Raw genomic sequence first — 57671 nt, 5'->3', positions numbered from 1 at the left:
CGGCGCCGCAGGCCTCGGCACCTTGGGTCTGGCCTTGTATCGTCATCATCAGGCGCTGCCGTGGTCTGACCGCTTCCACCCCCGGGCTCAAGCGGACGTCGCTCTCATAAGTCTGCTGGCCATGCACCTGGGCCTGCTCGTTCACGTGCTCAAAACGGGCGGCTTCATGGGTCGCGTCTGGCGCGATGACTTTCCGGCGGCCTACTGGTTTCTCGTCGCCGTGCTCTCATTGATGGCAGCCATCCAGCTCGTGCATCTCCTCCGCTGAGAGCCTCCGGTCCCGTGCCACCTTCGCCCCGAGACCGCAGCTCTTCCGACTCTGCAAACTCATCGCCTGGCCGGCAGCTTCACCATCCACCGCTTTGCCGGCCACTCTCCGGTTCAGGCACAGGCATCACGAAGTGGCGCGCCTTCGAGAGCACGCTCCCACGTCACCACCTCCTGCCCGCCCTCGCTACTTCAGCTCCTGAATCCTCAAGTTCCGAAACTTGTACGTCTGCCCCTTCTCCCCGTGGTGCTGAATCGCGATCACCCCGCTCGCATCCTTGTCATCCTCCACATCCGTCGTCAGCACCCCGTTCACGAAAATCTTCAGATGCTTCCCGCGGCACTCGATCCGGTACGTGTTCCAGTCATCCCGCTTGAAGGCATCCCCCGCACGCGCGCGGAAGGCGTCCTCGCTCTCCTTGTTCCCCTTGATCGGGCTGATGAACCACATCCGCCGCCCCTCATCATACAGGCCCCCGCTCCACTTCCGCTTCGCGTCTCCATCCACCTCCGCCTGGTACCCGAAGACCTTGTTCTTCTCCACATGCGCCCGAAACATGAAGCCGCTGTTCGCCTGTCCCGGCGGCAGCAGAATGTCCCCTTCAAAAATGAAGTCCCCGTACGTCTTCTCCGTCACCACAAAGAACTTCTTCTCCCCCGTGAGGTGGATCTCACCGTTCACGATGTCGATCTGCCCCCAGTCATACGGGTTCTTCCACCCCGTCAGCGTCTTCCCGTCAAACAGCGGCACAAACTCACCCGCCAAAGCGGAAATCGAGGCGGCCAGGGCAAATGCGGCAAGAAGAAGGAGAAGGCGTGGTTTCATGGTGGTTGCCATGTATAAAGACGGTCACCGGACTCAAACAAGGTGAAAAGCGCGCAGCCATGCGCAAAGTTCATGCCTCAATCCGATGCAGTCGCGCAAAGAAACCGCCTGGAAAAAGAACCGCAAACTCGGCGATGTGAAAGGTGGCAGAACACAGCCGAAAATCACCGACAACATTTTCGCGCGCGCCCACTCATTGCAGCGTCCGGCACCCGGAGCCGAACTGCCCATTTTCATCTGCGACAATCCATCCAGAGACTTCTTCTTCCCTGTGAGCGAGCAGGAAATCCGGCGTGAACTCTCGCACCTGCCGCGCAGAGACTGGAAAGGCATCACCCACATCTGGTTCCGCCGCTTCAAAAAGACCGAGTATGAAGAGGGAGAGCTTCCACTGGCACAGTTTTGCTGTGGCTCCGGTGTGCGCCTCATCGTTTTGTACCCTTGGCCCGTCTCCATGGAGTGGTGGCACGGCAGCAGGATGCCGGCACTAAAGCAGCAGAGAACCCTCGAGCTTTATGGTGCTACGCTGCATCATCGGGTCGATGGATGGTTCTCATCTTGGACCATGGCAGGGCTGAAAAACTTCTACATCGAGCACCTGTTCTACCACGAAGTCGGCCATCACGTGGACTATTACTTCCGCCATTGGAGCAAGGCCAACCACAACGTCATTGAAGAGGTGGCCAATCAATACGCTTTCAGCAAAACGACGAAACGCTCCATCACCTTTAGGGATGAGCGGCAGTGACAATGCATATCCATTGAAAACAACTCGGTTCTTTTTTTCCCAGGTACCCCCTCTTTGCACCAGCCCCAAGGGGTTGCGTAATTTAGCCCAAAAACGGCCCGCATCTCACCAGCCCTGAAGGGGCTGAGGACTTAGCCCAGGGCGCCGCGAGGCACGAGCAAGCCCTGGGTATAGTATCCAAAGCCGGGCTAGCAAACCCAGCACTCCTGCATGCCACGCCGGGTTCCAGCAGCGTCTGCAACCTGCCCCGCCGCTGGCTTCCACAGGTGCCATCGTCCGACTGCTCTCTCCTGATGGCGCTCCATCACCTTCAGGGACGGTCAGCTCTGACCGCCTCTCCAAAAGCCCCTGGCACCTGCAAATTTCAGAGCTTGCAGGCACCGCGCGGTACGTTGGAGGCCTGGGGCGTTTTAGTTGCCACCTCTCAGCTCTCCCACCACCTTCGGCACTGCCATCTGCGTCGTGTTGCCCGAGCCGCCGGCCGCGCGGTTGTAGCCGCCGCCCAGCGCCTTGTACGCCTTCACAAACGCACTGAGCTGCTCCTGCTTCAGCTCGACCAGGTCCATCTTCGACTCCAGCGCATCACGCTGCGTGAAGAGCACTTCCGTATAGTCCGCGCGCGCGTTGAAGAAGAGCTGCCCCGCAATCGTGATCGAATCGTTCAATGCAGCCACCTGCTGGCTCTTCAGGTCGTAGCTCTTGCCGTAGTTCTTGATCTGCGCCAGTTGGTTCACCGTCTCGATGTACGCCTTCAGCACCGTCTGCTGGTAGGCATAGATCGCCTTGATCTGGTTGGCGCTCGCACCCAGGAAGGCCGCCTTGATCGCGCTGCGGTTGATCAGCGGCGCCATCAGGTTTGCCGCGGCGCCGTACATCACCGAGGCGGGCGCATTAAAGGCGGAGCCCAGGCTGAAGGACTGCAGGCCCAGCGCCGCCTGAATGCTGAGGGCTGGGTAGAAGCGCGCGGCGGCTGCCTTCACGTCCAGGCCCGTCGCGGCCAGTTCCAGTTCCGCTCGGCGCACGTCCGGGCGGTTGCGCAGAAGCTGCACCGGCAGCCCCGTGTTGATCGGGCTCAGCATCAGCTTGTCAAAGCCCTCGGACCTCCGCTTCACCGGCTGGGGATAGCGACCGGCCAGGTAGTTGAGCCGGTTTTCCGTCACCGTGATCTGCTGCTGAATCTTGAATAGGCGGCTCTGGTTCTTCAGCACTTCGGCTTCAAATCGGCGCACCGCCAGCTCCGTCACACGCGCGTTCGCCTTCTGCAGTTTCACGGCTTCCAGCGCGTTCTGCTGAATCTCGATCGTCCGCTTCAGGATCACCAGCTGGTTGTCCAGCCCCACCAGTTCGTAGTACGTCCGGGCGATCTCCGACACGATGTTCGTGATCATGAAGTTCCGCCCTTCCTGGGTGCCCAGGTAGCGCAGGATCGCGGCATCACGCTCGTTGCGCAGCTTCCTCCAGATGTCCACTTCCCAGTCAAAGTCGCCTCCAAAGCCGAAGTTCGGCGTGTTCGTCGGAATCGCTCTTCCCGCCGCGATCTCGTTGGCCGTGTTGTCCTCCGCGGCCCCGGCGGCCGTATGACGGCCCACCTTGTCGATGCCCGTGGTGGCTCCCGCCGTGATAAACGGGAAGATCCTCCCTCGCGTCAGCCGCACGTCCTGTTTCGCGTACTCGATCTCCTGGATCAGAATGTTCAGCTCCTGGTTGTTCTGCAGCGCCGTGCTGATGAGCGACTTCAGGTTCGGATCCTTGAAATACTCCTGCCATCCGATCACGGCGGAGTTCTTCGGCCCGGAGGCGTCAGGGAAGTTCGGCGGCAGGGGCGGATCGCTCGATGGCAGCGAACCACGGCGGAGCACTGAAGAGCACCCCTGCACCATGACGATCAGACAGACAAAATTAAATGCTCGAAGCAGGGTCTTCAGGTTTTGTTTCATGTTCTTGATGATGGCCGTGGCCATGGCCATGGCCGAATTCGCCGAGTTCGCTCAGCGGCATGTCATCTTCATCAGGAAGAAGTTTGCCGCGAGCAGAAATCGTACCGAAAATGTAGTAAAGTCCAGGGACAACCAGCAGTCCCACCACCGTTCCTAGGAACATCCCGCCCGCAGCCGAAGCACCGATCGTCTTGTTCGCGATCGCACCCGCGCCATGGGCTCGGAGCAGAGGAATCATCCCCGCGATGAAAGCGAAGGACGTCATCAAGATCGGGCGGAAGCGCACCTTCGCGCCTTCGACCGCCGCCTCCAGGATGGACAGGCCCTCCCCATGCCGCTGCTGGGCAAATTCCACGATCAGAATGGCGTTCTTGCCCAGCAGACCCACAAGCATGATCAGCCCCACCTGCGCATAAATGTCATTGCTCAGCCCCATGCCCTTCAGCAGCGCAAAGGACCCCATGACGCCGATTGGCAGGGAAAGAATCACCGCCAGCGGCAGCGTGAAGCTTTCATACTGCCCCACCAGCACCAGATAGACGAAGAGGAGCACCACCACGAAAATGACCATGGCCTCATTGCCACGGGCGGCTTCGTCAAAGGACAGGCCCGCCCAGGCGATGTCATAGCCGCGGGGCAGCGTTTTGGCCACTTCCTGAATGGCGTGAATGGCCTCGCCGCTGCTGAACCCATCGGCTGGCGCACCCTGGATGCTCGGAGCCGGATAGGCGTTGTAGCGGGTGATTTCATTCAGGCCCAGGCGCGGCTTCAGCGTCATGAAGGCGGAGTAGGGCACCATTTCGCCCTTGTCATTGGCCACATAAAGATCCTGCAGGTCCTTCGGCAGCTTGCGGTAGTCCGGATGCGCCTGGATGTACAGCTTCCAGAAGCGGTTGAACAAGATGAACCCCTGCTCGTAGGTGCTTCCCACCATGATGTCCAGATTGTCCATCGCCGTGCCGATTGAGACGCCCTTCTGCATCGCGATCTTGTTGTCGATCACCACCTCAAGCTGCGGATAGTTCGCGCTGAAGAACGTGAACAGGCCGCGGATCTCCTTCCGCTTCGCCAGCTTCTCCATGAACTCATTGTTCACATCCTGCAGGCGGTCATAGTCGCCCGAGTTGGTCTTGTCCAGCAGGCTCAGCGAGAAGCCCCCCGCTGCACCATAGCCGGGCACCGCCGGAGGTTCGAAGAACTCAATTCGCACCCCGGAGATCTCTTTGCACCTCTCCTTGAGCTCGGCAATGATCTGCGGCGCGGTGTGGTGGCGGTCCTCCCAGTTCTTCAGGTTGATCAGACAGGTGCCGGAGTTCGATCCTCGGCCTTCCGTCAGCACTTCATAACCCGCCAGCGTGGACACCGAGTTGATGCCGTCGATCTCCTTGGCCACCTTCATCAGCTCACGCGACTTCGCATACGTACGCTCCAGCGTCGTTCCCGGCGGCGTCTGCAAGATGGCGTAAATCATCCCCTGGTCTTCCGTGGGAATGAATCCCGCCGGCAGCGCTTCGCTGATGAAGAAAATCGCCGCCCCGGCTCCGCCCAGCGCCGCGAACGTCAGCCAGCGGTGGTGCACGATCCGCTTCAGCAGCCCCACATACACGTCCGTCACCTTGTCGAACCAGTAGTTGAAGATCCCCAGCAGCCACGCAATCGGCCCTCTCGCCTTGTGGTGGTGGTCCATCTTCTTCAAGATCATCGCGCACAACACCGGCGTCAGCGTCAGCGCCATCACCCCGGAAAGAACGATCGACACCGCCATCGTGATGGAGAACTGCCGGTAGAAAACCCCCACCGGCCCGGACATGAACGTCACCGGCACAAACACCGCCGTCATCACCAGCGTGATCGCAATAACCGCGCCCGCAATTTCATGCAGCACCATCTGCGTCGCCCGGTACGGTGAGATGTTGGTCCCATGCATCTTCGCATGCACGGCCTCCACCACCACGATGGGGTCGTCCACCACGATCCCGATGGCGAGCACGAGGGCGAACAGCGTGATCAGATTGATGTTCACATCCAGCATCTGCATCAGGAAGAACGCCCCCACCAGGGACACCGGCACCGCCAGCGTCGGGATCAGCGTGGATCTCCAGTCTCCCAGGAACACAAACACCACCAGCGCCACCAGCACGAAGGCTTCCACCAGCGTGTGCAGCACCTGATGAATCGAGGCGTCCAGGAAGCTCGACACGTCATAGCTGATCTTGTAGTCCATCCCCGGCGGGAAGGATTTCTCCTTCGCCTCATCCAGCTTGGCCTTCAGCTCTTTGATCACTTCCGCCGCATTGCTCCCATAGCTCTGCTTGATCATGATGGCCGCCGAGGGGTCGCCGTCCAGGTCGGAGTAAAGATCGTAGAATTCGCTGCCCAGCTCCACTTCCGCCACGTCCTTCAGCTTCAGCAGCTCCCCGCTCTCCGTCGAGCGCAGGATCACATTCTCATACTGCTGCGCGGTGTTAAATCGTCCCGCATACACCAGCACATACTCCAGCGACTGTGACGTTTTGCTGTCCGCTCGTCCTATTCGTCCCGGCGACCCGATCATGCTCTGCTCTCGCAGCGCCTTCATCACCAGCTCGGACGACACATTGTACGCCCGCATGCGGTCCGGCTTCAGCCACACGCGCATCGCATACTGGCGCGTTCCCAGGATCTTCACGTAGCCCACCCCGCGTGTGCGGAACAGCTCCGGAAACAGCGTGATGTACGCGTAGTTGAACAGGAACTTCATGTCCGCGTTCTTGTCCTTGCTGTACAAGTTCACGTACATCAGCATGTTCGGGGCAAGATTCCACACGATGATGCCCTCTCGCACCACCAGCGGCGGCAGTCGGAACGACACCGCGTTCACACGGTTGAGCACGTTCACCGTCGCCTGGTTGGGGTCCGATCCCATGTGGAAGAAGATCTGGATCACCGCCTCCCCGGAGCTCGCCGCGCTGGACACCATGTACTTCATGTTCTGCACCCCGTTGATGGACTGCTCCAGCGGGATGAGACACGACTCCTCCAGCACTTTCGCGCTCGCTCCCGGGTAGTCCAGCGTCACCGTCACAAGCACGGGCGCCACGTTCGGGAACTGTGAGATGGGCAGTGTGAAGATTGAGAGGGCACCCAGAAACAGGATGATGAGGGAAATCACGATGGCCAGCGCGGGCCTGTGCAGGATCTTGGTAAACATGGTCCGTTTTTTTTATTCTGCCTTGAGCTTCAGGTCTTTGAAGGCTGCTTCCGGTTCGACTAGCTTGGCGTCTCCCGCGTTGTCTCCGTCACGGGCCTGCCTCATTCCTTCAAGGATGATCTTGTCTTCCGTCGTCACACCTGAACTCACAATGTAAAGGTCATCCACCGGCTCCACCACGTGGATTCGCTCCTGCTTGATGATGTTGTCCTTCCCCACCACATACACATAGTAGTGGTCCAAAATCTCAAACGTGCTCTTCTTCGGCACCAGCAGCGCGTTCTTCACCATCTTCGTCATCCGGATGTTCCCCGTCTCCCCGTGCCTCAGCAGCCGGTCCGGATTCTGAAAGTCCGCGCGGAAGGGGATCGTCCCCGTCTGGTTGTTAAACTCCGCCTCGATCACGTTGATCCTTCCCTTCTGGTTGAAAATCTTCCCGTTCGCCATCAGCAGCTCCACCTTCTTGCGCTCCTCCGTCTGCTCCGTGGCCATGTAGTCCAGGTACTCCGCCTCAGGCACGTTGAAGTACACCCACATCTCGCTGTTGTCAGACAGCGTCGTCAGCAGGTCTCCTTCGTTCACCAGGCTCCCGTTTCGAAGATACAGGCGGTCCATCAGCCCGGGGAAGGGGGCGTTGATGTTGGTAAACCCCAGATGCGCCTGCGCCAGGTTCACCTCAGCCACCTTCTGCTCCCATTTCGCCTTGGAAATCGCCAGCTCCTTGTCAGACACCACCTTGTTGTCCGTCAGGCGCTTGGTGTTTTCGTATTCCACCTTGGACACCTGCGCTTCCGCCTCCGCGCTCTTCAGCTCCGCCTGGTACACCAGCGGCAGGATCTTGAACATCGGGTCCCCTTCCTTCACCACCTGCCCTTCGCTCACAAAGCTCTTCTCCAGATACCCTTTCTCCAGCGCGCGCATCTCGATGTTTCGGCAGGAGCGGATCTGGCACACGTACTCACGCGCCACCAGGGTGTCCTTCTTCAGCGGCTTGGTCAGCACCAGTTGGGGCTTCTCTTCCTCCTGCACCACCTCCTTTTTGTGGCAGCCGCTTAAAACGATGCTGGCCACCAGGCCGACACACAAGAGCGATGTTCGAGACGCGATATTCAGGGGTTCCATTCTTGGCCATAACGAGCCACAAACCACCCTCCATTCATATAACCTCTTCAGGGGGTTTTTAAACCGCCCCCGACACCACTGCCGGCGCAGCCAAGAAAGGAAAGCCGCCACGGCATCCTGCAAATCCACGCTGGCACGATCAGTTTTGAGATTACGGATTGGCCGGAGCGGCGGCCGCACAAAACCTCTGTATCTCGCATAAGGCGCTGAAAACAAGCATCATAGCACCTCTTCACCCCTCCTCCAGTTTCGCCGCCCGCCACCGCCCTTCCGTCATCACAATCCTCGGCGAAACCGGCACCCCCCGCTCATTCTGCTGGTACTGCGTCACCAGCAGGTCCACCGCCGCCGCTCCCAGCTCATCCGCCTGCTGGTCGATTCCCCCCACCTCCGCCACGTCCGCCCTCCACCCCAGCGTCACATGCCGCGGCCGCCGCCCCGCAGGCAGGCTCTCCAGCCACTCCTTCACCACGTGCCCGCCGTCGATCACCACCTCCGGCTTCACCGCACGCACCCACTCCAGGAAATCACTCCGGCCCGGCGTCTTCCGCAGTGCCAGCAGCTCCCCCGGCCGCGCCAGCGGATGGTGCGCCAGAAAGCTCGCCGACCACGCCCGAAACATCCGTTCATTGATCGTGCTCCCGCAGTAAAATCCCACCCGCTTGCACCCCTGCTTCTTCAGCATCCGCAGCGCCGTCATCATTCCCAGGTAGTGGTGATGATGCACCCGGTGCAGTTGCGGCCGCGCATACCCCAGCCCGATCACCACGCTGCAAAACTTCTCCCACGCCATGCTCACATGCCCCCGGCTCCGCGACACCAGCGGCGAGAGGATGAACCCCGGAATCCCCCGCGCCTCCAGAATCTCCGAAAGCCGTCTCCCCGTCATCCCCCGCGCCGCCAGGTGAAACTCCTCCAGTTGAAACCCCAGCCTCTCCGCCTGCCGCCGCGCCCCCAGCACCAGTTGCTGTGACCACGACGACCGCCCGATCTCCTCCGTCCCCCGCTCCGCCCACACAAACCCCAGCGTCCGCGGCTCCGCCACCTCCCGCGTCCGCCTCATGTGCCTCATCAGCTTCGCAATCTCCGGGTCCGGCCGATACCCCATCTCCTCCGCCGTCTCGACAATCCTCTCCCTCAAAGAGCTCTCCACATGCTTCCCCCCACGCAAAGCCCGCGACACCGTCATCTTGGAAACCCCAAGCCTCACCGCAATATCATTCAAAGAAGCCCGTGCCATCCCCCAATTCTACACAACCTCACCCGCCTCTGGACAAATCATAAATCATAAATCGTAAATCATAAATCCCCCGCCACACGTATCCCCCCACTCTCTCACCCCACTCCCCCATGCCCACCGCCAAAGCCTACGCCGCCTCCAGCCCCACCTCCGCCCTCTCCCACCTCAGCATCCCCCGCCGCGACCCCACCGATCGCGACGTCGAGCTCGACATCCTCTACTGCGGCGTCTGCCACTCCGATCTCCACCAGGCCCGCAACGAGTGGAGCGCCATGCCCACTGTCTACCCCTGCGTCCCAGGCCACGAAATCGTCGGCCGCATCACCCAGGTCGGCTCCGCCGTGAAAAAGCACAAAGTCGGCGACATCGTCGGCGTCGGCTGCCTCGTCGGCTCCGACCAGTCCTGCCCCCAGTGCGCCGCCAATCTCGAGCAGTTCTGCCCCCACGCCACCTTCACCTACAATTCCCCCGACACCCACGGCACCGCCCCCGTCACCTACGGCGGCTACTCCTCCTCCATCGTCGTCGATGAGCACTTCGCCCTCACCGTCCCGGCAAACCTCAGCCTCCCCGGCGTCGCCCCGCTTCTCTGCGCCGGCATCACCACCTACTCCCCCATCCGTCGCTGGGGAGACATCAAAGGCAAAAAAGTCGGCGTCGTCGGCCTCGGCGGTCTCGGCCACATGGGCGTGAAATTCGCCCACGCCTTCGGCGCCCACACCGTCGTCCTCTCCACCTCCCCCAAAAAGAAAGACGCCGCCCTCGCCCTCGGTGCCGATGAAGTCATCATCTCCACCGACGCCAACGAAATGCAGCGCCACGCCTTCAGCTTCGACTTCATCCTCGACACCGTCTCCGCCGATCACGACATCAACGCCTACCTCAACCTCCTCAAAATCGACGGCACCCTCACCCTCGTCGGCGCTCCCGACAAACCGCTCCCCGTCTCCGCCTTCGGCCTTCTCTTCGGCCGCAAAAAGCTCGCCGGCTCCCTCATCGGCGGCATCGCCGAAACCCAGGAAATGCTCGACTTCTGCGGCACCCACAACATCACCTCCGACGTCGAAGTCATCCCCATCCAAAAAATCAACGAAGCCTACGACCGCCTCCTCAAAAGCGACGTCAAATACCGCTTCTCCATCGACATGGCCTCCCTCAAATCCGAATAGCCCCAAGGAACGGGGGTCTCTAGACCCCCACTCCGATTCCCCTGCAACGCGGTGCCCTCCACAAAGGCACCGCGTTTTTTGTACTGTAGCCATCTCGCTCCGCGAGATGAGCCCAGCGATCTCCCACCCGCACACCGCCTCCAAATACCCCCTCCCCAAATCATAAATCAAAAATCATAAATCATAAATCGCCCCTCCCTCCGCCCCCCATTCCTCATTCTGGTTTCGTCATTCCATTCCTGTTACCGTAACAAACACTCCACGATTGCTTTCCCCCCTCGCCGTCGTTTAAAACCTTCCCCACCCATGAAATCCGCCCTCCTCGCCACCCTCCTCACCCTCACCGCCGCTGCGGCCCACGCGCAGCCCCTCTGGCTCGAGGCCGAATCCTTCTCCTCCCCCGGCGGCTGGGTCCTCGACACCCAGTTCATCGATGTCATGGGCTCCCCCTACCTCATGGCCCACGGCATGGGCAAGCCCGTCAAAGACGCCACCACCACCATCGCCCTCCCCGCCGGCACCTACACCCTCTGGGCCCGCACCAAAAACTGGGTCGGCCCCTGGGACGCCACCGGCACCCCCGGCCGCTTCCAGATCAGCGTCAACGGCCAGAAGCTCGACCACGAATTCGGCACCACCGGCAAAGACTGGCAGTGGGAAAAATCCGCCCCCGTCAAAATCACCGGCAAAGGAAAAACCACCCTCGCCCTCCACGACCTCACCGGCTTCGATGGCCGCATCGATGCCCTCATCCTCAGCAAAGACCCCGCCTTCACCCCCTCCAACGACCTCGCCACCACCAACAAGCTCCGCCGCCAGCTCCTCGGCCTCCCCGAAAAAGCCCCCGAATCCCCCGAGTACGATCTCGTCGTCATCGGCGGCGGTTACTCCGGCATGGGCGCCGCCATCTCCGGCGCACGCCAGGGCCTCAAAGTCGCCTTCATTCAAAACCGCCCCGTCCTCGGTGGCAACGGCTCCAGCGAAATCCAGGTCTGGGCCATGGGCGGCACCCGCCGCGGCCTCTACCCCCACCTTGGCGAAATCGTCGAAGAGTTCGCCGACCGCGCCAGCAACAGCCCCGCCGCCAATCCTCAGGAATTCAACGACAAGCTCAAAGAAGACACCGTCAACGCCGAGAAAACGATAGCGCTCCACCTCAACACCCACGTTTACGGCGTCGAAATGACCGCCGACAAAAAGAACATCCGCTCCGTCATCGGCCTCGACACCAAAACCGGCAAAGAAACCCGCTTCCTCGGCAAGCTCTTCGTCGATTGCACCGGCCACGGCAGCGTCGGCGCCCTCGCCGGAGCCGAGTTCATGATGGAAGAAAAAGGCCGCATGGGCATGAGCAACATGTGGGTCATGCAAAACCTCAAGCATCCCGTCACCTGGCCCGCCACCCCCTGGGCCCTTCCGCTCAAGCTCGAAGACTTCCCCGAGCCCAAGCCCATGGCCCCCGTCGGCAAAAAGAACGCCGAAAACATGAAAGGCTACGACCTCGGCTACACCCCCGTCCCCGATCCCGAAGACTACGTCCACGGCGAATGGTTCTGGGAAAGCGGCTTCGACAAGCACCCCATCAACGACCTCGAACTCATCCGCGACCACAACTTCCGCGCCGTCTATGGTGCCGTCACCGCCCTCAAAACCCTCAAGGCCGACAAATACGCCGACTTCGACCTCACCTGGCTCGCCTACATCGGCGGCCCCCGCGAATCCCGCCGCATCGTCGGCGACATGATCCTCAACGGCGAAGACATGGTCAAAGGCATCATCCACCCCGATGGCTGCGTCCCCACCACCTGGGACCAGGACCTGCACTATCCCAAAGAGCAATACGCCAAAAACTTCCCCGACAATCCCTTCATCAGCCGCGCCGAATTCGGCAAGCACACCGACCGCAAAAACGGGTACCCCGTCCCCTACCGCTGCTTCTACAGCAAAGACATCGGCAATCTCTTCATGGCCGGCCGCACCATCTCCGTCGAGCGCCACGCCCTCGGCTCCACCCGCGTCATGCGCACCTGCGGCATGATGGGAGAGGTCGTCGGCAAAGCCGCCTGGATCTGCGTCCGCCACCACACCACCCCACGCGGCGTTTACGAGCAGTACCTCGACATCCTCAAAGACCTCATGAACCAGCCCGGCGCCATGCGCCGCGACACCCTCGAAGGCGCCCTCTACCTCCCCGCCAACGCCAAAAAGCTCCCCGACCTCCCCCCTCCCGGCACCTCCGCCGACAGCATCGACCCCAAAAAGCTCGAAGGCATCGTCATCGACGACACCGAAGCCGAACTCACCGGCAAATGGACCCACGGCGAAGGCCTCAAGCCTTATGTCGGCAAACACTACAGCTACGGCCACGAAGCAAACGCCAGCGCCCGCTTCCCCTTCAGCGTGAAACAGACCGGCAACTACGAAGTCCGCATCTACTTCCAGCCCCACGAAAACCGCGCCAAAACCGCCCCCGTCACCATCCTCACCGCCGACGGCGAAAAAACCGTCACCGTCGATCAAACCAAAGCCCCCAAAGACCCTCAGGGCGCCTACTCCCTCGGCACCTACAAATTCACCGCCGGCGAAGAATCCGCCGTCATCTTCCGCACCACTAACGCCTCCGGCAACGTGCATCTAGACGCCGTCCAGATCCTCCCCGCCAAATGATCCGCGATTGGGAACTTTAAACTTTAAACCTGAAACTTTAAACTCCCTCCGGCAATTCACCGCCGGCGAAGAATCCGCCGTCATCTTCCGCACCACCAACTCCGGCGGCAACGTCCACCTCGACGCCGTGCAGATCCTCCCGGCCAAATAGCTCTGGAGCCCCAAAGGGGCGGCCTATCGTAGCCCAGGGTGAACCGAGCCTCAGCGAGGTAACCCTGGGTAAAGCCCCCCAATCCGGAAAGCAAAGCCAGCGCCTCCTTTCCACACCGCGCCCACCAGCAGCGCCTTCCCGCCTCTCCTTCCCGCCTCTCCGCCGCAATGCAAAGACGTTGACTTCCACATGGCGCACACCGCAAAGACGCCAGCATAGTGGTCCGCACCTCGCGAAGCGCGCCAAAGGCAATTCCCTGTGCGGCGCTTCGCTGCTCCCACGCACTCCGCGTTAACAATGACGCACTCCAAGTGAGGCGGGCACTCCTGCCTGCAATCGTCGAAGCCCACACCTCTCGAAAAATCCACAGCTCAGCCACGCCAAACCGCACCCCATTTGGAGTGCGGTCGCGAAAGGAGGCACGACTGAAGCTACCGCTTTCGCAGGCCGCTCAGCCCCCTCATCTCCCCAACACTCGAAAAGCACCCACCCACAAGACCTGCAAGCCTCCCGCCTCCCCTCTCAAGCCGTGTCCCCCGAAAGCCACCTCCTTTCAGTCCCTTCAGTCCTTTCGAGAAGGCACCACGCCCTTCAGTCCCCTTGCCGCCCCACTCATCCTCCCATCAAACCCCTCATTTTCGCCAGCGCACGCATCATCGTCGCATTCTCCCCCTCCAGCAGCCGGTCCAGATGCTTCACCCCCACCGACTCAGGCTCCACTTGCGCCAGAATATCACGGTGCGACCTCGCCGCTTCCATCTCCCCCTGGAAAATATTGATTCGTCCGCCCAGGTAAAACCAATGCCGGATCTCCGAAACATGGAACACCCTCCGCTCCGGATACAGTTTCGTCAGCAAACGCCCTGGCCCAAACATCAGCTCCGCAGCCTTCTCCACCTCCAGCCTGTCCAGCCACAGTTCCGCCAGCATCGTACGAGCAAAGAAATAATCCGGCATCCTGCGGAATAGCGCCTCGCAAATCTCCAGCGCCTCCTGCTTGTCATCCTTGCTGCCAGCTCGCAGCGCACTGATCAGCCAGTTCGTCAGGCACGGCACCTCCGGATGCGCCGCCGCCAGCTCTCTCAGCTCCTCCACCGCGCTTTTCGGGTCACCCATCACTAGGTCGTGCATGCTCTCCATCCGCTCCCGTACCGCCTCTGGCAGCGCCTCCACCGCCGGATCAGGCATCACATCCCACGTCACCTCAAAATCCATCAAAACATAGTTCCCCGACTCCCCGTCCTCACCACCCGCAGAGTTCGCCCGTCTCTCCGCCAGCCGCTTCAGCAGCCCCCTGCCATGATCGGGATTTCGATTCAGTTTTTTCCGCTTTGCCATCCCCGCCCATACTTGGACAACCCAGCCCGTCAAGCCCCAGGCGCTTCCCCCAAGCAGCCCAGTTGCGCCGCACCTGGATGCCCAAAGCACCCTTGTCGTGATTTGCTTTCAGGTTACAATCCCCATGTCCATCACCTACGAAGCCATCATGGATGCCGCCCTGCAGCTCCCCCCTGCCGACCGCTGCCGTGTCGCCGCAGGCCTATGGGACTCCGTCGGCAGTCCCACCGATGACCTCGCCCCAGACGAACTCGAAACCCTGCTCAATCAACGCGAGGCCGAAATGGACCAGGACCCCTCCCAAGAGATCAGTCATCAGGAATTCCTCGCCCACTTCTCAGCCCGGCGTTAGGCGTGAAGCTCTCCTACCACAAAGCCGTCCAGCGCGCGAAGTCGATGAGGCTTGCGTCTGGTATGACGAGCGCAAAGAAAAGCTGGGCAATGAATTCTTCCAGGAAGTCGAGCGCACCTTGGGCTTGGTCGCGGCCAATCCACAGGCATTCCCCCCTCGCTCTCTATGGCCGTCGGACAGCTCATTTGAAACGCTTCCCCTACACCATCTGCTACCGCATCCTCCAAGACCGCGTTCGCATTCTCTCCGTCCGCCACGACAAACGCCCCCCCTCGTACGGCGTGGGCCGCAAATGATAGTGAGGCTCGCCAAGTAGCCCAGTTGCGCCGCAACTGGGTTCCCAAGTGATGCGGTCACTCCTGCCCGCAATGGCGCAGCAGCTAGATCAGGACCCCGGAGGGGTCAAAGAAGGTAGCCAGGGTCAGCTCGCGCAGCGAGCGCCACCTCTGAAACCACGCCCCAACACATCCCAAGCCCTCCAGCAGCGTCTGGCAAGGATCTCCTGCTCACATATACCCCGAACCAAAAAGCGAAAATACTTTGTTCCCCTCTCCACCTCCTGTCATGCTCGATTTGTCCGATTTTGCACCTCGGCCATCTCAACGTCGTTGAGGTTGCCAAAGGGAAGTTGAACGGTGAAATGTAGTGACAATCGAAGGAACCGATTCACTCAAGATATAGCTGACCGTCGGTCCAACGCGACAGATCAAGATCAACCATTTGCGGGTCTTCGCCGAAAAAGTCATCTCCGGTTTTTATCGGAACACCTTCGCTGCGTAGTTTGGCGTGCTGGTTGGCTACACTCGATATCAAGCAGCCTCTTGCGTCGACGATCCGATGAACTGGAAGTCTGGCTTGATCGGCTCGTGAAATGTATCCTGGAATAGCGCGAATAAAACTGTCGGCCACGCCCATTCCAACTGTAACGTCGGCATACGTCACAACTCTACCTTCTGGCACTTGCTGTAAAAATGCTTTGAAGCGCTCGCCGTTGACCGGTGAGAGAGGTTCAAACCCCTTTTCTTCGACGACAACGGCATCATCGATGCTGATGCTTCCGCTCTGAATTATCACACCTAACACACCACGTTTTCCAATGACCTTGTCATAGCTGGGCACAATATGTTTGATGCGCTTACATGGTTCACAATGAAAGGTGAGCCTAATTTGACACTGTCCAATCTTCAGGACGTTTCCCGGCTCGAATAGACCCAAATCAAGGTTTTTGAGAGTAATGTTTTCTCTCAGATCACCTGGAACCGCGTTGAATTCGGCGCTTTGCTCCAAGCAGGTGACTAGAACCTGTCTTGGACTCATGCCGGATGCGTTCGCATCCCCGAGTATTCCTCGGCCTCTAACGGCTTGCAGGTGTCCGTTAGGAGCCGCCTGCATCGGCTGCCCTTTGGCCGGCTTTAGGAATAGGCCTGCGACAACTGCTGGTGACATTGAGTGCATGATGAGGAGTTGGTGCTGTCATTCTGAATGGCAAGATTTTTTCGCAGTTGTTCCAGTTGTGTAATCACTGGATTGCTAACAACCGCTGCGGCACTGCTGAAAATTGTTCCACATGCGTCACATTCATGTACTTGGTGAGGAATAACGGCGAGGTCGAATAGATCAAAATGTGCCGTATTACAACTTGGGCACGTCAACGATGTGATGGAGTGCTTCAAATCGCTTAATGCTTGTTGTGCCATGAGGTGCCTTACCTGTTCTGGATCAAGGCGCAGACCATCTACCTCCACGGTACCAAAAGTTTCATCGGCTCCAATTTTGCCCGGGCGAGTGCATGCGTGCACGTGTATCCCTCCCTCCTCATATTTTGGGGATGTCCAAAGTAGCGCAGGATTCGATCCCCACATTTGAATGCCGCCACTCCAACGGGACTGTGTAGATCTGAATACTCGTTCAACCGGATCGATGATTTTTCTGTGCTGTTGTGTATCACCGACCATCTGTTTGAGCAGCATAAGGGGATTGGATATTGCGGGCGTTCCACTGTCCCACATTCCGCCGCAATTTTCGCACTGGTGTGTCTGATGATAGTGCACGGCCCAGAAATCCTCATCACAATGGACATGCTGACATTGCGGACAGATGAGAGCCGTCAAGTGGCGACGAAGAATCGTGGCGACGTTGTATGCAACTCCGTGCCTCCCGTTAATGACGAAAGAACGTCCTTCAGCTAAGGGGATCTCGACTTCTTCGTATGTCTGATCAATCTCCTTTTCGCCTCCCACGGTCCTTCGTGCATGGACATGCACGCCATCCTCGGGTGGAAATACGCTGGTATCATAAACGGCAGGCAGTGCCCCCCAGAATCCAATGCCGCCCGGATAATCCTCGGGATCAAGGAACAGGCGGGATGTTGACTTGCATTGTTCGGTATCATGGTCGCGAGAGTGGTCTTGAAGCCCTGGATCAAGTATGGATGGTGGTTTCATGGTTTGATTTGCAGTTGCTTTGCAATTCAATCTCCACTTTTGTCGAAAACCAGTCCAGCGTAGTCCTATGAAGTCCAAGTCTGCAACTTCCCAACGTGGTCCGAAAAAGTCCAGTAATGTCCAGTCGCAGACTGGAACCGCAAAACTTGGAAGCCTCTGGCACAAGTCACTCGCTTTACGTGGACTAATTCCGAGCGATTGCAAACTGTTCATCCAAAGATTGCCAGGATGGGCCAAGTCCTCTTTCCATGGATTCACTTCGCGTCGACTCGATGAAATGGAACCTGCCAAGTGGCTCGCAGATTCTAAATTCTTATTGTTTCTGGCGCTGACAAACGAATGGGTTAAAAAGCAGGATGCTACAAAGAAGTTACTGCTCCCAAGTGATTTTTTTCCAAATCATGAACCGACGGCTCAACAACTGGTTAGAAGCCGAATCGCGGGCGAGGACGATTCAGGGGTTGGATTCCGCGCCAACAAGAGTCTTCGTGACCATCTCGCTGAACTTCGCCGGGAACTCAGCGGTATTGAGGTTAGGCAGGATGTAACTGCTCGGCGTCAGACGTTGGAAACACTGGCGACAACATTGGAAACTGTGCATGTCTGGGAACAAGCTAGCGTGACGCTGGAGCAGCTCGCCACCCTCAACGAGAAGCTCAAGGATACGGTTGGACACGTGAATGCACTCATTCGGTCCGGTACTGCACGCTACAGGGCTGAGCAATATCTGCACGCAATGCCCCTCCTTGAGAAAGCCCTTGAAATCATCCAAACGGACTCTCGTCTCGGTTTAAGCCGCAGCCGAATCAAGGCCATGGATTATATTGCGCTTATTCATTTGAGGTCAGGAAGGCCTGGCGACGCCCTCGCGCTGTTCACAGGTCCCAATCGGGCGGAGCGCCGCACGTTTCCTACTCCTCCTCTGATGTGGGCGGCTTTGGCAAATCGTATGGGGCTATGTCACTTGGAACTTGGCAACTTCAATCGTGCTCACCGGCTGCTTTGTGCTGCCCACCGACTTCGGAGCAAACACGGAGCGAAGACAGAAGAGGCGAGAACTATAGCGAACCTTGCTTTGATTTCATTCAGACAAGGAATGGCAGGGGAAGTTTTGTGGTTCAAACGGGCTTACGTGATGTTCATGCTTGCCTTGCGTTGCCAAGAAGCCGCAAAAGATGTCACTGGACAGGTGCGAACTCAGTTTTACTTGGGTCATTGCTGTCGTTTCTTGGATGAGCAGCTAAATAAGTCTAATCTAAGCTCAGAATATGAGAACATTACGTTTGATATTGATGCTTTGCTGTTTCCGAATCGCTACGTTCGCAACTTCCTCACATTACTCTCAGGCGTTCATTTTGGCTCTGGGACTACTCCCGTCAAACGGATCGAATTGCGCCGACGAGCCGCTTACCATTATGAGCAATCGCTCACTTTAGGTGCGGGAGGTATTGGCGATGCGTCTGTAGCGATGGAGGCCAAACGAGTTTTAGACAAACTGCGCGGAGTTCAGGAATTAGACGGTGGAGTCCAAAAATCAACAACTGAGCAATAGTGCATCACGCCCTCCCCCTCCTCCTGCTAAACAACCCATACTTCGGACTGCACACATACGCCGCCACGAAAAACACCCCCAGCACCACGATGATCGTGGCGCTCACGCTCCACCCCAGCGGATACGACAGAAAGAACGCCGTCACCGATCCAATCGCGCCGATGATCCCTCCGCCCCAGAACAACGTCCGCGCGTTGTTCGTCAGCAGATACACCGTCGCCGCCGGGGCCACCATCAGCCCCACGCTCAGGATGCAGCCCACCGCCTGCAGCGATGAGATTAAGACCAGGATCGTCACCGCAAACGTCGCATAATTTAAGAGCCTCACCGGCACCCCCAGGCTCGCCGCAATGTTCGGCTCAAACAGATAGATGAGCAGCGGCCGTTGCAGCGCCGTCAGCGTGATCACCGCAATCGCGCTGATCCCAAACGCGATCCACAAGTCCGAGTCCGCCATGCCCACGATGCTGCCAAACAGCCACTCATCCAGCTTCTGCCGCATGTCCAGGTTCTTCAAGATCAGCACCCCGCCCGCAAACGCCGTCGTATACAGCACCCCCATCGCCGTGTCCTGATCCAGCCGCGACGTCCGCGAAAGAAAGATCGACCCCAGCCCCACGATCAGCGCCGCAAAGATCGCCCCGCCCAGCGCGCTCCACTGCGTCAGCCCCGCGATCAGCACCGCCAGCGCAATCCCCGGCAGCAGCGAATGCGACAGCGTCCCAATCTTGAGCGCATCCTTCCGCAGCACCACAAACGCACTCACAAACCCATTCGCAAACCCAATCATCAAACACGCCATCAGCGTCCGCTTGGCAATCGGCTCAGCAAGAAAGTCAGTGAAGGTGGCCATAAGAAAGGGGAAAGGCTGATTTATATCAAAGGCAGCTTAAAAGGGTCTGGATGGAGCCGCGCTTATTTTTTTAACCACAGAGGCACGATGGACACAGAGGTCTGAATTGAATCCTGATTGGAAATCTCTGTGTTTCATCGTGCCTCTGTGGTTATCAATTTGGAGCCTTTTGCCGTTCAACGTCTTCATTCCCATCAAATTCCGGTCTCTGCGTCGTTCCAATCTCTTGCGGTGCAGAATTCTGGAGGATCGGATTAGTGTGCCATTAGTGTTCGATTAGTGGTTAGAATTTTTCTGCCCTTGGCTCTCCGCTGGCTCCAAGTTGTCATACGCCGCCGCCACATGCTCCGGCGTAAACGCCTCCGCCACCGGCCCAAACACCACCTGATGCCTCCGGATCAAGAGCACATCATCAAAGATGTTCGTTACCGTCTGCAGATCATGATGACTCGCAATCAAGAGCCGCCCCTCCGCCGTCAGCTCCTTAAACAGGCGGCTCAGATTCTCCTGCGCCGGCTTGTCCAGCCCCGTGAACGGCTCATCCAGCAGCAGCACATGCGCCTCCTGCGCCAGCGCCCGCGCGATGAACGCCCGCTGCTGCTGCCCGCCTGAGAGCGCGCTGATCTGCCGGTCCTGCAGATCGCACAGGTCCATGCTCACCAGCGCCCGCTCCACAATCTCGGAATCATGCTTCGAATACTGCCGCCACCACCCCAGGTTCGGGTAGCGACCCATCTCCACCAGCCCGCGCACCGTGATCGGAAAATTCCAGTCCACATCCCCACGCTGCGGCAGATACGCAATCTCATGGCTGCTCCGCGTCAACGCCCGGCCACGCCACAAAATCTTTCCTCTCCCGCTCGGAATCAGCCCCGCCAGCGACTTCAGCAACGTGCTCTTGCCCGCCCCGTTCGGACCAATCAGCGCCATGCTCCGCCCACACTCCGTCGCAAAGTTGATGTGCTCCAGCGCCCGCACCTCCTGATACTGCACACTCAGATCCACCACCTCCAGCCGATGATGCGCCGTATGCGCACACCCACCGCCCCAGCAGACATGCTCCTCCTTCGTATGCGTGTGGTTATGGGATGTCGCAGCGCTCATGTCAGTTCCACTTTAAAGTAATCACCTCATCCATCTTCCCATCCGCCGACCACCGCGTCTCACTCCGCGTCGCCAGCCCGTCCGGCTCCACCTCCAGCGTGATCGCACTGTCCGGCGTACCTTCCGGCCACGTCGCCTTCAAAAACACATCCACCCCCTCCTTGGGCGAGGGCAGGGAAGCATCCATCTCCATCGGCGAATCCTCAATCCCCGAAACCAGCTCCTTCTCCCCAATCTTCACACTCAGCGTCACCGGCCTGTGCGCATACCGCACCCGCACCAGCCCCTTCACATTCGTCACCTCCACCACCTTCGCAGGAGCATCCGCCTTCGCCACACTCACCGTCCCCGTCAAATGACTCAACGGCACCGCCAGCACCACAAACATGAGGCCAAGCAAAAAAATCTGAATCGGCGGAAAACCACGCATGACGTCAGGTACAGTTAAAAAGGCGGTTCAAGGAGTTCATTAAACCGCAGAGGATGGACGGACGCAGAGAGTAGCATTTCATCGGTCTTTTCCGTCCTCTGCGAACGTCCATTCTCTGCGGTTCAATTGGTGGGAGTGTCGGCATTTAGGTCCCTTCAAACAGCTCGTCGCACGACTCACTTCGCAGCAGGCGCAGCCGGAGCCAGCGCCGCCACAATCGACCTCACATTGTGCGCCAGCATCGTCTCAAACGTATGCGCCACCTTCGCCGTCCCATCCGCCACCAGCGGCTCCCCAATCTTCACCCCCGTGCTCCGCGCAATCTCCGCCAGCACCTTCGGATTCGCCTGATCCTCCGGGAAGATCGCCTTGATCCCATGCTCGCGGATCTCCTCGATCGTCTCCGCCACATGCTTCGAAGAAGCATCATCACTGCGCCCGATGCCCAGCAGCGAGATCGGCTCAAACCCATACTCCTTGCAGAAATACCCAAACGCCCCGTGCGCCGTCACCAGCAGCCGATCCTTCTTCCCCACCTTCGCAATCTCCTTCTGCGCCCAGGATTTGAGTTCCCCAAAACGCTTGCTCGCCGCCTTCGCCCCCGCCGCATACGCGCTCGCATTCGCCGGATCGATCGCGCTCAGCTCCTCCGCCACAATGCGCGCCGCCCGCTTCATGTTCTCCGCGCTGTGCCACCAGTGCGGATCCTCCGCCCCATGGTGATGATGATCATGCTCATCATCATCATGACCCTTCTCCTTCCCTTTCTCCGCAGGCTCCTTGTCTCCATGCTCATGATGATGCTCCTCAAACGGGATGGACGGAATCTTCGCCCCCACCTCCACCAGCTTCACATCCGCACCCAGGCTGTCCCGCAGCTTATCAAGGAAGGGCTCCAGCCCCTTGCCTGAAGCCAGCAGCAGCTTCGCGCCCCGCATCGCCGCCAGATCCTTCGGCGCCGGCTCAAAATGATGAATATCCGCCCCCGGCTTCAAGATCTCCACCACCTCCACATTCGCCCCACCCACCTGCTGCGCCAGATCCGCCAGGATCGGATGCAGCGTCGCCACCTTGGTGGCTCCAAAAGTCGGAACAGCAGCAGCGGCCAGAAAGCAGAGAGATCGGATGAGGTGCTTCATAAAAAACAACTAGGACATGAAAAATCGAAAATACAAATGATTTGCAATTGCAACTGACTTGCATATAAAATGTAAATATGCAACTCACTTGCAGTTTCTCCCGCTCTCTCTTCTGGCTCATCTCCCTCACCGCCTGGGCCCCCGTGATTGCCGAATCCGACACACAACTACAACAGAGGGTATTGAATTCTACCCCCTCAGAAATCGAGATACCTATGGAGGAGATGGTTATTACGGCGCCAGCGGCTCCAAAACTCGACCAAGCCCCCTCCGTCCTCAGCGGCCAGAACCTCACCCTCGCCATCGAGCCCAGCCTCGGCCAGACCCTCGCCCGCATGCCCGGCGTCAGCAGTTCCTACTTCGGTCCCGCTGCCAGCCGCCCCATCCTCCGCGGCCTTGATGGCGACCGCGTCCGCATCCTCCAAAACGGCCTCAACACCATCGACGCCTCCGCCACCAGCCCTGATCACGCCGTCAGCTTCGACACCTCCAACCTCAAGTCCGTCGAAGTCGTCCGCGGCCCCGCCACCCTCCTCTACGGCCCCAACGCCATCGGCGGTGTCGTCAATTCCCTCGACGGCCGCATCGTCGAAGAAAAACTCGACGGCACAATCCGCGGCGCCCTCAATGACCGCTACACCTCCGTGGACAATGGCTACCTCACCAGCGCCATGATCGAAGGCGGCTACAAAGGCCTCGCCTTCCACGTCGAAGCCTTCACCCGCGCCGCCGAAGACTTCCGCATCCCCGGCAACGCCCGCACCACTGCCGAGCAGACCAGGAACCCCCTGCCTCCAGGCGACAAAGAAGTCAGCAAAGTCATGCCGAATAGCAACCTGCGCTCCGAAGGCGTCACCAGCGGCCTCAGCTACATCTGGGACAAAGGCTTCTTCGGCTTCGCCTGGACCGAGTTCCACACCAACTACGGTTCTCCAGCCGAGCCCAATGTCGTCATCGACATGCATCAGCAGCGTCTCGATGTGCGCGGCGCCTTCTACAAGCCCCTGAAGCTCATCAAGGAGATCAGCTACAAACTCGCCGCCTCCCGCTATCAGCACACGGAGTTTGACAGCGGCACCCCGTCCACCCTGTTCAAAAACAACGGCTACGACGCCCGCGTGGAGGCCAAGCACGAGAAGATCGCCGGCACGGAAGGCGTGGTCGGCTATCAGTCAAACCGCAGCGAGTTCAGCACCTCGGGCGATGAGGCCTTCCTTCCGCCGACGATCTCGCAGGCGGATGCCATCTTCCTCTACGAAGACCTCGCCCGCGGACCGGTGAGCTTCCAGTTCGGCGGCCGCTACGATCACATTTCGGTCGAGTCCTTGTCGAGCGCCGCCTTTGGTCCGGGGCTGGCGCGCAGGTTTGACAATCTCAGCGGCTCCGTGGGCGTTGTTTTCACACCGAATGACGAGTACGCCGTGGCCTTCACCATCAACCACGCAGAGCGCGCCCCCACCTATCAGGAGCTGTTTGCAAACGGCACCCACGCCGCCACCGGCGCCTTTGAAATCGGCAACTCCAGCCTCCAGCAGGAAAAGTCGCTGGGCTTCGATTTGAATGTGCGCAAACGCACCGGCTGGGTCACCGGCAGCGTCAGCGGTTACTACAACCGCTACAGCAACTTCATCGGCCAGTTCCCCACCGGCATCGTCCACGTGGTCAATGGCGAGAGCTACAACGAACTCCTCTATCAGGCCACCAACGCCGAGTTCATCGGCTCCGAACTGGAGACCACCTTCCATCTGCTCCATCCCCTCACCACAGACACCTCCACGCCCCAGAACAACGTGCATCTGCAGTTCCGTGCCGATGTCGTGCGCGCACGTGATACCAGGACGGGCCTCTCCCTGCCGCGCATCCCTCCCTTCCATCTTTCCAGCACCCTGAGCCTGGAGCGCGGCCCCTTCGGCGCACGGCTGGAAGGGATCTACGCCGCACCGCAGAGCCAGCTCGCGACGAACGAAACCCGCACCAACAGCTACTTTCTCGTCAATCTAACCCTCACCTACCGCATCGTGCAGGGCCCGAGAACTCTCGATCTCTATGTGAAAGGCATGAACCTCACCAATGAAGACGCCCGGGAGCACACCTCCGTCCTCAAAGACCGCGTGCCCCTCCCCGGACGTGGCCTCGTGGCCGGGCTCAAGCTGACATTTTAAAAAAGAAAAGGAGTACAGCCTCTCAAATTCGAGACGCTAAACCGATTATTTTTCCAAATGTAGGATAATTGTCATAGGATTTGGTTGCGGAGTAAATTTATACTGAGTATAATTTAGGTATTCAGTAGATTTTAAAGCGATGGAGGCCACCAACTCTAATTCCAATATCCTAGCCCCAGGTGCCGTCTTGAAGGCCCTTGAGGCCCGGCGTACCTGGCGCGAAAAGGAGCAGCTATCACCACATTTTTGGGTGCTTATCAGCATTTTGGGTGATTTAATAATGGCCATACTGGCCGCCTACTCCGCCTACGGCCTCCGCTTCCACACCATCCTCCGCGAATTCGGCAACTTTGACGCCATGACCTTCCGCCAGTACAGCGGGCACACGGCGCTGGGAAGCCTCTCGCTCATCCTGGTGCTTGGCTGGCAGGGGATCTATCACCAAAATGTCCTGCTGCGCACCCGCTGGGTATCTTCAAAAATCGCCAAGGGCATCCTAGTTTGGACCGCCGGGTTCCTGGCCATCACGCTGGCGCTGAAACTGCAGCCCAGCATTTCCCGCGTGTATGTGATGCTCAATGGAGCCACCGCACTGCTGCTGATCCTGGGCTGGCGCTCTGTTTTCATGTCCTGCCTGCGTGCTCCCGGGCGCATTGAGGCGCTGCAGCAGCGCACTCTGTTTGTGGGATGGAATGCCGAGGCGGTGTCCTTGTGGAAGACGATGAAGCGGGATCAGGCCTGCGCTTTTGACATCCTGGGCTGGGTCAGGACGGGCGGCCCCGAGGATGACCAGCCCGCTGACAGCGGTGTGCCCTGCCTCGGAGATCTGCACGAAGTCGAGCACCTGATCACCACGCATGCGGTGGACATGGTGGTCGTCGCGGACCTGCACGGTCCGCGCGAGCAGATGATCGCCCTGGCCAATCTGTGCGAGCGCGAAATGATCCAGTTCAAGGTCATACCGTCTTACTTCAGGGTGTTCGTGTCCGGCCTCACGCTTGAGACCATCGCCGGTACGCCGGTGCTGGGCGTCACCCGTCTGCCGCTGGATGATACTTTCAATGTGATGACCAAGCGCGTGGTCGATATCATCGGCGCTGCCATCGGGCTCGTGCTCAGCGCCCCCGTCATCGCCTTTTTCAGCGCCGCCGTGTGGCTGGAGTCGCGGGGGGCGGTGTTTTACCGCCAGCGCCGGTGGGGCTTCAACGGGGTGCCCTTCGACATCATCAAGATCCGCTCCATGAAGATGGATGCCGAGGCTGCCAAGGGGGCGCAGTGGTGCGTGAAAGACGATCCGCGCCGGCTCAAGGTGGGCGCCTTCATGCGGAAGTGGAACGTGGATGAACTCCCGCAGTTCTGGAATGTGCTGAAAGGGGAGATGAGCCTCGTCGGGCCGCGTCCGGAGCGCCCGGAACTCATCGAAGGCTTCAAGCACCAGATCCCTCATTACAATGCGCGCCACCACTCCAAGCCCGGCATGACGGGCTGGGCGCAGGTGAACGGGCTCCGCGGCGACACCGATCTCGGAGAGCGCATCCAGTGCGATCTCTGGTATCTGGAAAACTGGAGCCTCTGGCTGGACTTCCAGATCATGCTGCTGACCTTCTTCAAGCGGGACAACGCTTATTGAGGAATTGAGTGAAATCGTGGTGGCATCTGCCGCCTGTCTAGGCATTCGTCCTGCGGCACCCGGATTTCGTCTTTTTACCGCCTCATGCCGCTGTTCACGGTTTACACGCCCACCTACAATCGCGCCCACACGCTGCACCGCGTGTTTGAGAGCCTGCAGGCGCAGACCTGCCGGGATTTCGAGTGGCTGGTGATCGACGACGGCTCCACGGATGACACGCCCGCGCTGATGGCCCGTTACGAGAGTGAGGCCGGCTTTCCGGTGCGCTACCTGCGGGAGCCCCACCGTGGGGCGCATCATGCGCACAATCTCTCCCTCCGTGAATCCCGCGGCCAGCTCTGGCTCAAGCTGGACTCTGACGACGGCTGCGTGCCTGAGGCGCTCGCGCGTTTGCAGCACCACTGGGAAAATCTTCCCTCAGCCAATCGCGATTCCTTCTCGGGAGTGACCGGTCTGTGCCGTGATCAGAACGGCGCGCTGGTGGGCATGCGCTTTCCGGCAGATCCGCTCGACTGCTCGGCGGCGGAGCTCGAGTATCGGTACAAAGTGCGCGGAGAGAAGTGGGGCTGCCTGCGGCTGGATCTGCTGCGCCAGTTTCCCTATCCCGAGGCCGTGCCTGGCAATTTCATCCCCGAGTCCTACATCTGGTGCCAGATTTCACAAAGGCACCGGACACGGCACATCAATGAAGAACTGCGCATCTACTGGATGGACGCGCCCTCGCTGGTGCATGGTCACCGTGACCCGCGTACGAATGCCGCAGGGCACCAGCTCATGTTCAAGATGGTGCTCGATCTGGAGAGCCGCTGGTTCTTCACCGCGCCGCTGCGACTGCTGCGTGCGGCGGTGCAGTACAGCCGTTTTTCGTTCCTCAGCGGAGTGGGAATCACAGAGCAGGCACGGGATCTGCTTTCCTTCGGAGGGAGGCTGCTTTGGCTGGTGGGGCTGCCTGGGGGCGTCACCCTATGGGGGCGGGATTGCCTGAGGTTTCCTGTCCGCGTTTGAGGTGGGATTTGAAGGTTCAGAAGGCGTTATTTAGCGAAGGAATGCAGTGGGGGATTCACTTTGTTGACACCCGCCTTTTTCTGCATACGAGAGGCGCTGCGCCTATGAGCTTTCGTTTCACTTCCCTGATCGTCGTCCTTTGTGGTTCTTTGATTCTGCCCGCCTCTGCCGCTGTGACGGTTTACGAGGGTTTTGATTATGGCGCTGGAGACATCAACGGTGCCAGTGGTGGCACGGGCCTGGCGGGCTCGTGGAGCAGCCAGGGATCTGGGAACGGATCATGGGGGGCTCAGGGGTTCGAGCAGACCAGCGGGCTGACCTTTGCGAATCTTGACGTGAGCGGCGGCGCGGCCACCTTCAGTGCGATCAACGGAACGAATGGCACGGGTGTCATGTCACGCGGCCTGTCCAGCGCCTATGGCAGCGACTTCACAGTCTGGGGCAGCTACTTGTTCAACGCTTCCGGGGAAACCACCCCCTGGGCCGGGTTCACCCTTGCGGACGGGCAGACGATGTTTAACGACGCCAGCGGTCGCTTCGGTGTCGCAACGCCGTATGATGGCGCTTCCAACCTGAGCAGCTATGGCAGCTACTTTTTGGGAAATGGCGGCGGGTCCGGGGCGGCGATGAACTTGAACGAGACCTACATGTTTCTCTTCAAGTTTGACAAAAGCGGCAGCTCAGCGAGCGGCAGCATGGCCTGGCTGCTGAATGCGGCCCAGTTTACCAACTTCAAGACGAGTGATGACCTGCTGACGGAGAGCGAGCTGAATTCCGCGAGCATCGGCACCGGTGACTTGGATGTAATGGCGCGTCTGCAATACAGCAGCAGCGGTTACAGCAGCGTCAGCTCCTTTGATACTGTCACGTTCGACGCGCGCAATTTCTACACCAGCAATGCACGCACGATCACCGTGGACGAACTGCGCTTTTCAGACACCAGCCTGGATGAGCTGACTCCGGTGTTCGCCGCCACGCCGGAACCTTCCAGAACACTGCTGTTGATGGGTGGTTTGTTCGCCGCCGCAGCCCGTCGCCGCCGCAGTTCTTCCCAGCGGTGATCGCTGCTCGTCCTTGCCGGGGCGGGGCGCGCAGTTTGATTTCACAGAATGCTTTCTTAATAATCTCCGTGTTTCCGGTGGTGCAACCTGGGGTGGTTTTGCCGGCGGGAGCCCGCCCTTACCGCCTCACCAGCGCCGGCTCTGGATACTCGAAGGTTTTGCCTTCGTAGTTGCGGATGACGACGCGTTGTTCGTCGCGGACGAGGACGTAGTCGGGGTTGAGGGGGACTTTGCCGCCGCCGCCGGGGGCGTCGATGACGAACTGAGGGACGGCGTAGCCGGTGGTGTGGCCGCGGAGCTGCTCGATGATGTCGATGCCGTCCGCCACACTGGTGCGCAGGTGGGAGCTGCCCTGGATCAGATCGCACTGATAGAGGTAGTAGGGGCGCACGCGGCACATGAGGAGCTTATGCACGAGGCTCTTCATGACTTCGGCGTTGTCGTTTACGCCGCGCAGGAGCACACTTTGGTTGCCCAGGGGCACGCCGTGGTTGGCCAGCATGGACAGGCCGTCGCGCACTTCGGTGGTGAGTTCGCGGGGGTGGTTGGTGTGGATGCTGAGCCACAGCGGGTGGTGCTTTTGCAGCATCTTGCAAAGCTCCGGGGTGATGCGCTGCGGCACGAAGATGGGCACGCGGCTGCCGATGCGGACGAACTCAATGTGCTTGATGGAGCGCAGGCGGGTGAGCAGGGCGTCTAGCTTGGCATCGGAGAAGAGCAGGGGATCGCCGCCGGAAAGGAGGACGTCCCGCACTTCGGTGTGGCGCTCCAGGTAGCGGAAGGCGGCTTCAAATTCGGTGTGCAGCTCCTGCTCTCCCACGCCGGAGACCACGCGGCTGCGGGTGCAGTAGCGGCAGTAGCTGGCGCAGCGGTCGGTGACGAGGAAGAGCACGCGGTCCGGGTAGCGGTGGACGAGTCCGGGAACGGGCATGTGGCTGTCTTCGCCGCAGGGGTCGCTCATTTCATCCGGGTCTTCCCAGGTCTCTTCGATGCGGGGGATGACCTGCCGGCGGATGGGGCAGTTTGGATCTTCGGGATCAATGAGGTTGAAATAATGCGGCGTGATGGCCATGGCCAGCTTGTTGCCGGAGAGCAGCACGCCAGCGCGTTCCTCCTCCGTGAGCGTCAGGTGCTCTTCGAGCTGCTTGAGCGTCGTGATCCGGTTCTTGAGCTGCCAGTTGGAGCTGTTCCAGTCGGCGGGGGAGACGTTCTTTTCGGACCAAAAGCCTGGGGCCAAGGAGCGGAACTCCTTTTCAGGCAGCGGGATGGGGTCTTGCATGTACAGCGGGATCTGTGGCGCGGAGGTTAGGCGCGGATGGGTTCGAATGTCAAACGCGCCCTGCGGTCGTTTGGGTGCATTCCATCCATCGCCCGCCAGGTTTAACGCGGACGCGTGCTGCTCCCTGAGCGAACCATGGGGTGGGCAGATGCGTGAATCGAGGACGGAAAGAGTTTCCGCTTCAGCCTGAGATATTCACAAACCCAAACCGTCCGGCTCAATCGAGGTGGGCCACGACGATGTAGATGCAGAGGAGCAGGGCGGTGAACAGGAAAAGGTGACTGGGATGCAGTTGTTTCATGAATGGGGGCTCTTGAGTCTTGAAATTCAAGAACGACACCCCGCTTCAGCAGTGTGTGTGCCAAAAATGAGTCTCTGACCCTCCATGAGGTGTGATGGCAGCAAAGGCGTTTGCCGCCCGGGCACAACGCGGCCACACTTGGCGCGATGCCGGACATCGTTCTCGCCACGCTCAATGCCAAATACATTCACAGCTCCTTCGGGCTGCGCTACCTGATGGCGAACCTGGGGGAGCTGCGGGAGCGGGCGTGCATGGCGGAATTTCAGATCAACCAGGCGCCGCTGGAGATTGTGGAGGCGGTGCTGGCGCGGGAGCCGCGCATCGTGGGCTTCGGGGTGTACATCTGGAATGTGGTGGAGACGACGGAGGTGCTGGCGATGCTGCGGCGGCTGCGGCCGGACATCCGCATCGTGCTGGGCGGGCCGGAGGTCTCGTATGAATGGGAAGGGCAGGCCATTGTGGCGCTGGCAGACCATGTGATCACAGGGGAGGCGGACCTGAAGTTTGCCGAGGTCTGCGGTATTTTGCTGGGGGAGGATGACGCGGCCAGGGCGGCGCTGCCCAAGGTGATGCCAGCCGGGCTGCCGACGCTGGAGCGTGTGGCGCTGCCCTATGATCTCTATACGAAGGAGGATCTGGCGCACCGCATCCTGTATGTGGAGGCTTCGCGCGGCTGCCCTTTCACCTGCGAATTTTGTTTGTCCTCGCTGGATGTGCCGGTACGTGCTTTTGCGCTGGAGGCTTTCCTATCCGCGATGCAGGGGCTGCTGGATCGCGGGGCGCTGACCTTCAAGTTTGTGGACCGCACCTTCAATCTGCACCTGCCGACGAGCATGGCGATCCTGCGCTTTTTCCTGGACCGCTGGCGGGACGGGATGTTCCTCCATTTTGAGATGGTGCCGGACCGTCTGCCGGAGCAACTGCGAGGCATCATCCGGGAGTTTCCCGCGGGAGCGGTGCAGTTTGAGGTGGGGATTCAGACGTTTGATGAAGCGACATCGAAGAACATCAGCCGGCGGCAGAATCTGACGCGGCTGGAGGACAACCTGCACTTTCTGCGCGAGCAGACGGGCATTCACGTGCATGCGGACCTCATCGTGGGCCTGCCGGGGGAGGATGTGGCGAGCTTTGGGCGTGGCTTTGACCGGCTGGTGAAGATGGGGCCGCAGGAGATCCAGGTGGGCATTCTCAAACGGCTGCGTGGCACCCCGATCGTGCGGCATGACGATGAGTATCAGATGAAGTACTCGCCGGTGCCTCCTTATGAGATGCTGGAGAACCGCGACATCCCGTTTGTGGAGATGCAGCGCATGCGGCGCTTTGCCCGCTATTGGGACATGGTGGCGAACAGCGGCAACTTCACCGCCACACTGGCGCTGCTATGGCAGCAGGGGGGCTCCCCCTTTGCGCTCTTCATGACGTTCGCAGACTGGCTGCATGCGAAGCTGCGCCGCACCCACCAGATCGCACTGCCGGTGCTGGCGCAGGCGTTGTTTGATCACCTGACAGACGAGTGGGGTGTCTCGCCTGAGATTGCTGCGGCCGTCATGATGCAGGACTGGAACCGGGTGCCGGGGCGCGAATCTCTGCGGCTGAGCGGCAGCAAGATGGCTGAACGTGAACCGCCAAAGCGAGGCGGAGCGGGCAGCCGTCAGGCGCGGCACGTCGTGGCATGAGAGGGTGAATGGGCAATGACTTTGGCCGTTTCCATGACTGACCTTCCCCATGATTATCGGTGCATTCGCTTGGTGGGCAGTTTTGAAGAACTGGTCATGACGCCTTTCGGAGATGGCATCAATGCCCTGTGCTGGCCGCGTGAGCTGCCGGGGGACTTTGGTGAGATCGTGGAAAAATTGCAGGTGGGGAGGGGAATCACGAGCCTGGATGAGGCGCGGCTGCTGGCGCTGGATTTGAGCGACGCGGGGCAGGTGGCGCGTGAGATTTTGCTGCGGGACCAGAAGCTGCTGCGTGATCGCGAGCTGCAGCCGAGCCTGGACTGCATCAACGGCTATGTGAACGAGATTGAGAGCGAACTGCTGCGCACGGATGTGCAGTCCTGGCATGTGGACAGCGCCACGGTGGAGGCAGACACCTATTTGTGCACCTACTCTGGCGCCTGCTCCGAAGGGCTGCCCAATGAAGAGGCGGTGCGGCGGGTGGATGTGCCGGAGCTTCGCGCGCAACTGCTGCGCCTTTACGGTGGTGAGGATGATGAAGGCTTCCGTGAGTGGCTGAACGAGAATTATCTGGATCTGCACTACACCGCGCTGCCGCAGGCCCGGCCGTTTTCCTTTGGCCTGGGGCATCTGTGGCGCATCGCCACGGAGTGGCCGGGCAGCCCGGTGCCGCCGTGCGTCCACCGGGCCCCGGAGACGGTGGCGGGGAGGCCGGCGCGGCTGCTGCTGATCAGTTGAGGGAGGCGGAGCATTGCGCGCGGCCAGCAGCGCGCTAGGCTGCCAGCCGACCCCATGCTGAACCTGCTCCGAGAAATGCTGCACTCGCCGGTGCTGGACATTGTCCAGCGCCTGAAGCATTCCACGGGCATGACCGTGACGGAGCTGTGCACGGCCATGAAAATGAGCTACATGGGCGTGAAGCAGCACTGTGTGGAGCTGGAAAAGGCGGGCTTTCTGGACACCTGGCGCCGGCCGAAGGCGGCGGGGAGGCCTGAAAAACTCTACCGGCTCACGGCCAAGGCAGACGCGCTTTTCCTCGGGTGCGGACACACCCTGACGCTGGATCTGCTGACCACGGCGGAGCGTGTCTATGGCGAAAGCGCGCCGCCAAAGCTGCTCTACACCTATTTTCAGGCCAAGGGAGAAGCCTGGAGCGCGAAGCTGGCCAAGGCCACGACGCTGGAGGAGCGTGCCCGGCAACTGGCCCGGCTGCGCAGCGCGGACGGCTGCCTGAGCAACTGCGAGACGGACGCGCAGGGCCGGCTCATCCTGGTGGAGCACCACCGGCCGCTGCGGGAGCTGGCGGCGCGCTACGGCATCGTGGATGAACTGGAGTGCGAAATGATCGAACGGCTGCTGGGCTGCGAGGTGCGCCGTTCGGTGGAAGAAGTGTCGGGTCTGGTGCGTGTTACTTTTCAAATCAAGACAACAGCGCATTCAGCATGACTTCAGGGAACGCAGGCAGGACAACGGCATGGATCAAGGCAGTGGCGGCGGCAGGCATGGGACTGCTCGCATCATGCGGCAACAACATTGCGCCTCTGCGGCCCGCCTGGCAGCAGGACCCGAATCTCTTTCACCAGGGCTTTCCGGCCTACCAGGCGCAGACGACCACCACCCCGCACATGGTGGCCCGCGTGGTCTATGCCACCCCGGAGCGGATCGCCCAGATGATGGAACGCCAGGGAGACGTGCCGGACGCGCAGCGTGGCCTGGCCCGCATGGGGGATGGCACCCTGGATCTAGGCGTGCAGGACGTGGCCTCGGGAAAATGGATCCCGTCCTACCTCTGCGGCGGCAGTCTGTTTGTGGGCGGCCTGCCCAATCAGGCCTACCGGATCGTCTTGAAGAACCGCACGCCCATGCCTCTGCAGCTCGGTGTGGGCGTGGATGGCAAAGACATCGAGACGGGGAAGGCCGCCTCGCTCGGACGCGGCGGCCTCAGGATGCCGAAGCATGGCAGCCTGGTGCTGGATCATGCGGCCCGCGGCCCGCTGCTGTTCAAGGCAGGGACCAGCGATGCGGTGCTTTTTGACTCCAGTCCGCAGGGACGTCTCGGCTTGATCCAGCTCGCGGTGTTTCTCGACTCGGAGGCGCCGAGCATCGGGCCGGAAAAACTGCGGCCCAGCCAGATCGCGCCCCTGGGGCTGTTCCCCATCGGCAGGCCGGAGCAGTATCGCTAACGGAAGTTGACGGTTGTTTACGGTGGTTGACGATTGTTGACAGTTGTTTTGACCGGAGGAGAGGCTTGCGTAGCTTTGCGCTGAGCATGCTGCGTTTTCTGCGTCGTCTTTTGTTGTTTTTGACCGCCAGTTTTATGCTGGCGGGCGGCTTGTATTTAAATACGACGGCCTTTCATGAGCGCTGGCATGGCTTTGTGACCGGGGAGCTCGCGCAGCACGGCGTGCACCTGAATTTTGAGCATCTGACGATCAATCCGTTTGGCGGGCTGGTGGCGGAGGGCGTGAAGGTCTTCAATGACGCGAGCAAACAGCACATCGTGGCCTCCGTGGACCGCTTGAATCTGGACGTGGATTTCGGCAGTCTGGTCGAAGGAAAGGTCAAGATTGACGGGCTGGAGCTGCTGCATGCGAGCATGGCGCTGCCGGTGGACCCCGAACGCCCGGACCTGACGGTGATCAAGCTGAAGGATCTCAGCGCGCGGGCTCTGCTGGAGGGGCGGCAGCTCGACATCCGGCATGCGGAAGGGCTTTTGTCAGACGGGCTGCGCATCATGATCAGCGGCGTGGTGGAGCTGCCGGAGCCGAGGGCTGACCAGAGGGCCATGAGCGCGCAGGACCGGCTGAGCCTGATGCGTGAGCATCGTGCGCAGATCCAGCATGGGCTGGACTGGCTGGCGCGGTTCCGCGCGCCGCGCGTGCCTACACTGAATGTGAAAGTCTCCGGCGCGCTGGACCGGCCGCAGGAGCTGAAGGCGGAGATGCTGTTTCAGGCGGACGGGCTCGTGTTTGAAGACTATGTGTGGAAGGAGCTGGTGGCGGAGGCGGAGTACGACGGCGGATTCATTGATCTGAAGCGGCTGCATCTGCGCGACCATCTGGGAACCCTGGATGCCACGGCCACATGGCGCTTTGGTGCGGACCGGCTTCGCTTCCGGCTCACCTCCAGCGCCGACCTGCCGGGGCTGGCGCGGGCCTTCTTCAGCAGCGAGCAGTTGCGCGAGGTGGTCTTTTATGAGGCGCCGCAGCTCGCGCTGGAAGGCAGCATCTTTCTGGACAAGCCCAGGGAGGAGGATTTTCTGCCCGCCGAGGTGACGGGCAGGCTGGAATGCGGACGGTTTGGCAGCCGCGGGGAGGTCTTCAATTCGCTCAGCCTCGGGCTCGGTGCCACGCGGGAGGGCATCTTTGTGCGGGACGCCCTGCTGAAGCACAAGACCGGCACGCTGGGGCTGGACCTCATGAAGCACCGCACGGAGGGCTTCAAATACAACCTGACGCTGCGCATGGATCCCAATGTGTTTCTGCCCTTCGTCCTCCTGCCCAAGACGCGCGAGATCATCCAGCGTTTTGAATTCGATGAGTCTTCGCACATCGATGTGCATCTGGCCTGCGCCGGAGCGACGACCAATCTGCGCGAGTGCCCCAGCTCCGGCCACGGGGTGCTGCGCCATTTCCGCTACAAAGGGGTGGCGTTTGATTCGGCGGAGATGGATCTGGCGCTGCTGGGGGACATTCAAAACTACGCCAATGTGAGGATTCAGCGTCCGGACGGCCCGGCGGGAGCGGAGCTGGTGTTCGTGAACGATGATGACGACGCGAAGTGGCTGCGGCTCGTGAATGTGCATGCGGTGGCGGATGCCGCGGGCATCGTGCGCGCCTTTGCCCCGAAGGTGGCGGACCAGATCGCGCTCTATCGTTTCTCCCCCGGCACGGATGTGACGGCGAACGGCACGATCGGCTACAAGAACAATCCGCAGCTCAACAACTACAAGGTCACGTTTAAAAACCCCGTGGGCGGCGCGCATTACACGCTGTGGAATGAGGACTATCCGATCAACGCGCCGAATGGGGACATACACATCATCGGCAGCATGTTGAATTTTGATTTCAACGGGCGCCTCTTTGGCGACACCATGCATGCCAAAGGGGCGGTCAATCTCACGCCTGGAGTGAAAGGCTATGACGTGGAGGTGCGGGCCGGGCGCTTCCCCTACAGCGTGTTCAGCCGCAAGCTGCCGTTTGAGGAGGTGCGGGCGGACGTGCACAGCCGGGAGGGGATCGCGCGGATCGACATCGCGGCAGAGGTGCTGGGCGGAGGCATGACTCTGAAGGGCACGCTGAATGACAACCGTGAGCCGACCACTTATGAGGGCGAGCTGCGCATGAATGCGCTGAGCTTCCAGCGCTTCGCCCAGGTGTACTCCCCGGGAAATGAGAGCGTGGGGGACATCAGCGGTCACTTCAAATTTACCGGACGCATGAACGACTGGAAGGCGCTGAAGGGCGGCGGCGCGCTGATCATCGTCAATGGAAACCTTCTCGCCCTGCCGGTGCTCGGGCCGCTGACCCCCATCATCGGGGCGCTGCTGCCCTCGTCCATCAAGGGCTACAACGTGGCCAAGCGGGCGGACTGCACCTACGAGGTGGCGGACGGGTTCATCGTCACTGAAAACGTGGAGGCCGAGTCCAGCGCCTTCCGCATCTTCAGCCGGGGAAACATTGACTTCATCCGTGATGACATCGACTTCAACGCAGAGGTGCGCCTGCGCGGCCTGGGCATCCTGCTGTTTCCGGTGACGCAGCTCATGGCCTACAAGGGTTCTGGAACCATTGGCGACACCAAGTGGCACCCGCGCATTTTTGGTGGCGGCAACAAGGACAAACGCAAGGAGCCGACGGAAAAGGAATTGCAGGAAGCACAACGCATTGGGGGAAATCCGGTGAAGCCACAGGCGGAACCAGCGCCGCCGAAGAGACGCCCGCTGTTCGGGAACTGAATGCAACTGACGAGGAATGACGAATGAAAGTGGAACGACTCAAATATGTGATCTGGGCGGCGGACATGAACCGCGCGGTGAATTTCTATGCCTCCGTTTTTGGCGGCACGATTCTCAAGCAGAACGACATCATCAGCGAGGTGTTCGTCTGCGACGGCATCATCGGCATTCATGGCGGCGGTGAAGGCGGCCGCACCTGGACGGGCCTGAGTTTTCAGGTGGCCGATGTGATCGAAGGCGCGCGCGAAATCGTGGCCGCGGGCGGACAGCTCACACGTGAACCGCAGCCGGAAAATGGCGAGCCGCCCCATCTGGCCATGTGCGTGGACACGGAGGGCAATGAGATCATGCTCACGCGCAAGCGCGTGCATTGATCTTTTCGGGCGCGATCATTGAGTTTGTCCAGAAATTGGCGGAGCGTATCAATCATGATGCCAGGCACCACAGCGGAAAGCATACGATGCGCATCCTTGCCGCCCCAGCTCTTGGAACACTGGAATCGTGCGAAAAATGGCCTGAGAACCATGTTCTGGGCTGCTGTTGGCTCGATCGTCCTTGATGCCACTCGCATCGCGTGGACGCAGGAAGCGATGACCATCACGCGGCACAACATCTTTAGCAGAGCACTGCTGTTGGCCGTGGTGATTATTGCCGGCCATGCCTACCACACTGTGCTTCTGCGCAACCTGGTCTCCTGGCGGTTGGGATTTGCTCTTCCCTGGCTGTTTGGATTTGGGATTTTAACAGCAGGTATGGGCTTGCACGGATTCCACGGGTCTTTTGTTGCCTTCTTATTGATTGGGATTGGCCTTGTCTGGCTTTGTTCCAGATCGTGGAGGCGTTCATGGCGGGAACTCGCCAAAATATTTCAGGAGCCTGCATCCAATTCAAGTGAACAGGGAAGGCAATGAGATCATGCTCACGCGCAAGCGCGTGCATTGATTCAGGAGTATTGTAGTGCCGCCTTCAGGCGGTTCTGGAGTACGTCCATGCGGCGCACAAGATGGCACTGCAACATTCACGCGATGGTCAGCGGACCATCGAACATCGTCAGGCTGATCACCTCCGTCTTCGCCACATGCGGGCCATGCTGCTCGCCTTTGGGAGCATGGAACAAAGTGCCGGCGGTGTAGGTCACGCCGCTTTCCTCCCACTCGCCGGAAAGAATCCAGGCCCACTCGCTGGCCACGGGATGCGTGTGCGCGGGAATGGTCTTGCCCGCGTGAAATTTCCGCAGCACGACCACTCCTCCTGTCGCTTCGTTTTTGTGCAGGATCTTGAGCTCGACGCCCTCATAGGGGCCGGGCTGCCAGGGCTTGTCTTCGGCTTGGGCGATGTACTGGAACATGGGAGGAGTGTGGAACTGAGACTTTGAGTTTCGTTATGCAGCGGGTCATTCGGCAAGCACAAAGTACTCCCGCCTCAGCTTGCTGAAGACGATTTCAGAAGTGCCAAACTTCGGGTGCAGTCGGCGGCGGCCGGTGGAATAGGTCACGTAGGCTTCGTCGCGGTAGAGGTGCATGAAGGGGGTGTTGACGGCGTTGTAGTCAATGATGGAGAAGGCTTTGGTGTAGGTCTGGTAACGGGAGTCGATCTGAACAACGTCGCACTTATTGCGGGTGACGGTGTTGCCTCCCATGTGGACGCTAGGCGCGGTGAACATGGCGACGAGGCCGATGGGTGGGCCGAAGTCGCAGAGGGTGGGGCGGCCGATGCCGTAGGTCCATTTGGTGACGGGAGTGTCGAAGTGGTAAAGGTCGGTCTTGGCGGCTTTGCTGAGCATGTAGCCGGTTTCGATGACGTTTGAGCGCAGGTGGAGATAAACGTGAGTTTTGTCCTGGGTGATGGCGGGCTCTGCGAGGATCTTCACTTCATTGGAGAGCAGGCGTGGATCGGGTGCGCCGAGGAGTTCCCAGGTCGCGCCTTGGTCGGTGCTGCGCATGAGGATGTTGGTGAGGAGGCGGGTCTGGCCGTCCTGCGAGTTTTTGATCTGAATGGTGCTGTAAAGCTGGGCGTCGAACTCGACGAAGTCACAGGCGGTGCTGATGCCTTTGGCGAAGGATGCGCCGGTGCCTGCGCCGAAGAGGTGGTCGAGATGGCTTTGAACAGCGGCCTGCGTGAGATCGAGCACCTTGTCGGGCTGTCGGGCGATGGTGCAGCGCAGGGGGTGAAGCTCGGAGAGCGTGGCGGTGGCGATGTCGTAGTCGCGGTAAAAGGCGCGGTAGGCGGGGCCGGGGTCGTCGCCGAGGCGGCCGGTGAAAAAGATGCGCAGGGTGTCCTCTCCGAGCGCGTGGATCATGGGCGCTGAGACGGAAGTGCCGCCAAGGGTGATGCCGCCGGAGGAATCGCCCGCCTTGGCAATGTCGATCCATTTCGCGGTGGCGGTGGGATTGAGGATATTGAAGACCGCCATGCGGGCGATCTGCCCCGCCTTGTTCTCTTCAGTGGTGGATTCATTGCACTGGTAAACCGCGTAACCTAGGCCCTTCACGATGCGAAGGGAGGACTGATGGGCGTAAAGCTCTGTCTGGTAATTGCTCACGATCTGAGTCTGATCGACGAAGGAACGGGACGAGACGTAGCCATCGGGCAATTTTGCGGGCTCAGTGGCAAAAGCGGTGCAAACCAGCGCCCCCAGCAGGGGCAGACGGTGAAAAAGGACGGACGGCATGATCCCGACTCTAGAGCGCGGCGTATGGATGTCCAAACGCGTTGCAATGAGCCCCTTTTTGGGCCATTCATGCGGCCCCCCATGACCCCCAAGATCGACCCCGCCCTGCACCGTGACAAGAAACCGGACTGGATCCGTGTGACGCTGCCGCGTGACCCGAAGTTCTGGAGCACGAAGGGGCTGATCACCGATCTGAAGCTGCACACGGTGTGTGAAGAGGCGCAGTGCCCGAACCGCTGGGAGTGCTGGAGCCAGGGCTCCGCGACTTTCATGATCGCCGGGGACCGCTGCACGCGGGCCTGCGGCTTCTGCGCGGTCAAAACCGCCAAACCTTTTGCCCTGGAGGCGGATGAGCCGCAGCGTGTGGCCGAGGCGACGAAGCGCATGGGCCTGAACCACGTGGTCATCACCGCCGTGGCGCGGGACGATGTGAAGGACGGCGGCGCGGAGCACTTCGCCCGCACCATCGAGGCCGTGCGCGAAGCCGTGCCGACGATCACCATCGAAATTTTGGTGCCGGATTTCAACGGCAAGGACGACGCGCTGGAGGTGGTGATGAAGGCGAAGCCGCACATCTTCAATCACAACCTGGAAACCGTGGAGCGCCTGACGCCGCTGGTGCGCAGCCGTGCGCAGTACCACCGCAGCCTGCATGTGCTGAAGCGCGCGAAGTCCATGGCGGCGGAGCTCGGCACTCACTGCGCCACCAAGAGCGGCCTCATGCTCGGCCTGGGCGAGACGGAAACGGAACTCTTCCAGGCGATGGACGACCTGCGCGAGCACGATGTGACCGTACTTACCCTCGGCCAGTATCTGCGCCCCTCCGCGCAGCACCTGCCGGTCATCGAGTACATCCATCCGGACACGTTTGAAAATTACAAGCAGATCGCCCTGAAGAAGGGCTTCCGCCACGTGGCCAGCGCGCCGCTGGTGCGCAGCTCCTACCATGCCTCGGACTTCAAGCCGGAGCTGGATTTGGAGTAGGACAAGCCTTGTTAGGCGCTGCCTAACGAGGAATGGGTGACGTGAAAGCGGGTTGCGTGCGCGTTAATCTTCGGTCTCTTCGAAGAACCTCCAACCCACCGCCATGTCCATTCGTCCTCCCGCCGAAGCCTACGAGAAAGTTCCGACCATCATTTTCCCTGACTCCGCCAAGGCTGCCAAAACGCTGGCGCAGGAGGTGAAGCAGCTCATCGAGACGAAGAACCAGGCCGGCAAACCCGCCGTACTGGGCATGGCCACGGGCTCCACCCCGGTGCCGTTCTACCGCGAGCTGATCCGCCTGCACAAGGAAGAGGGGCTGAGCTTTAAAAACGTCATCACCTTCAATCTGGACGAGTACTACGGCCTGAGTTCCGACCATCCGGAAAGCTACTCCATGTTCATGGCGGAGCAGTTGTTTGACCACATTGACATCCCAAAGGCAAACATCAACCTGCCCAGCGGCACGGTGCCGGGAGACCAGGTCTTCAACCACTGCCGCCAGTATGAAGAAAAAATCGAAGCCTCCGGGGGCATCGACTTGCAGATTCTCGGCATCGGCCGCACGGGCCACATCGGCTTCAACGAACCTGGGTCCAGCCGCGACTCCCTGACCCGCCGCATCACCCTGGACCGCGTGACGCGCCAGGACGCCGCGAGCGACTTCCGCGGTGAGCAAAACGTGCCGCACTTCGCCATCACCATGGGGGTGGGCACCATCCTGCGCGCCAAAAAGCTGGTGCTGATGGCCTGGGGAGAAAACAAGGCCGTGATGGTGGCCAAGGCCGTCGAAGGGCCCATGACGGAGGTCATTTCCGCCTCCTTCCTGCAGGACCACCCGGATGCGCGCTTCTTCATCGACCACGGTGCCTCCCGTGAGCTGACCCGCATCAAGCTGCCGTGGCTTGTGGGCCCCGCCTCATGGACGCCGCGCGAAACCCGCCGCGCCATGGTGTGGCAGGCCTTCAAGATCAAGCGGCCGATTTTGAAGCTGGTGGACGAGCACTACAATGAGAACGGCCTCTCTGACCTGCTCTCCGAGCAGGGGCCGGCCTACCAGCTCAACATCCGCATCTTCAACCAGCTCCAGCACACCATCACCGGCTGGCCGGGCGGCAAGCCGGATGAGGACGACACCTACCGGCCCGAGCGTGCCCGGCCCTACCCGAAGCGCTGCCTCGTCTTCAGCCCGGAGCCTCAGGATGCCGTCACTGGCATGGGCGGTACAATGGACCGCCTGGTGGAGCAGGGGCATGACGTGCGGCTCATCGCGCTGACGTCCGGCAGCCTGCGCGTGCCGGACAGCGAGGCGGACAAATTCGCCGAGACGCTTCTGGAACTGGCCTCCAATGCCTCCAATCCCGCGACCTGGAGCGCCCAGGTGGCCTACGCGCGGGAAGCACTGGGCCTGCTGGAGGCGAAGGGGGAGTTTGGGGAAGACCCGCCGCTGCTGCGGCAGCTCAAGGGCCTGATCCTGCGTGGCGAACTGCGGGATGCCGCGCACACGGTGGGTCTGGCCAATGACCGGGTCACCTTCCTGGACCTGCCTTTTTATGAGCAGGGCCGCTACCGTCGCTTCAAGAGCACGGAGGAGGACCACAAGGCGCTGGTGCGCCTTCTGCTGGAGCACAAGCCGCATCAGATCTACATCACCGGTGACGCCGCCGACCCCTCCAGCGTGGCCGGCATCTGCTTCCGCCTGCTGGTGGCCGCCCTGCAGTCCTGCGGAGGTGAAGAATTCGCCGGCTCCTGCAGTGTCTGGCTCTACCGCGGCAAGGAACGCCCGCTGGAGCCGCATGAGATCGACATGGCCATCCCGATGAGCCCCCTGCAGATCGAGCGCAAGGCCAATGCCCTCTCCCGCTACGGCGCCCTGTCCTCCCTGGAAAAGGAGGCGCCGGAGACCAACCGCGAGAATGCACGCCTGTACGATGCGCTGGGTCTGGCCGAGTATGAGGCCATCGAGACCTTCCAGCGCTGGCGCCGGGCGTGAGCTGCCCGCTCAGCCTGCGACCGCCAGCTTGGCATCCCGGTAACTGCACCGGCCCAGCCGCCGGAGCTCGTCGCAGTGGGCTTCGATGCGCATGCTCTTCATGCTGGGCTGGAAGCCGAGCCGACGGGTGATGCAGTCGTGCAGGAGGGCGGTGTGGTCGTCCTCAAACTCCACCACCCGGTCGCAGTCCAGGCAGATGAGGTGGTTGTGCTGGGGTTTGTCGAGAAAGTTGGGGTCGTAGTAGGTCTGGTCGCGGCCGAGATCCACCTCACGCAGCAGGCCGCATTCGACCAGCAGCGTCAGGGTGCGGTAAACGGTGGCGCGTGACACGGTGCTGTCCAGCCTGCGGGCTTTTTCCAGCAGTTCCTCGGCTTTGAAGTGTTCATCCGTGGCGAAGGCCGCCTCGACAATGACATCCCGCTGCTTGGTGCGGCGCAGCCCCTGGCTGGCCAGATGTTTTTCCAAGCGTTGAGTGATACGTTCGTCCATGTGAGGGGAGAGGTTAGCCGAGGCTGGTGATCGCGCAAGGCAGGGCTTTTTTTGAAGAAAAGAGGCGGAAGAGGGCCATTTTAGGGTTGTGGCGTGAAAAAACGCCTGATGACCCTCCGAGCTAAGCCGTTGCTTAGTTGACTCTAGCGCAACGAACTAAGAAACGGCTGCCGATGGCGGTTGGCGGAACGCCGTGGAAAGAAATTTCCAAGAGAAAGGGGCAGTGCGTTCAAATTAATTTAAAATAATTATGGATTTTATTGTTAATATTGATAAAATTCCTCGGACTGCCTGATTCCACGCATGCCTTTACCATTTTCATTCTCTACTCAACGCCAAAGTTCTGAGGTCGAAAGCCCTGAGGACCCAAAGGCAGCGGCTGTTTCTGAGAAAGTGATGAGCCACGGCCCCGGCCACGTCAGCACGGAGCCGCTGCCGGGCACGCTAGGAGGCGCCTTTCCACTGCCAGTGCCAGAGGTGATGCCGCAGCCAGCCGCGCATTTTCCGCGTCGCTCGACGGTGCCTTCGCAGAACCCGTCCTTTGCACCGGAGCAGGAATCCCTCCTGCCTGCGGAGCTGCAGGTGACCGCCGCCGTGCCGCCGCCCACAGCGCAGCAGCCGTCCGCGCAGGGCACTGCCACAGGGCATGACTGGTCGGCTCAGCTCGAGCAACTGCGCAATGACATCTTTGGGATCGCCATGAATGTGAGCGCCATGAACGACCGGATTGACCGCATGGAGCAGCGGCCGGCGCAGTCCGGAGCCGCGGCGCAGTCAGACATCGCCACTCTGCGGGGTGAGATCGAGACCTGGCTGGAAAACCACCTCAATGCAGCCGTGGAGCATTGCATGCACAAGATCATCAACCGCACGAACCTCGCCGCCAGCCGTTCCGCCAACTGACCGTCTCTTCGCAACCATTCGATCCCGCACTCTATGAACTCCCTGAGACTCCGCATTCTGTTTCCCCTCTGGTTGTTCGGCTTTTTGCCGGCCATGGGAGCCACCCGCATGATGGGCCAGCCGCTCGAATGGTTCTTCGGCATCACTGGTGTCCTGCTGGGCGGTGGTGTCTTCCTGGCGGCCTACCTGATCTCCGGCTGGCTGCTCAAGCCGACCACGGCGGTGATGAAGGGCACCACCGCAGTGCTGCGCGGCGTGCCGCCGGATGCCCAGTCCGCCGAATGGCTGCCTGCTGACTTCTGGAAGCTGCGCTGCGACATCAACATGATCTTTGCCAAGCAGCGCCAGGCGCTGAATGCGGCCGAGCAGCATGCCTGCCAGACGGCGCAGCGCCTGCTCAATGCCGAACGCCTGCTGCGGGAGGCCTTCACGGCTTTGCAGGGACTGTTTGCCGCCAGCGACGAGGGCGTCCTGGTCGTGGATGCCCAGGGCTCCATCATCGCCTCGAATGCGCGGCTGGATGATTTCCTCGGCAAGGCGGTGGAGGAAGTGGCGGGACGGGATTCCACCCGTGTGCTCACGGCGCTCATCGACCGGTTCCAGGAAAAAGCGGTGATCACTGCATGGATTGAAAAGACGGCCTCCAGCCTGGAAGGGCAGGATGAAACGCCGCCGATGGTGTCCAGTGACAACCGCGTCTTCTCCCTGCGCTCCAGCCCGATGCGCACGGATGCGGGCGAGGTGATCGGACGCATCTGGATCGTGAAGGACCGCTCCGAAATGCGGGTGCTGGAAAACCAGCTTCGGGAATCACAGAAGATGGGCACCATCGGCCAGCTCGCGGGCGGCATTGCGCATGACTTCAACAATCTCCTCACGGCCATCCGGGGCAATCTCACGCTGGCCGAGCTCACACCCGCCTCCAATCAGGCAGGGGTGCGCGACAAGCTGCAAAATGCCAACCACGCCACCACGCGTGCGGCGGAGCTGGTCAAATCCCTGCTGGGCTACTCACGCCGCAGCACCGGTGTGACGGTGCGCAAGGCCACGAATCTGAAGCGCCTGCTGGCAGACGTGCAGAATCTGCTCAAGCACAGCGTGGACCCACGCGTGACCATTCAGATGCGCGGCGGCATGGACGCCTCCTACGCCACGGGGGACGCCACCCAGATCGAGCAGGTCATGCTCAACCTCTGCCTCAACGCCCGCGATGCGCTGCCGGCGGACAAGGGAGTGATCGAGATCGCCGTCGAAAACGTCACCCACCGCATGCCGGCGAATGCCGCTGGCGGCACGGACGCCACGGACTTCGTCATGCTGGTGGTGCGCGACAATGGCCACGGCATCTCCGAAGAGCATCGCCACCGCATCTTTGAACCCTTCTTCACCACGAAGGCCGGCAGCAAGGGCACCGGCCTGGGGCTTTCCACCGCGCAGGACATCGTGCGCGAGCATGGCGGCTGGATCGAGTTTGACAGCGAGGTGGGCCGTGGAAGCGAGTTCCGCGTGTTCCTGCCGCGCCTGCACAATCCGGACGAGGTCGAAGAGGAAACCCCGATCGACAACACTCCGGCGATCAATGCGCCCGCAGGCGGCCAGACCACCATCCTCGTGGTGGACGACGAGGCCCCGGTGCGCTCCATCGCCATGAACATGCTGGGCTTCCTGGGCTACCGGGTGCTGGAGGCGGGCGACGGCCAGCAGGCACTGGACATTCTGCTGCGCAGCAAGGAGAAGGTGGACGCCGTGCTGCTGGACATCTACATGCCCAAGCTTTCCGGCCGTGACACCTTCAAGGAACTGCGCGCCGTGGGCAATGATGTGCCCGTGGTGGTCTGCAGCGGCTTTGTCATCGATCCTGATGAGTTCACCATCCTCAGCCAGGGCCGCACGCCGCCGGTGGACATCATGCTCAAGCCCTACTCGCTGGACGGTTTGAGCAAAGCGCTGGCAAAGGCTGTGCAGAAGCCGCAGGCCGAGGCGCGCGCCTTTGAGCTCACGTCCAGCCGTGCGCCGCAGCCGGCCGCCATGCTGGTTTCCTGAGCGCAAGCGGAATCTGGGCTCCATAACCGCCTGCCAGGGACATCTTTCTCCTTTTCGGAGGCCGTAATGGCGTTAAGATGTGCGCCCCCATGATCAAAGTCGGCCTCGTATCCCTCGGTTGCGCGAAGAATCTCATCGACTCGGAAATCATGATCGGCCACCTCCAGCAGGCTGGCATGGTCATGACACCCGAGGCGGATCTCGCGGATGTGCTCATCGTGAACACCTGCTCGTTCATCGACATGGCCAAAAAGGAGAGCGTGGGCGCGGTGCATGACGCCGTGGATGGCCGCGCCGGATCGAAGAAGCGCGCGAAGCAAAAGATCATCGTCGCAGGTTGTCTCTCCCAGCGTTTTTCCCAGGACCTGCCGGGCCTCATGCCTGAGGTGGACGCCTTCATCGGACTGGACCAGATCACCCAGGTGGCGCCCATCATTCAGAAGCTGGTCGGCACCAAGGAGCACGAGCAGGAGAACCTGGTGACCCGCCAGCCGCAGTACATCCCGGACTACGACACACCGCGCTTCCGCCTGACGCCGCAGCACATGGCCTACATCAAGATCGCGGAAGGCTGCAACCATCCCTGCTCCTTCTGCATCATCCCTCGCATCCGCGGCCGCCACCGCAGCCGCACGCAGGAGAGCATCGTCAAGGAAGCGCGCCAGCTCATCGCCAACGGCGTGAAGGAGATCAATCTCATCTCCCAGGACACGACCTATTTCGGCATGGACAAGTGGACCGAAGAGCGCCCGAAACCGCGCAGCGGCGTGGACTCCACGAAGGGCGAATCGCTTTCCTCCCTCATCCGTGAGCTGAACAAGATCGAAGGCGACTTCTGGATCCGCCTGCTCTACACGCATCCCGCGCATTGGAGCGACGACCTCATCCAGGCGATTGCCGAGAGCCCGAAGGTGGCGCGCTACATCGACATGCCGCTGCAGCACATCAGCGACCGCATGCTGGGCCTGATGAAGCGCGAGACAGACGGCGCCTACATCCGCGATCTGATCAAACGCATCCGCACCGGCATCCCCGGCATCGCCATCCGCACCACCTTCATCGTGGGCTTCCCCGGTGAAACGGAGGCGGATTTCAATGAGCTGCTGCAGTTCATCCAGGACACGAAGTTTGAACGCGCCGGCGTCTTCAACTACTCCCGCGAGGAGGACACCCGTGCCGCAAAGATGGAGGACCAGATCCACCACATGACGCGCAAAGCCCGCTGGAACGAGGCCATGCGCGCCATTCAGCGCAGCATCGAAGGCTTCAACACCACCCAGGTGGGCCGCAAGATGCGCGTCCTCGTCGAGGAGCCCGGCGTGGCCCGCAGCGAAATGGACGCACCGGACATCGACACCACCGTCTTCGTGAACAAGAAGCTGCCCGTGGGCAGCTTTGCGGATGTGACCGTGAAGGAGTGGCGCGGGTATGATCTGGTCGCGGCGTGAGCCGCGGATGACGGGCAAGTGATTGTCAAGGAGTGGTCAAGAGGTCAAGGCTCGAAGCTTGACTGCTTGACTGCCTGACCAGCTTTGACCGTCGACCTTCAATCCGCCGCCTTCGGCCTGAACCTCTCTGCCACACGCTCCACTCCACCACGAGGACCGTTCACGGCCTTGAAGGCGCCGCCTTCCCACACAGTTTTTTCCGGGTAAGGGTACAGCGGAAATTCGAGCCCGGTTTTGCCTTCCACCACGCGGCGGGCGGCGAGGGTGTGGGGAACGGCGCCTTTCTCGCGCCAGTTGATCACGAGGCCGAGCATGTCTGGCAGGCTGTTGATTCCCGGGCCGGGGCCGTGGCTCATGCCGGGAACGATGTAGAATTTGCAAAACGACGCCGCTTTTTCGAGGGAACCAAAGTGCTCGATGACGCGCTCATAGTAGTCGAGTGAGGCGTGGTAGGGTACGCAGGAATCGGCGGAGCCGGAAATCATGATGAGCTTGCCGCCGCGTTTTTCAAAGGCGCTCAGGTCGGCGTTTTCTGCGTTGAGATAAGGACCGAGTGCGGCGGTGTAGGTGTCGATGTCCTTGCCGAAATCCAGGCTCATGAGGTCCTTGTCCTTGCCGAAAACCCACTGGAAAAGATACAGGTGGCCGTGGGCAATCTTGAAGCTGCTGCCAAAGGGAATGCCGTCGAAGATGCGTTCGCCGGTGACGGCGTGTCTGGGGCCGTCAAAGAGCTTTTGCAGGGCTGCGGCGTGTTTGTCCGTCAGCGTGGGGTCCTTCTTGCGAGCGAGCGCGATGACGGCGGCGATGTCCTTTTCATTGCAGCGTGGATCCGAGACGAGTTTGCCGGCGGTCTGCGGCATCTCTCGCGCGGCCATGTACTCGTTGCCTGCGGCGATGATGCTGGCGTCCTGCTCAGGAGTGAAGGGGCAGAGGTGGAAGATCTGCTCGTTCCAGAGGAAATACGCATGCAGCGGCGTGCGGCAGTGGGCGGGGACATTGGCGATGATGCCGTCGTAATCTTCGGGATAGCGCTGGGCCTCCTGCAGCGCCTGCTGGCCGCCGGTGGAGCCGCCATTGAAATAGGAGTACTCGGGCGCGCGGCCATAGTAAGCCTGCACCACCTGCTTGGAGACGGCGGTCATGAGGTGGGTGGCGCGATAACCAAAATCCTTCCACACGTCCGGCTTGCCGATGCCGGAGTCCGAATTGGGAGCGGTGCCCATGTCGGTGGTGGCCACGGCGTAACCGCGGGCCATGTAGCCCAGCAGGCTGCCCGAGCTGATGCGACCGGCCGCGCCGCCGTTGCCAAGACCGATGAAGCGCTTGTTCCACTTGTCCGCCTCCGGCAGGCAGACTTCCACGTTGATGTTGGAGTCCTTGCCCGGATTGAGCACGATTTTCACCACCGTGTGCGGCGGCACCTTGCCCGCAGGCACTGGCTCGATGAGCGTGATTTTTCCTGCGTCGATCTGAAGCTGCTTGAGTTCATCGGGGCCGGCCAGCGCAGTCGTGGCGGCGAGGAGGAGGATCGCGAAGAAGGGGTGTTTCATGTCGGGGTCACAAAACGCGCCTGGCTGGTTTTTCCTGCGCACGGATGTGCGATTTGGCCGCTTGCTCTTCCGCGGGCTTTTTGCCATGCTTGGGTCATGACTCGCACCATCCTCGCCATCGGCGCTCATTATGACGACTGCCCCTTCGGCATCCCCGGCACCCTCTTGCGCGCAGTGCAGAAGCATCAGCGCGTGGTGATCCTGAGCCTCATTGGCGACTACACGAACTGGCCGCCGGTGAAAGGCCGTGAGCAGGGGCTGGTGATACTTTCGAAAAAACTGGCGGCAGAGCGCGGCATGGAGATGCGCTTTCTGCCCTACAAGAGCCTGGGCTTTGAGCCCACGCTGGAAACAAAGCGTGCCGTGGCGGAAGTCGTGGCGGATGTGAAACCGGACACCGCCTTCATGCTCTGGCCCCGCGACCGCCATCCCGACCACGAGGCCGCCAGCGCCATCTGCCATGCGGCTCTGTATCAGCCGGCGCGCCTGCTGGGACGGGATGAGGTCAAGTCTCCTTCGCGCGTTTACTGGTACGACAACGGCCCCGGCCACACCATCGGTTACGAGCCGGACACCTATGTCGATGTTTCCTCGGAATGGCCTGCCGCCAGCGAGTGGCTGGGGCGCCTGATGGCCTACGTGCGCAGGGAGGAGTATGACCCGGCGAAAACGGATGCCGCCATGGAAACCAAAAGCGTGCTCTCCCGCTATCGCGGTCTGGCCTGCGGGGCGAAGTATGCGGAAGCGCTCAAAAGCGTGCGCCCGGTGGTGAATGCCGAGCTGTGAAACCACTCTTCAGAGTGGTACCCCCGGTAGGATTCGAACCTACGACAAATTGATTAAGAGTCAACTGCTCTACCAACTGAGCTACGGAGGCATGTTTGAAACCAAACAGCGTTGGAGGGAGTGGAGTCTTAGTCATGTCCGGGCTCAGTGCAAGTGAGTTTTGGCGCGGCGGGAAAGTTTCAGCCGGGGTGGAGGCGGCGCCCTCAGGGCAGGGGCGAGATGCGGATCTTGTGAAATTCGGTCCTGCCAGAGGACGCTGCGACGCCGCTGTTAAAGCGCAGGAAACTGACATTTCCCTCGATCTTGGCACCATCACAGACATGGGCGCCATCAATGAGCAGTTCGGTCTTTTCCAGCGTGGCCTTGAGGGTGATGTGGTAGAGCTTGTTGGGCTGATAGGTGAAGACCCCGGCTGTGCCGGCCTGTGGATAAAGGCCAAAGGTCTTTGCTTCTGCATCTTCCACTGCCAGTTTGACGTTGCCCAAGATCACCTGCGGCCGGCGGCTGCCGAGAGCGTTGATGTCGAAGTCGATCTGAAAAGGCGGCCTGCGGTTGAAATCGTACTGCATGCCGCTGCGGCCTCCGGCGGCGATCATGTCGGCGGTGCGTGTCCACTCACCGGCCACGGGCGTCCATTTGAACCTGTTCGCGGGAGCCAGCGGATCTTCCGTGGGGCTGCCCGGCGCTTCTTCCAGATGAGCACTGATATAGAGATTCACATCCGCCGCCTCTTGCGGATTCTGGGCGGCTTTGCACAGGGTCTGCGCCCGCGTCTTCCATTCTCCGCGGACCTTCGACATGCGTGCATTGACGCTGGCATGGTAGCCGCGCAGCAGCAGGTCCAGCGCGACTTCGCCTGGAAGTGACACAGGCATGTCGTCCGGTGTCAACGCCCTGCCGGATTTCAACTGCGAGATGAAGGCGCGCATTTTGGCGGCTTCCTCGTCTCTCTTGATGCGTTTGAGTTCGTTCGCCAGCACTTCGGCTTCGGTCAGCGCGGTGGCATTGAGATCGTCGATGGCGCGCTTGCACGCGGCCTCAAAGCCGAGGCGCAGCGCGGCGAGATTCACGGGGGCAGCCTGCTCCTCGGGCCTTCCACCGGGAGGCTCCAGCCGGCGGATTTTCAGGCGGCGGATATGGGTGCGGGAGTTCGCATTGAAGAAGCGTTTGGAGAAGCCGAAGGTGGAATCCTCCGGCATTTCAAACAGGCTGCCGGGCTGATAAAACGGGTGATAGCCGACCACGATGTCACGGTGGTTGAGGCGAAAGGTCACGGCGCCATTCTGGCAGATGATGTGAAATTGCCACACCTTGCCGCCGCTCGGCGGAGTGATTTCCGGCTCGGGCCAGGTGTAGATGCTGCGCAGGCCGCCAAACGGGATGGATTTGCTGTCCTGCCACTGCATGCAGGAGATCCAGTGGGAGCTGTTTCCCCGGCAGTGATAGCCGACCATGATATCGAGGCCCTGATTGACGGAGCCATCTTTCACCTCGTATTCACCCATCAGTTCGAAGTTGGTGCCCGAGCGGCCGTTGTGGACGATGTAGCCCTGGGCATCCTCGCCGTTGATGACGAGAGTGCCGCTCTTCAATCCGGTCCAGAAGCCGCTGAAGCGGTTCCATTCCACGAGATCGGGTTCGGCCCAAAGGGAAAGCCATTTGCCGGCAGTGGCAAAAGACCGCTCAAACTTGCATGCGGCGATGCGTTGCAGCAGCAGCTTGGGGGGCTCTCCCTGGAAGCGGGCGGTGAGATCCTGGTAGCTTTGCAGCGCGTCAGCCACCTTGTCGAAACGGTACAAATCCTCCGCCGCCTCCCATTCCTTGTCCAGACCGAGCGCGAACAACCGCGACTCACCACGGATGCTCTCTTCATTCTCGGCTCCATTGAGATGCAGGTGCCGCGAGCGCCGGGTCTCCCGGGGGAAAGGCACGGGCACCTGCTGCAGGGTTTCATCCGCCGTTTCATAATCCCCGGCGGCCCAGGCGATCTTGCCAAGATCTGCCAGACGCCATGGGTGTTCCCACACACGGTACACATTCTTGGATTCCGCCATAAGACGGCAGGAGTGAATGGCCGCTTCTTTCATCGGCGACTGGGAAAGCACCCTGCGGATGTCCGAGGAATCGTACGCAAGACGGTCGATGGTGCGACGCATGGCCGCCGCAACGGCTGTATCGTCACGGTCTGTGAGAGCGCAGGCGCAGTAGAATGCCTTCATCTTGTCCAGACTGTCGTGCCTGCCATGGCGCAAAGTTTCCAGATAGTTGTGATAGGCCGGGTAGTGGTCGAACTCCACGGCAGTCGCGCGGTCAAACCACTGCCGAGCAGTCTCGCCAGAAATGCCGTTGCCGGATTTCACGATGTTGATCATGGCGGCAGCGGCGGCGGCGCGGTCCGGGCACAGTTCCCAGGCCTTGAGAAAATGCGCGCGGGCTTTGACCTGATGCACATCCTCGGTGCGGCCTGCGGCGAGTCTTCCTTGCAGCATCTCGCGCAGCCACGGGCTGAAATGCGGTGTGTCGCAAAACTGCTCCACTTCGGTGGCCTCCGTGGAGGCTTCGTTGAGATTCACGGTGCCAAAGATGAACTCCGCATCTGCATACAGCAGCCGGTCTTCCTCCGGCTTATAGACAGCGGGGTTCACCGCGCTCTCGATGATTCGCCGGCGGCGTTCGGCATTGACCTTCACCACGGACTCCGGGGTTTTGGGGTCACGCCCCCGGGTCTCCTCCTTCAGGTCGTTGAGGAAGAGAATGAGGACGGAAGGGTACTCCTGAAGCTGCTTGTGACGGAAGGATTTGGAAATGCATTCGCGTGCTTCGGTGAAGCCCTCATTGAAATTCCAGGCCGCCAGGCCGGTGAGCCAGTACACGAGAGGGTCATCCACACCTGCCTTGATGAGAGCCGTGCCCTCCTTGTTCATCACCTCCCAGGGGCGTTGCGGGTCCACATCGGGGTGGCCGGCATTGGCCATGAGCGCCTGCTTCACAAAGCTGCGCGCCGCCTCGGCCTGCGCCGGCCATTTCTCCAGATGTTTTTCAAAGGGTGGAAGAAACACGCGCTGCATCCAGGCCAGGCGGTCGCGGGCGAGGTCCGCTTCAAAGCGGGTGCCGGGCTGGATCTCGATGGGAGCGATCTCCTGCTCGGCCATGAATTCGCGCGCGGCCTTGCGCCAGTCGGTGTCAGCAGCGGTGGCATGGGAAAAAGCCAGCAGTGGCAGCAGCCAGAAGATTGTTTTCATGGGGTGGGATGACATCGAGAATGTGAAAAAGAGATCAGGGCAGCGGTGAAATGCGGATCTTGTGGAATTCGGTTTTGCCTTTGGAGACCTTGTCACCGCCTCGGAACTGCAGCACGTTGATCTCTCCTTTGATCTTTGGCCCGTCGCAGACGTGAACGCCGTCGATGAGCAGTTCGGTTTTCTCCGCCGTGGCTTTGAGGGTGATGTGGCGGGGCTTGCCGGGCTCGTACTCAAAGAGCTTTTCGCCTTTGGGCTGCGGGTAGAGGCCGAAGGTGTTCTTGTCGCCCTCGCCGGCAAATTTGACGTTGCCCAGATACAGATGCGGTCGGTTGCCCTCGAGCACGTTGATGTCGAAGTCGATCTGGAAGGGCGGCCTGCGGTTGAATTCATAAGTCAGGCGGCTGTCGCCACTTCCAGTGAGGACTTCGGAGGTGCGCTGCCAGTCGCCGGAGAGCGCCTGCCATTTGAATCTGTTCGCAGCAGCCAGCGGTTCCTCCTCCTGGGCTTCTTCCAGGCTGGAGCTGATGTAGTGCATCACCTCCGCGGCCTCTTTTGGGTCCTGCGTGGTCTCCCGCAGACGGAGCGCGTCTTCCTTCCACGCAGCGCGTGCGCTCCGCAGGCGCGCATTCAGGCTGGACTGGTAGCCGCGCAGCATGGCGGCGAGAGTCGTCTCGCCCGTGACGGAGGAGGGCACCGCGCTGAGCCTGGCTGCCTCACTGGATTTCAATTGGGACGCGAAGACGCGTATTTTTCCGGCTTCCTGATCCTTGTGCGCACGCTCGAGTTCGGCAGCCTGGGTTTCAGCTTCCAGCAGCGCCATCGCATTGAGGTCGGCGACAGTACGCTCACATTCGGCCTCGAAGCTGTCGCGCAGGGCATGCAGCTTGACAGGGATGCGCGCTTCCGGGGGCACAGGAGGCTCCAGCCGCCGAATCCGCAGATTGCGGATATGTGTGTGGGATTTCGCATTCAGAAAATGATGGCCGAAGCCGATGGTGGAATCTTCCGGCATGACAAACTCCTCACCGTCTCGGCCAGCGACGCGATGATCGACCACGATGTCGCGATGATTGAGCCTGTAAGTGACGGCGCTGTTGCGGCAGACGATGTGAAATTTCCAGACCCTGCCATTGGCCGGCGGGGTGATGTGCGGTGCAGAGGTCTGGTAAGTTTTGCGCAGCATGGAGGCCACGGCGAGCGCCTCCGAACTCCATTGCGAGCAGGAGATCCACTCTTCGCTCATCTCCTTGCGGTGGTAGCCGAGAATGATGCCGAGTCCCTGGGCCGTGTCGCCCATGCCCAGCACCTCGTATTCTCCCATGAGCTCGAAGTTTGAGCCGGTGTGACCATTGAGCGAGATATAAGCACGTGCGTTGGTGCCTGTGTTCACGAGCGTGCCGTCTTCCTGCCCGGCCCAGGAGCCAGTGCCTTTGTGCCATTCGTTCAGATCAGGAGCCGCCTTGATGGGCACCCATTTGCCTGTGGCAAAAGCGGCTTCAAATTTGCAGGCGGCGATGCGCTCCAGCAGCATCGTGGGCGGTGTGTCCTGGAAGCGTGACGCGATGTCCTGATAGTTTTGCAGCGCAGCGCCGGGCTTGTGCGATGTGTAGGATTCCTCCGCGGCCTCCCATTCCTGCTTCATTCCCACGGCAAAGATGGCTGACTGTCCGCGTACGTCGATCTCGCTGATTGCATGATGCAGCAGACGGAGCGAACGCGAGGGCAGCGGAAAGGGCACCTTTTGCAGCGTCTCGTAGGCGGTCTCATAATCGCCGGCCTTCCATGCCATGACCCCCAGGTCTCCCATCTGCGAAGGATGCTGCCAGGTGCGGTACACATGCAGCACCGTCTCCTGCATCGGCGGCTGGGAAAGGAGCGCGTGGATGTCAGACGAGTCCTCCTCCAGATATTCCAAAGTGCGGCTCATGATGGACGTGATCGTGGAGTCAAACCGGCCGGTCAGAGCGCAGGCGCAGTAGAAGGCCTTCATTTCATCCAGGCTGCCGCCCCAGCGCGGACGCAGCGCCCAGAGGTAGGCGGAGAAGGCGGCATAGTGCCGCGGCTCGGCGCCGGCGGCGCGGTCAAACCACTCGCGCTCCAGGTCCTGCGGCCTGCCATTGCCGCATTTCACGATTTCGATCATGGCCGCCGCGGCGGCGGCGCGGTCAGGGCGCAGTTCCCAGGCCTTGAGATAATGCGGTCGCGCCTTGAGCTGATACTCTTCAAATTTCTGCCAGTTCTCCGGCGACACCGTGTTTGCCCAGCCTTCACCACGATGGCTCCAGGCGATCTGGTTTTGCAGATTGCCCTGCAGCATTTCGCGCAGCCAGGGGGTGAAATGCGGCGTCTCGCAGAGCTGCTTCAGCTCCTCCGGGCGCTCCTTCAGGTTTTCCCGGTTCAAGACATACACCAGGTCATGAAACAGCAGCCGGTCATCTTCGGGGCCATAGACGGCGGGATCCAGCGTGCTCTTCATCACCAGCTTGTAGCGTTCCTGGGCATTCCTGGCGGCGACCTCCTTGGACTCCGTGTTGCGCTGCGTTTCTTTGGCGATGTCCTGGATGTAAACGGCCAGCATGGACGGGTAATCATTCAGCATCTTGGGACGCATGGCCTTGACCAGGTGAGCCCAGGTTTTGTCATAGGCCTCGTTGTGCTCCCAGGTGGCCCAGGCGGCCAGCCAGAGCACCAGAGGATCGTCCACGCCGGCCTTGGCCAGGTCCTCTCCCTCCTGCGCCAGCACCTTGAAGGGGCGTTTGGGATCCGCATCAGGATTGCCTGCCTTGAGCATGAGCCCCTGCTTCACAAAGCTGCGCGCGGCCTCCGCCTGCGCGGGCCATTTTTCCAGATGCTTTTCAAAGGGTGGAAGCAGGATGCGCTGCAGCCAGGCCCAGCGCTCGCGCTCATAGTCGGAGAAAGCGGGTATCTCTCCCTTGAATTCGATGGGCGCGAAACCCTGGTCCGCCATGAACTCCCGGGCTGCTTTGCGCCAGCCGGCCTCTTCCGCCGAAACGGATGTCATGGCCGCAATCGTCAGCAGCAGCAGCGGAAGAATCTTTTTCATGCGCCTGAGATGACAACAGAATCAACACCAGTGTCGAGCCTGATTTTTGCTGCTTCGTCTAGGTGAAGGGCTTATCTGTTACCATGCGCTTCTTCATCCTCTTTCTCTGGACTTCATGGGCTTCGTCACTCCTGGCGGAGCTGCCGCTCAGCATTTCCTTGGAAGGTCCGGCAGGGACCTACACCATCCAGCAGTGGAAGCACGACTGGCCGGGCTGTGAGTTTGAAGGCGGAGTGGCGCAGGGGCGCGTGGCCGTGGTGGAGGGCGATGCGCAGAAATGGCTGCGCGTGAACTTTGCCGTGGGCAAGATCGGCCCGGAGGAAGGCGGCGCGGGCTGGCGCATGCCGTTGGGCAAACATGACACGGCGGAGCTGAACTACACGCTGCGCTTCAGCAAGGACTTCGAATTTGTGAAAGGCGGCAAGCTGCCCGGCCTCTGCGGCGGGCCGGACAATGTGAGCGGCGGCCGGCGCGCGAATGGGACGAATGGCTTCTCCGCACGCCTGATGTGGCGCAAGGACGGGCGCGGCGAGGCCTATGTGTACCACAAGAATCAAAAGGGCGACTATGGCGACAGCTTTGCCTTTCCGGCGGACTTTCGCTTTCCCACGGACAGGCCGGTAAAAATACGCATCGCGGTGACGATGAACACCGTGGGCAAACGCGATGGCACGCTGCGCGTGTGGATCGATGAAAAGGTGCTGGTGGAACGCACCGACATGGAGTGGCGCACGGTGGAAACCTTCGGCGTGGACGGCTTGTACTTTGAAACTTTCCACGGCGGTGGTGACGCCTCCTGGGCGCCCACGCGGCCGTGCTGGGTGGAGTTCGCGGAGATGAAAGTCCGCCACCGCTAAAAGAATTACGTGGCGGATGAGCGAGTCATCCGCCACGTGCCAACAAACATGGCCAGCAAACTTGGTTTTTTAGAACAGGCGGAGGCCTGTGGAACTGTTGACATTGAGCGGGGCCACACGGGCATTCACGCCGGTGTTCACACCCACACCCGATGACCTGCGGTAGTAGTTCGGATGGTTGTGCCCGTAGTAGCCGTTGTTGTTATAGTAGCCGTGGGGGTGGTTGTGGTAATACCCCGGATTGGGGCGGCCATAGCCGTAGCCCGGACGGGCACCCGCGTAGGCGCCTGCGCCGACGTCACAACTGGACAACGTGACTGCCAGCACGCCGAGACTGAGGAGAGAAAGAATGTTTTTCATGGAGGTGGAGATTTCACTCCATAAATCGGCTGAGCCCGGAATGCGGTCGTACTTTTTCTCCTACCTGGCCTGGATGAGCTGCACCGCATCCGCCCCCACAATGCCGTCGGTGTCCTTGTTGCTGATGGTGATGACGGCCGGCTTGCCGGCGGTGAAATGGAAGATGCCGAGGCTGATGAAAAGCTTGTCGATCGGCGGGGCCTTGCGTTGATTGACGAGCACCGTTTGCGTGCCATCCGCATGCTCGATGCTCACCGGCACGTTGCTGGCGCGGTTTGACGCGGAGGCATAAGACACGCGTACTTCATACCTGCCAGTAGCGGGAATTTTCAGGCGGTAGGTGAGGCTCTTGGCGCCTTTTTCACTGTTGGCGTCATGCAGGCTCGCGCCATCCACCGGGCTGCCGTAGGAGCTGCCGGTCCAGTGGCCGGTCTGCTCGGCATCCTGCTCGCTCATCACAATGCCGGGCAGCGTGGCGGAGCGCACCATGCTGGCCAGCGAGGCGAGCTCGAGCACGGCTTTCTGGGCGAGCAGCTTTTTCCGCAGCGCGGGCACGTCGATGTTTTGCACGGAGGTTTTCGCGTGGATCGCCATCACGGCGGCGAGACCGGAGGCCTGGCCCAGCGCCATGTACACGGGCTCCATGCGCAGAGAACAATACGCAATGTGACTGGCGGAGAGGCA

At 60.7% G+C, this 57671-nt stretch carries 46 protein-coding genes and 1 tRNA gene (2 of these 47 running past the window's edge); 25 read left to right on the top strand and 22 right to left on the bottom strand.

Annotated elements, in window-relative coordinates; all coding sequences use genetic code 11:
- Nucleotides 1–268 carry the end of a hypothetical protein gene (locus ACILSQ_RS07705; RefSeq protein ID WP_395743014.1) on the top strand. 314 nt of this gene lie to the left of the window's left edge, so 268 of the gene's 582 nt are visible here — the last part of the coding sequence; its start codon lies off the left edge, out of view; the stop codon is at nt 266–268.
- A 186-nt stretch (nt 269–454) separates the two neighbouring features.
- Here the strand turns inward: ACILSQ_RS07705 and ACILSQ_RS07700 are convergent, their stop codons facing one another.
- Complete coding sequence (locus tag ACILSQ_RS07700; protein ID WP_395743013.1) at nt 455–1093, bottom strand: DUF1080 domain-containing protein; 639 nt, start codon at nt 1091–1093, stop codon at nt 455–457.
- Nucleotides 1094–1178: 85 nt separating this feature from the next.
- On the opposite strand from ACILSQ_RS07700, the gene ACILSQ_RS07695 reads away from it, so the two are divergent.
- A complete protein-coding gene (locus ACILSQ_RS07695; RefSeq protein ID WP_395743012.1) occupies nt 1179–1841 on the top strand; it encodes a hypothetical protein in 663 nt (220 codons plus the stop codon).
- A gap of 410 nt (nt 1842–2251) precedes the next feature.
- On the opposite strand, the gene ACILSQ_RS07690 is transcribed toward ACILSQ_RS07695, so the two are convergent.
- From ACILSQ_RS07690 to ACILSQ_RS07675, 4 genes are all read right to left on the bottom strand, one after another.
- Nucleotides 2252–3778 carry a TolC family protein gene (locus ACILSQ_RS07690; RefSeq protein ID WP_395743011.1) on the bottom strand — a complete coding sequence of 509 codons (1527 nt, stop codon included), beginning with the start codon at nt 3776–3778 and terminating at the stop codon, nt 2252–2254.
- Nucleotides 3741–6968, bottom strand: coding sequence for an efflux RND transporter permease subunit (locus ACILSQ_RS07685; RefSeq protein WP_395743010.1), 3228 nt, complete (start codon nt 6966–6968; stop codon nt 3741–3743). Before ACILSQ_RS07685 ends, ACILSQ_RS07690 begins: the two co-directional genes overlap by 38 nt.
- A 12-nt stretch (nt 6969–6980) precedes the next feature.
- Nucleotides 6981–8090, bottom strand: a complete 1110-nt coding sequence (locus ACILSQ_RS07680) for an efflux RND transporter periplasmic adaptor subunit (protein WP_395743009.1) — start codon at nt 8088–8090, stop codon at nt 6981–6983.
- Between the two features lie 232 nt (nt 8091–8322).
- On the bottom strand, nt 8323–9330 hold the full coding sequence (locus tag ACILSQ_RS07675) for a LacI family DNA-binding transcriptional regulator (RefSeq protein ID WP_395743008.1): 1008 nt from the start codon (nt 9328–9330) through the stop codon (nt 8323–8325).
- A gap of 110 nt (nt 9331–9440) precedes the next feature.
- Between ACILSQ_RS07675 and ACILSQ_RS07670 the strand changes: the two genes are divergently transcribed.
- The 3 genes from ACILSQ_RS07670 (at nt 9441) to ACILSQ_RS07660 (ending at nt 13317) form a co-directional block, all read left to right on the top strand.
- Entirely contained in the window at nt 9441–10499 is a 1059-nt protein-coding gene (locus ACILSQ_RS07670; protein ID WP_395743007.1) for an NAD(P)-dependent alcohol dehydrogenase, read from the top strand.
- Between the two features lie 306 nt (nt 10500–10805).
- The gene (locus ACILSQ_RS07665; RefSeq protein ID WP_395743006.1) at nt 10806–13166 is read left to right on the top strand and encodes an FAD-dependent oxidoreductase; all 2361 of its coding nucleotides are present in this window, start codon (nt 10806–10808) and stop codon (nt 13164–13166) included.
- A 7-nt stretch (nt 13167–13173) separates the two neighbouring features.
- Nucleotides 13174–13317 carry a hypothetical protein gene (locus ACILSQ_RS07660; protein ID WP_395743005.1) on the top strand — a complete coding sequence of 48 codons (144 nt, stop codon included), beginning with the start codon at nt 13174–13176 and terminating at the stop codon, nt 13315–13317.
- A 612-nt stretch (nt 13318–13929) separates the two neighbouring features.
- On the opposite strand, the gene ACILSQ_RS07655 is transcribed toward ACILSQ_RS07660, so the two are convergent.
- Nucleotides 13930–14655, bottom strand: a complete 726-nt coding sequence (locus tag ACILSQ_RS07655) for a tetratricopeptide repeat protein (RefSeq protein WP_395743004.1) — start codon at nt 14653–14655, stop codon at nt 13930–13932.
- Nucleotides 14656–14779: 124 nt separating this feature from the next.
- On the opposite strand from ACILSQ_RS07655, the gene ACILSQ_RS07650 reads away from it, so the two are divergent.
- Entirely contained in the window at nt 14780–15007 is a 228-nt protein-coding gene (locus tag ACILSQ_RS07650; RefSeq protein WP_395743003.1) for an addiction module protein, read from the top strand.
- A gap of 666 nt (nt 15008–15673) precedes the next feature.
- On the opposite strand, the gene ACILSQ_RS07645 is transcribed toward ACILSQ_RS07650, so the two are convergent.
- On the bottom strand, nt 15674–16294 hold the full coding sequence (locus tag ACILSQ_RS07645; RefSeq protein ID WP_395743002.1) for an MGMT family protein: 621 nt from the start codon (nt 16292–16294) through the stop codon (nt 15674–15676).
- A gap of 125 nt (nt 16295–16419) precedes the next feature.
- Complete coding sequence (locus ACILSQ_RS07640) at nt 16420–17451, bottom strand: hypothetical protein (protein ID WP_395743001.1); 1032 nt, start codon at nt 17449–17451, stop codon at nt 16420–16422.
- 277 nt (nt 17452–17728) lie between these two features.
- Between ACILSQ_RS07640 and ACILSQ_RS07635 the strand changes: the two genes are divergently transcribed.
- Nucleotides 17729–19003 (top strand): hypothetical protein, encoded by a 1275-nt coding sequence (locus tag ACILSQ_RS07635; protein ID WP_395743000.1) that lies wholly within the window; start codon nt 17729–17731, stop codon nt 19001–19003.
- 4 nt (nt 19004–19007) lie between these two features.
- On the opposite strand, the gene ACILSQ_RS07630 is transcribed toward ACILSQ_RS07635, so the two are convergent.
- The 4 genes from ACILSQ_RS07630 to ACILSQ_RS07615 form a co-directional block, all read right to left on the bottom strand.
- Complete coding sequence (locus tag ACILSQ_RS07630) at nt 19008–19856, bottom strand: metal ABC transporter permease (protein WP_395742999.1); 849 nt, start codon at nt 19854–19856, stop codon at nt 19008–19010.
- Between the two features lie 276 nt (nt 19857–20132).
- Nucleotides 20133–20960, bottom strand: coding sequence for a metal ABC transporter ATP-binding protein (locus tag ACILSQ_RS07625; protein ID WP_395742998.1), 828 nt, complete (start codon nt 20958–20960; stop codon nt 20133–20135).
- 1 nt (nt 20961) lies between these two features.
- Nucleotides 20962–21390: a hypothetical protein gene (locus ACILSQ_RS07620; protein ID WP_395742997.1), complete on the bottom strand. Its 429-nt coding sequence runs from the start codon at nt 21388–21390 to the stop codon at nt 20962–20964.
- A gap of 176 nt (nt 21391–21566) precedes the next feature.
- Nucleotides 21567–22529: a metal ABC transporter substrate-binding protein gene (locus ACILSQ_RS07615; RefSeq protein ID WP_395742996.1), complete on the bottom strand. Its 963-nt coding sequence runs from the start codon at nt 22527–22529 to the stop codon at nt 21567–21569.
- Between the two features lie 77 nt (nt 22530–22606).
- Between ACILSQ_RS07615 and ACILSQ_RS07610 the strand changes: the two genes are divergently transcribed.
- The 4 genes from ACILSQ_RS07610 to ACILSQ_RS07595 all read left to right on the top strand — a co-directional run bounded on the left by ACILSQ_RS07610 (nt 22607) and on the right by ACILSQ_RS07595 (nt 28387).
- Nucleotides 22607–24691, top strand: a complete 2085-nt coding sequence (locus ACILSQ_RS07610; protein ID WP_395742995.1) for a TonB-dependent receptor — start codon at nt 22607–22609, stop codon at nt 24689–24691.
- Nucleotides 24692–24971: 280 nt separating this feature from the next.
- On the top strand, nt 24972–26321 hold the full coding sequence (locus tag ACILSQ_RS07605) for an exopolysaccharide biosynthesis polyprenyl glycosylphosphotransferase (RefSeq protein WP_395742994.1): 1350 nt from the start codon (nt 24972–24974) through the stop codon (nt 26319–26321).
- Between the two features lie 84 nt (nt 26322–26405).
- Nucleotides 26406–27326 (top strand): glycosyltransferase family 2 protein, encoded by a 921-nt coding sequence (locus ACILSQ_RS07600; RefSeq protein ID WP_395742993.1) that lies wholly within the window; start codon nt 26406–26408, stop codon nt 27324–27326.
- A gap of 104 nt (nt 27327–27430) precedes the next feature.
- Entirely contained in the window at nt 27431–28387 is a 957-nt protein-coding gene (locus ACILSQ_RS07595) for a PEP-CTERM sorting domain-containing protein (RefSeq protein ID WP_395742992.1), read from the top strand.
- A 118-nt stretch (nt 28388–28505) separates the two neighbouring features.
- Here the strand turns inward: ACILSQ_RS07595 and ACILSQ_RS07590 are convergent, their stop codons facing one another.
- Nucleotides 28506–29666: a KamA family radical SAM protein gene (locus ACILSQ_RS07590; protein WP_395742991.1), complete on the bottom strand. Its 1161-nt coding sequence runs from the start codon at nt 29664–29666 to the stop codon at nt 28506–28508.
- A gap of 447 nt (nt 29667–30113) precedes the next feature.
- Between ACILSQ_RS07590 and ACILSQ_RS07585 the strand changes: the two genes are divergently transcribed.
- From ACILSQ_RS07585 to ACILSQ_RS07555, 7 genes are all read left to right on the top strand, one after another.
- On the top strand, nt 30114–31643 hold the full coding sequence (locus ACILSQ_RS07585) for a DUF4080 domain-containing protein (RefSeq protein WP_395742990.1): 1530 nt from the start codon (nt 30114–30116) through the stop codon (nt 31641–31643).
- Between the two features lie 33 nt (nt 31644–31676).
- Nucleotides 31677–32381, top strand: a complete 705-nt coding sequence (locus ACILSQ_RS07580; RefSeq protein ID WP_395742989.1) for a DUF1826 domain-containing protein — start codon at nt 31677–31679, stop codon at nt 32379–32381.
- Nucleotides 32382–32435: 54 nt separating this feature from the next.
- Entirely contained in the window at nt 32436–33089 is a 654-nt protein-coding gene (locus tag ACILSQ_RS07575) for a helix-turn-helix transcriptional regulator (protein WP_395742988.1), read from the top strand.
- Nucleotides 33086–33826 carry a hypothetical protein gene (locus tag ACILSQ_RS07570; RefSeq protein ID WP_395742987.1) on the top strand — a complete coding sequence of 247 codons (741 nt, stop codon included), beginning with the start codon at nt 33086–33088 and terminating at the stop codon, nt 33824–33826. The genes ACILSQ_RS07575 and ACILSQ_RS07570 overlap by 4 nt, the downstream gene beginning before the upstream one ends.
- 86 nt (nt 33827–33912) lie before the next feature.
- Entirely contained in the window at nt 33913–36600 is a 2688-nt protein-coding gene (locus tag ACILSQ_RS07565) for a hypothetical protein (protein ID WP_395742986.1), read from the top strand.
- A gap of 23 nt (nt 36601–36623) precedes the next feature.
- A complete protein-coding gene (locus ACILSQ_RS07560; protein ID WP_395742985.1) occupies nt 36624–36974 on the top strand; it encodes a VOC family protein in 351 nt (116 codons plus the stop codon).
- 111 nt (nt 36975–37085) lie between these two features.
- On the top strand, nt 37086–37511 hold the full coding sequence (locus ACILSQ_RS07555) for a hypothetical protein (protein ID WP_395742984.1): 426 nt from the start codon (nt 37086–37088) through the stop codon (nt 37509–37511).
- 107 nt (nt 37512–37618) lie between these two features.
- Here the strand turns inward: ACILSQ_RS07555 and ACILSQ_RS07550 are convergent, their stop codons facing one another.
- Nucleotides 37619–37948, bottom strand: coding sequence for a cupin domain-containing protein (locus ACILSQ_RS07550; RefSeq protein WP_395742983.1), 330 nt, complete (start codon nt 37946–37948; stop codon nt 37619–37621).
- A 45-nt stretch (nt 37949–37993) separates the two neighbouring features.
- Nucleotides 37994–39271: a hypothetical protein gene (locus ACILSQ_RS07545; RefSeq protein ID WP_395742982.1), complete on the bottom strand. Its 1278-nt coding sequence runs from the start codon at nt 39269–39271 to the stop codon at nt 37994–37996.
- A gap of 81 nt (nt 39272–39352) precedes the next feature.
- Between ACILSQ_RS07545 and lipA the strand changes: the two genes are divergently transcribed.
- Together lipA and nagB are read left to right on the top strand one after the other, a co-directional pair.
- Nucleotides 39353–40255, top strand: a complete 903-nt coding sequence (lipA, locus tag ACILSQ_RS07540) for a lipoyl synthase (protein ID WP_395742981.1) — start codon at nt 39353–39355, stop codon at nt 40253–40255.
- Between the two features lie 103 nt (nt 40256–40358).
- The gene (nagB, locus tag ACILSQ_RS07535; RefSeq protein ID WP_395742980.1) at nt 40359–42245 is read left to right on the top strand and encodes a glucosamine-6-phosphate deaminase; all 1887 of its coding nucleotides are present in this window, start codon (nt 40359–40361) and stop codon (nt 42243–42245) included.
- A gap of 9 nt (nt 42246–42254) precedes the next feature.
- Here nagB and ACILSQ_RS07530 read toward each other — a convergent pair whose 3' ends face one another.
- A complete protein-coding gene (locus ACILSQ_RS07530) occupies nt 42255–42734 on the bottom strand; it encodes a Fur family transcriptional regulator (protein ID WP_395742979.1) in 480 nt (159 codons plus the stop codon).
- 396 nt (nt 42735–43130) lie between these two features.
- On the opposite strand from ACILSQ_RS07530, the gene ACILSQ_RS07525 reads away from it, so the two are divergent.
- The 3 genes from ACILSQ_RS07525 to rimO all read left to right on the top strand — a co-directional run bounded on the left by ACILSQ_RS07525 (nt 43131) and on the right by rimO (nt 47128).
- Complete coding sequence (locus tag ACILSQ_RS07525; RefSeq protein ID WP_395742978.1) at nt 43131–43637, top strand: hypothetical protein; 507 nt, start codon at nt 43131–43133, stop codon at nt 43635–43637.
- Nucleotides 43638–43670: 33 nt separating this feature from the next.
- Nucleotides 43671–45680, top strand: coding sequence for an ATP-binding protein (locus ACILSQ_RS07520; protein WP_395742977.1), 2010 nt, complete (start codon nt 43671–43673; stop codon nt 45678–45680).
- Nucleotides 45681–45769: 89 nt separating this feature from the next.
- Nucleotides 45770–47128: a 30S ribosomal protein S12 methylthiotransferase RimO gene (gene rimO / locus ACILSQ_RS07515; RefSeq protein ID WP_395742976.1), complete on the top strand. Its 1359-nt coding sequence runs from the start codon at nt 45770–45772 to the stop codon at nt 47126–47128.
- 98 nt (nt 47129–47226) lie between these two features.
- On the opposite strand, the gene ACILSQ_RS07510 is transcribed toward rimO, so the two are convergent.
- Nucleotides 47227–48678 (bottom strand): tannase/feruloyl esterase family alpha/beta hydrolase, encoded by a 1452-nt coding sequence (locus ACILSQ_RS07510; protein ID WP_395742975.1) that lies wholly within the window; start codon nt 48676–48678, stop codon nt 47227–47229.
- 96 nt (nt 48679–48774) lie between these two features.
- Here ACILSQ_RS07510 and ACILSQ_RS07505 point away from each other — a divergent pair, with 96 nt between their 5' ends.
- Complete coding sequence (locus ACILSQ_RS07505) at nt 48775–49464, top strand: PIG-L deacetylase family protein (RefSeq protein WP_395742974.1); 690 nt, start codon at nt 48775–48777, stop codon at nt 49462–49464.
- Nucleotides 49465–49479: 15 nt separating this feature from the next.
- On the opposite strand, the gene ACILSQ_RS07500 is transcribed toward ACILSQ_RS07505, so the two are convergent.
- The 3 genes from ACILSQ_RS07500 to ACILSQ_RS07490 form a co-directional block, all read right to left on the bottom strand.
- Nucleotides 49480–49555: transfer RNA gene (locus ACILSQ_RS07500), tRNA-Lys, on the bottom strand.
- 112 nt (nt 49556–49667) lie between these two features.
- Entirely contained in the window at nt 49668–52706 is a 3039-nt protein-coding gene (locus ACILSQ_RS07495; protein WP_395742973.1) for a hypothetical protein, read from the bottom strand.
- 34 nt (nt 52707–52740) lie between these two features.
- The gene (locus ACILSQ_RS07490) at nt 52741–55770 is read right to left on the bottom strand and encodes a hypothetical protein (protein ID WP_395742972.1); all 3030 of its coding nucleotides are present in this window, start codon (nt 55768–55770) and stop codon (nt 52741–52743) included.
- Nucleotides 55771–55853: 83 nt separating this feature from the next.
- Between ACILSQ_RS07490 and ACILSQ_RS07485 the strand changes: the two genes are divergently transcribed.
- Nucleotides 55854–56627 (top strand): polysaccharide lyase, encoded by a 774-nt coding sequence (locus ACILSQ_RS07485; RefSeq protein WP_395742971.1) that lies wholly within the window; start codon nt 55854–55856, stop codon nt 56625–56627.
- A 69-nt stretch (nt 56628–56696) separates the two neighbouring features.
- Here the strand turns inward: ACILSQ_RS07485 and ACILSQ_RS07480 are convergent, their stop codons facing one another.
- The gene (locus ACILSQ_RS07480; RefSeq protein WP_395742970.1) at nt 56697–56987 is read right to left on the bottom strand and encodes a hypothetical protein; all 291 of its coding nucleotides are present in this window, start codon (nt 56985–56987) and stop codon (nt 56697–56699) included.
- Nucleotides 56988–57047: 60 nt separating this feature from the next.
- On the bottom strand, nt 57048–57671 hold the 3' portion of the coding sequence (locus ACILSQ_RS07475) for an FAD-dependent oxidoreductase (RefSeq protein WP_395742969.1). 1410 nt of this gene lie beyond the right edge of the window; 624 of the gene's 2034 nt are visible here — the last part of the coding sequence; the start codon falls outside the window, past its right edge — the gene reads right to left on this strand; it ends in the stop codon at nt 57048–57050.

It is taken from the genome of Prosthecobacter sp. (genome assembly GCF_044227185.1).
Lineage (GTDB): Bacteria > Verrucomicrobiota > Verrucomicrobiia > Verrucomicrobiales > Verrucomicrobiaceae > Prosthecobacter.
The sequence above is the reverse complement of the archived record's forward strand: the minus strand, read 5'-3'. Positions and strand labels throughout refer to the sequence as shown.

Coding starts and splice junctions, on each gene's coding strand:
- ACILSQ_RS07560 (WP_395742985.1), top strand. CDS start 36,624: ATGAAAGTGGAACGACTCAAATATGTGATCTGGGCGGCGGACATGAAC.
- ACILSQ_RS07525 (WP_395742978.1), top strand. CDS start 43,131: ATGAGCCACGGCCCCGGCCACGTCAGCACGGAGCCGCTGCCGGGCACG.
- ACILSQ_RS07680 (WP_395743009.1), bottom strand. CDS start 8,090: ATGGAACCCCTGAATATCGCGTCTCGAACATCGCTCTTGTGTGTCGGC.
- ACILSQ_RS07605 (WP_395742994.1), top strand. CDS start 24,972: ATGGCCATACTGGCCGCCTACTCCGCCTACGGCCTCCGCTTCCACACC.
- ACILSQ_RS07585 (WP_395742990.1), top strand. CDS start 30,114: ATGCCGGACATCGTTCTCGCCACGCTCAATGCCAAATACATTCACAGC.
- ACILSQ_RS07580 (WP_395742989.1), top strand. CDS start 31,677: ATGACTGACCTTCCCCATGATTATCGGTGCATTCGCTTGGTGGGCAGT.
- ACILSQ_RS07665 (WP_395743006.1), top strand. CDS start 10,806: ATGAAATCCGCCCTCCTCGCCACCCTCCTCACCCTCACCGCCGCTGCG.
- ACILSQ_RS07505 (WP_395742974.1), top strand. CDS start 48,775: ATGACTCGCACCATCCTCGCCATCGGCGCTCATTATGACGACTGCCCC.
- nagB (WP_395742980.1), top strand. CDS start 40,359: ATGTCCATTCGTCCTCCCGCCGAAGCCTACGAGAAAGTTCCGACCATC.
- ACILSQ_RS07635 (WP_395743000.1), top strand. CDS start 17,729: ATGGAACCTGCCAAGTGGCTCGCAGATTCTAAATTCTTATTGTTTCTG.
- ACILSQ_RS07485 (WP_395742971.1), top strand. CDS start 55,854: ATGCGCTTCTTCATCCTCTTTCTCTGGACTTCATGGGCTTCGTCACTC.
- ACILSQ_RS07630 (WP_395742999.1), bottom strand. CDS start 19,856: ATGGCCACCTTCACTGACTTTCTTGCTGAGCCGATTGCCAAGCGGACG.
- ACILSQ_RS07490 (WP_395742972.1), bottom strand. CDS start 55,770: ATGAAAAAGATTCTTCCGCTGCTGCTGCTGACGATTGCGGCCATGACA.
- ACILSQ_RS07620 (WP_395742997.1), bottom strand. CDS start 21,390: ATGCGTGGTTTTCCGCCGATTCAGATTTTTTTGCTTGGCCTCATGTTT.
- ACILSQ_RS07595 (WP_395742992.1), top strand. CDS start 27,431: ATGAGCTTTCGTTTCACTTCCCTGATCGTCGTCCTTTGTGGTTCTTTG.
- ACILSQ_RS07570 (WP_395742987.1), top strand. CDS start 33,086: ATGACTTCAGGGAACGCAGGCAGGACAACGGCATGGATCAAGGCAGTG.
- ACILSQ_RS07640 (WP_395743001.1), bottom strand. CDS start 17,451: ATGAAACCACCATCCATACTTGATCCAGGGCTTCAAGACCACTCTCGC.
- ACILSQ_RS07530 (WP_395742979.1), bottom strand. CDS start 42,734: ATGGACGAACGTATCACTCAACGCTTGGAAAAACATCTGGCCAGCCAG.
- ACILSQ_RS07575 (WP_395742988.1), top strand. CDS start 32,436: ATGCTGAACCTGCTCCGAGAAATGCTGCACTCGCCGGTGCTGGACATT.
- ACILSQ_RS07675 (WP_395743008.1), bottom strand. CDS start 9,330: ATGGCACGGGCTTCTTTGAATGATATTGCGGTGAGGCTTGGGGTTTCC.
- ACILSQ_RS07615 (WP_395742996.1), bottom strand. CDS start 22,529: ATGAAGCACCTCATCCGATCTCTCTGCTTTCTGGCCGCTGCTGCTGTT.
- ACILSQ_RS07545 (WP_395742982.1), bottom strand. CDS start 39,271: ATGCCGTCCGTCCTTTTTCACCGTCTGCCCCTGCTGGGGGCGCTGGTT.
- ACILSQ_RS07600 (WP_395742993.1), top strand. CDS start 26,406: ATGCCGCTGTTCACGGTTTACACGCCCACCTACAATCGCGCCCACACG.
- ACILSQ_RS07700 (WP_395743013.1), bottom strand. CDS start 1,093: ATGAAACCACGCCTTCTCCTTCTTCTTGCCGCATTTGCCCTGGCCGCC.
- ACILSQ_RS07565 (WP_395742986.1), top strand. CDS start 33,913: ATGCTGCGTTTTCTGCGTCGTCTTTTGTTGTTTTTGACCGCCAGTTTT.
- ACILSQ_RS07650 (WP_395743003.1), top strand. CDS start 14,780: ATGTCCATCACCTACGAAGCCATCATGGATGCCGCCCTGCAGCTCCCC.
- ACILSQ_RS07550 (WP_395742983.1), bottom strand. CDS start 37,948: ATGTTCCAGTACATCGCCCAAGCCGAAGACAAGCCCTGGCAGCCCGGC.
- ACILSQ_RS07690 (WP_395743011.1), bottom strand. CDS start 3,778: ATGAAACAAAACCTGAAGACCCTGCTTCGAGCATTTAATTTTGTCTGT.
- ACILSQ_RS07510 (WP_395742975.1), bottom strand. CDS start 48,678: ATGAAACACCCCTTCTTCGCGATCCTCCTCCTCGCCGCCACGACTGCG.
- ACILSQ_RS07625 (WP_395742998.1), bottom strand. CDS start 20,960: ATGAGCGCTGCGACATCCCATAACCACACGCATACGAAGGAGGAGCAT.
- ACILSQ_RS07685 (WP_395743010.1), bottom strand. CDS start 6,968: ATGTTTACCAAGATCCTGCACAGGCCCGCGCTGGCCATCGTGATTTCC.
- ACILSQ_RS07655 (WP_395743004.1), bottom strand. CDS start 14,655: ATGGCAAAGCGGAAAAAACTGAATCGAAATCCCGATCATGGCAGGGGG.
- ACILSQ_RS07480 (WP_395742970.1), bottom strand. CDS start 56,987: ATGAAAAACATTCTTTCTCTCCTCAGTCTCGGCGTGCTGGCAGTCACG.
- ACILSQ_RS07590 (WP_395742991.1), bottom strand. CDS start 29,666: ATGCAAGACCCCATCCCGCTGCCTGAAAAGGAGTTCCGCTCCTTGGCC.
- ACILSQ_RS07695 (WP_395743012.1), top strand. CDS start 1,179: ATGCAGTCGCGCAAAGAAACCGCCTGGAAAAAGAACCGCAAACTCGGC.
- lipA (WP_395742981.1), top strand. CDS start 39,353: ATGACCCCCAAGATCGACCCCGCCCTGCACCGTGACAAGAAACCGGAC.
- ACILSQ_RS07610 (WP_395742995.1), top strand. CDS start 22,607: ATGCAACTCACTTGCAGTTTCTCCCGCTCTCTCTTCTGGCTCATCTCC.
- ACILSQ_RS07495 (WP_395742973.1), bottom strand. CDS start 52,706: ATGAAAACAATCTTCTGGCTGCTGCCACTGCTGGCTTTTTCCCATGCC.
- ACILSQ_RS07670 (WP_395743007.1), top strand. CDS start 9,441: ATGCCCACCGCCAAAGCCTACGCCGCCTCCAGCCCCACCTCCGCCCTC.
- rimO (WP_395742976.1), top strand. CDS start 45,770: ATGATCAAAGTCGGCCTCGTATCCCTCGGTTGCGCGAAGAATCTCATC.
- ACILSQ_RS07520 (WP_395742977.1), top strand. CDS start 43,671: ATGAACTCCCTGAGACTCCGCATTCTGTTTCCCCTCTGGTTGTTCGGC.